General features: G+C 53.3%; 49 protein-coding genes, 1 tRNA gene and 1 pseudogene. 38 read left to right on the forward strand and 13 right to left on the reverse strand.

Features of this window, described 5'->3' with window-relative positions; genetic code table 11:
• The first annotated feature begins 92 nt into the window (after positions 1–92).
• Genes WCX19_RS04930 through WCX19_RS04945 form a run of 4 tightly spaced genes read left to right on the forward strand, consistent with a single transcriptional unit; the run spans position 93 to position 3,140 of the window.
• Positions 93–812, forward strand: coding sequence for an energy-coupling factor ABC transporter permease (locus WCX19_RS04930; protein WP_373005732.1), 720 nt, complete (start codon positions 93–95; stop codon positions 810–812).
• Entirely contained in the window at positions 809–1,117 is a 309-nt protein-coding gene (locus tag WCX19_RS04935) for an energy-coupling factor ABC transporter substrate-binding protein (RefSeq protein WP_373005734.1), read from the forward strand. The genes WCX19_RS04930 and WCX19_RS04935 overlap by 4 nt, the downstream gene beginning before the upstream one ends.
• 5 nt (positions 1,118–1,122) lie before the next feature.
• On the forward strand, positions 1,123–1,917 hold the full coding sequence (gene cbiQ / locus WCX19_RS04940) for a cobalt ECF transporter T component CbiQ (RefSeq protein WP_373005736.1): 795 nt from the start codon (positions 1,123–1,125) through the stop codon (positions 1,915–1,917).
• The gene (locus WCX19_RS04945; protein ID WP_373005738.1) at positions 1,914–3,140 is read left to right on the forward strand and encodes an energy-coupling factor ABC transporter ATP-binding protein; all 1,227 of its coding nucleotides are present in this window, start codon (positions 1,914–1,916) and stop codon (positions 3,138–3,140) included. Before cbiQ ends, WCX19_RS04945 begins: the two co-directional genes overlap by 4 nt.
• 148 nt (positions 3,141–3,288) lie before the next feature.
• Here the strand turns inward: WCX19_RS04945 and WCX19_RS04950 are convergent, their stop codons facing one another.
• Together WCX19_RS04950 and WCX19_RS04955 are read right to left on the reverse strand one after the other, a co-directional pair.
• The gene (locus WCX19_RS04950; protein ID WP_373005740.1) at positions 3,289–4,203 is read right to left on the reverse strand and encodes a DDE-type integrase/transposase/recombinase; all 915 of its coding nucleotides are present in this window, start codon (positions 4,201–4,203) and stop codon (positions 3,289–3,291) included.
• A 410-nt stretch (positions 4,204–4,613) separates the two neighbouring features.
• Entirely contained in the window at positions 4,614–4,904 is a 291-nt protein-coding gene (locus tag WCX19_RS04955; RefSeq protein ID WP_373005742.1) for a hypothetical protein, read from the reverse strand.
• A gap of 555 nt (positions 4,905–5,459) precedes the next feature.
• Between WCX19_RS04955 and WCX19_RS04960 the strand changes: the two genes are divergently transcribed.
• Both WCX19_RS04960 and WCX19_RS04965 read left to right on the forward strand, forming a co-directional pair.
• Positions 5,460–6,692 carry a PLP-dependent aminotransferase family protein gene (locus WCX19_RS04960; protein WP_373005744.1) on the forward strand — a complete coding sequence of 411 codons (1,233 nt, stop codon included), beginning with the start codon at positions 5,460–5,462 and terminating at the stop codon, positions 6,690–6,692.
• A 174-nt stretch (positions 6,693–6,866) separates the two neighbouring features.
• Positions 6,867–19,922 (forward strand): tetratricopeptide repeat protein, encoded by a 13,056-nt coding sequence (locus WCX19_RS04965; protein ID WP_373005746.1) that lies wholly within the window; start codon positions 6,867–6,869, stop codon positions 19,920–19,922.
• Between the two features lie 261 nt (positions 19,923–20,183).
• On the opposite strand, the gene WCX19_RS04970 is transcribed toward WCX19_RS04965, so the two are convergent.
• On the reverse strand, positions 20,184–20,447 hold the full coding sequence (locus WCX19_RS04970) for a hypothetical protein (protein WP_373005748.1): 264 nt from the start codon (positions 20,445–20,447) through the stop codon (positions 20,184–20,186).
• A 705-nt stretch (positions 20,448–21,152) separates the two neighbouring features.
• Complete coding sequence (locus WCX19_RS04975) at positions 21,153–21,782, reverse strand: 2'-5' RNA ligase family protein (protein WP_373005750.1); 630 nt, start codon at positions 21,780–21,782, stop codon at positions 21,153–21,155.
• A gap of 375 nt (positions 21,783–22,157) precedes the next feature.
• Here WCX19_RS04975 and WCX19_RS04980 point away from each other — a divergent pair, with 375 nt between their 5' ends.
• Positions 22,158–22,607, forward strand: coding sequence for a ferritin family protein (locus tag WCX19_RS04980; protein ID WP_373005752.1), 450 nt, complete (start codon positions 22,158–22,160; stop codon positions 22,605–22,607).
• A gap of 178 nt (positions 22,608–22,785) precedes the next feature.
• Here the strand turns inward: WCX19_RS04980 and WCX19_RS04985 are convergent, their stop codons facing one another.
• From WCX19_RS04985 to WCX19_RS05000, 4 genes are all read right to left on the reverse strand, one after another.
• A complete protein-coding gene (locus WCX19_RS04985; RefSeq protein WP_373005754.1) occupies positions 22,786–23,556 on the reverse strand; it encodes an SOS response-associated peptidase in 771 nt (256 codons plus the stop codon).
• A 290-nt stretch (positions 23,557–23,846) separates the two neighbouring features.
• Positions 23,847–24,623, reverse strand: coding sequence for an ABC transporter permease (locus tag WCX19_RS04990; protein ID WP_373005756.1), 777 nt, complete (start codon positions 24,621–24,623; stop codon positions 23,847–23,849).
• Positions 24,610–25,542 carry an ATP-binding cassette domain-containing protein gene (locus tag WCX19_RS04995; protein ID WP_373005758.1) on the reverse strand — a complete coding sequence of 311 codons (933 nt, stop codon included), beginning with the start codon at positions 25,540–25,542 and terminating at the stop codon, positions 24,610–24,612. The genes WCX19_RS04990 and WCX19_RS04995 overlap by 14 nt, the downstream gene beginning before the upstream one ends.
• A 37-nt stretch (positions 25,543–25,579) precedes the next feature.
• Positions 25,580–25,936 (reverse strand): SOS response-associated peptidase family protein, encoded by a 357-nt coding sequence (locus WCX19_RS05000; RefSeq protein ID WP_373005760.1) that lies wholly within the window; start codon positions 25,934–25,936, stop codon positions 25,580–25,582.
• Positions 25,937–26,054: 118 nt separating this feature from the next.
• Between WCX19_RS05000 and WCX19_RS05005 the strand changes: the two genes are divergently transcribed.
• The 13 genes from WCX19_RS05005 to WCX19_RS05065 all read left to right on the forward strand — a co-directional run bounded on the left by WCX19_RS05005 (position 26,055) and on the right by WCX19_RS05065 (position 37,696).
• Positions 26,055–26,531, forward strand: a complete 477-nt coding sequence (locus WCX19_RS05005; RefSeq protein ID WP_373005762.1) for a hypothetical protein — start codon at positions 26,055–26,057, stop codon at positions 26,529–26,531.
• Between the two features lie 190 nt (positions 26,532–26,721).
• Complete coding sequence (locus WCX19_RS05010; RefSeq protein WP_373005764.1) at positions 26,722–26,871, forward strand: hypothetical protein; 150 nt, start codon at positions 26,722–26,724, stop codon at positions 26,869–26,871.
• A gap of 576 nt (positions 26,872–27,447) precedes the next feature.
• Positions 27,448–28,365: a DDE-type integrase/transposase/recombinase gene (locus tag WCX19_RS05015; protein ID WP_373005829.1), complete on the forward strand. Its 918-nt coding sequence runs from the start codon at positions 27,448–27,450 to the stop codon at positions 28,363–28,365.
• Between the two features lie 561 nt (positions 28,366–28,926).
• Entirely contained in the window at positions 28,927–29,448 is a 522-nt protein-coding gene (locus WCX19_RS05020) for a hypothetical protein (protein WP_373005766.1), read from the forward strand.
• Positions 29,448–29,702, forward strand: a complete 255-nt coding sequence (locus WCX19_RS05025) for a hypothetical protein (RefSeq protein ID WP_373005768.1) — start codon at positions 29,448–29,450, stop codon at positions 29,700–29,702. Before WCX19_RS05020 ends, WCX19_RS05025 begins: the two co-directional genes overlap by 1 nt.
• The gene (locus WCX19_RS05030) at positions 29,689–31,713 is read left to right on the forward strand and encodes a type B DNA-directed DNA polymerase (RefSeq protein WP_373005770.1); all 2,025 of its coding nucleotides are present in this window, start codon (positions 29,689–29,691) and stop codon (positions 31,711–31,713) included. Before WCX19_RS05025 ends, WCX19_RS05030 begins: the two co-directional genes overlap by 14 nt.
• A gap of 616 nt (positions 31,714–32,329) precedes the next feature.
• A complete protein-coding gene (locus WCX19_RS05035) occupies positions 32,330–32,641 on the forward strand; it encodes a hypothetical protein (RefSeq protein WP_373005772.1) in 312 nt (103 codons plus the stop codon).
• A 296-nt stretch (positions 32,642–32,937) separates the two neighbouring features.
• On the forward strand, positions 32,938–33,174 hold the full coding sequence (locus WCX19_RS05040) for a hypothetical protein (protein WP_373005774.1): 237 nt from the start codon (positions 32,938–32,940) through the stop codon (positions 33,172–33,174).
• On the forward strand, positions 33,140–33,532 hold the full coding sequence (locus WCX19_RS05045; protein WP_373005776.1) for a PIN domain-containing protein: 393 nt from the start codon (positions 33,140–33,142) through the stop codon (positions 33,530–33,532). The genes WCX19_RS05040 and WCX19_RS05045 overlap by 35 nt, the downstream gene beginning before the upstream one ends.
• Before the next feature lie 216 nt (positions 33,533–33,748).
• On the forward strand, positions 33,749–34,042 hold the full coding sequence (locus tag WCX19_RS05050; protein WP_373005778.1) for a hypothetical protein: 294 nt from the start codon (positions 33,749–33,751) through the stop codon (positions 34,040–34,042).
• 13 nt (positions 34,043–34,055) lie between these two features.
• On the forward strand, positions 34,056–34,412 hold the full coding sequence (locus WCX19_RS05055) for a PIN domain-containing protein (protein WP_373005830.1): 357 nt from the start codon (positions 34,056–34,058) through the stop codon (positions 34,410–34,412).
• A gap of 201 nt (positions 34,413–34,613) precedes the next feature.
• Entirely contained in the window at positions 34,614–34,907 is a 294-nt protein-coding gene (locus WCX19_RS05060; protein ID WP_373005780.1) for a hypothetical protein, read from the forward strand.
• A gap of 2,108 nt (positions 34,908–37,015) precedes the next feature.
• Positions 37,016–37,696, forward strand: coding sequence for a hypothetical protein (locus WCX19_RS05065; RefSeq protein WP_373005782.1), 681 nt, complete (start codon positions 37,016–37,018; stop codon positions 37,694–37,696).
• A 30-nt stretch (positions 37,697–37,726) separates the two neighbouring features.
• On the opposite strand, the gene WCX19_RS05070 is transcribed toward WCX19_RS05065, so the two are convergent.
• A tRNA-Gly gene (locus tag WCX19_RS05070) sits at positions 37,727–37,798 on the reverse strand.
• A gap of 208 nt (positions 37,799–38,006) precedes the next feature.
• Between WCX19_RS05070 and WCX19_RS05075 the strand changes: the two genes are divergently transcribed.
• From WCX19_RS05075 to WCX19_RS05085, 3 genes are read left to right on the forward strand one after another with little or no spacing between them, the layout of a single operon-like run.
• A complete protein-coding gene (locus WCX19_RS05075) occupies positions 38,007–38,633 on the forward strand; it encodes a bifunctional precorrin-2 dehydrogenase/sirohydrochlorin ferrochelatase (RefSeq protein ID WP_373005784.1) in 627 nt (208 codons plus the stop codon).
• Positions 38,626–39,909, forward strand: coding sequence for a glutamyl-tRNA reductase (gene hemA, locus WCX19_RS05080; RefSeq protein WP_373005786.1), 1,284 nt, complete (start codon positions 38,626–38,628; stop codon positions 39,907–39,909). Before WCX19_RS05075 ends, hemA begins: the two co-directional genes overlap by 8 nt.
• 42 nt (positions 39,910–39,951) lie before the next feature.
• Complete coding sequence (locus WCX19_RS05085; protein WP_373005788.1) at positions 39,952–40,419, forward strand: GNAT family N-acetyltransferase; 468 nt, start codon at positions 39,952–39,954, stop codon at positions 40,417–40,419.
• Between the two features lie 75 nt (positions 40,420–40,494).
• On the opposite strand, the gene WCX19_RS05090 is transcribed toward WCX19_RS05085, so the two are convergent.
• Positions 40,495–41,160: a hypothetical protein gene (locus WCX19_RS05090; RefSeq protein WP_373005790.1), complete on the reverse strand. Its 666-nt coding sequence runs from the start codon at positions 41,158–41,160 to the stop codon at positions 40,495–40,497.
• Between the two features lie 131 nt (positions 41,161–41,291).
• Here WCX19_RS05090 and hemB point away from each other — a divergent pair, with 131 nt between their 5' ends.
• The 15 genes from hemB (at position 41,292) to WCX19_RS05165 (ending at position 53,761) form a co-directional block, all read left to right on the forward strand.
• Positions 41,292–42,266 (forward strand): porphobilinogen synthase, encoded by a 975-nt coding sequence (hemB, locus tag WCX19_RS05095; protein WP_373005791.1) that lies wholly within the window; start codon positions 41,292–41,294, stop codon positions 42,264–42,266.
• Position 42,267: 1 nt separating this feature from the next.
• Positions 42,268–43,509, forward strand: a complete 1,242-nt coding sequence (gene hemL / locus WCX19_RS05100; protein WP_373005793.1) for a glutamate-1-semialdehyde 2,1-aminomutase — start codon at positions 42,268–42,270, stop codon at positions 43,507–43,509.
• On the forward strand, positions 43,506–44,390 hold the full coding sequence (hemC, locus tag WCX19_RS05105) for a hydroxymethylbilane synthase (RefSeq protein WP_373005795.1): 885 nt from the start codon (positions 43,506–43,508) through the stop codon (positions 44,388–44,390). The genes hemL and hemC overlap by 4 nt, the downstream gene beginning before the upstream one ends.
• Positions 44,387–45,148 (forward strand): uroporphyrinogen-III C-methyltransferase, encoded by a 762-nt coding sequence (gene cobA, locus WCX19_RS05110; protein ID WP_373005797.1) that lies wholly within the window; start codon positions 44,387–44,389, stop codon positions 45,146–45,148. Before hemC ends, cobA begins: the two co-directional genes overlap by 4 nt.
• Positions 45,145–45,618: a phosphate-starvation-inducible PsiE family protein gene (locus WCX19_RS05115; protein ID WP_373005799.1), complete on the forward strand. Its 474-nt coding sequence runs from the start codon at positions 45,145–45,147 to the stop codon at positions 45,616–45,618. The genes cobA and WCX19_RS05115 overlap by 4 nt, the downstream gene beginning before the upstream one ends.
• 153 nt (positions 45,619–45,771) lie before the next feature.
• Positions 45,772–46,314 (forward strand): precorrin-6Y C5,15-methyltransferase (decarboxylating) subunit CbiT, encoded by a 543-nt coding sequence (locus tag WCX19_RS05120; RefSeq protein ID WP_373005801.1) that lies wholly within the window; start codon positions 45,772–45,774, stop codon positions 46,312–46,314.
• Positions 46,305–46,910: a cobalt-factor II C(20)-methyltransferase gene (locus WCX19_RS05125; RefSeq protein WP_373005803.1), complete on the forward strand. Its 606-nt coding sequence runs from the start codon at positions 46,305–46,307 to the stop codon at positions 46,908–46,910. The genes WCX19_RS05120 and WCX19_RS05125 overlap by 10 nt, the downstream gene beginning before the upstream one ends.
• Before the next feature lies 1 nt (position 46,911).
• Positions 46,912–47,655, forward strand: coding sequence for a precorrin-4 C(11)-methyltransferase (cobM, locus tag WCX19_RS05130; RefSeq protein ID WP_373005805.1), 744 nt, complete (start codon positions 46,912–46,914; stop codon positions 47,653–47,655).
• The gene (cbiG, locus tag WCX19_RS05135) at positions 47,652–48,524 is read left to right on the forward strand and encodes a cobalt-precorrin 5A hydrolase (protein WP_373005807.1); all 873 of its coding nucleotides are present in this window, start codon (positions 47,652–47,654) and stop codon (positions 48,522–48,524) included. The genes cobM and cbiG overlap by 4 nt, the downstream gene beginning before the upstream one ends.
• Entirely contained in the window at positions 48,508–49,296 is a 789-nt protein-coding gene (gene cobJ / locus WCX19_RS05140) for a precorrin-3B C(17)-methyltransferase (RefSeq protein ID WP_373005809.1), read from the forward strand. Before cbiG ends, cobJ begins: the two co-directional genes overlap by 17 nt.
• Positions 49,244–49,909, forward strand: coding sequence for a precorrin-8X methylmutase (locus WCX19_RS05145; protein ID WP_373005811.1), 666 nt, complete (start codon positions 49,244–49,246; stop codon positions 49,907–49,909). The genes cobJ and WCX19_RS05145 overlap by 53 nt, the downstream gene beginning before the upstream one ends.
• Positions 49,906–50,910 carry a cobalt-precorrin-5B (C(1))-methyltransferase gene (locus WCX19_RS05150; protein ID WP_373005813.1) on the forward strand — a complete coding sequence of 335 codons (1,005 nt, stop codon included), beginning with the start codon at positions 49,906–49,908 and terminating at the stop codon, positions 50,908–50,910. The genes WCX19_RS05145 and WCX19_RS05150 overlap by 4 nt, the downstream gene beginning before the upstream one ends.
• Positions 50,907–51,512 carry a cobalt-precorrin-7 (C(5))-methyltransferase gene (locus WCX19_RS05155; protein ID WP_373005815.1) on the forward strand — a complete coding sequence of 202 codons (606 nt, stop codon included), beginning with the start codon at positions 50,907–50,909 and terminating at the stop codon, positions 51,510–51,512. The genes WCX19_RS05150 and WCX19_RS05155 overlap by 4 nt, the downstream gene beginning before the upstream one ends.
• Before the next feature lie 52 nt (positions 51,513–51,564).
• A complete protein-coding gene (locus WCX19_RS05160; protein ID WP_373005817.1) occupies positions 51,565–51,741 on the forward strand; it encodes a hypothetical protein in 177 nt (58 codons plus the stop codon).
• A 301-nt stretch (positions 51,742–52,042) separates the two neighbouring features.
• Positions 52,043–53,761, forward strand: coding sequence for a sensor histidine kinase (locus tag WCX19_RS05165; RefSeq protein ID WP_373005819.1), 1,719 nt, complete (start codon positions 52,043–52,045; stop codon positions 53,759–53,761).
• 339 nt (positions 53,762–54,100) lie between these two features.
• On the opposite strand, the gene WCX19_RS05170 is transcribed toward WCX19_RS05165, so the two are convergent.
• The 3 genes and pseudogenes from WCX19_RS05170 to WCX19_RS05180 all read right to left on the reverse strand — a co-directional run.
• Positions 54,101–54,625 carry a hypothetical protein gene (locus WCX19_RS05170; protein WP_373005821.1) on the reverse strand — a complete coding sequence of 175 codons (525 nt, stop codon included), beginning with the start codon at positions 54,623–54,625 and terminating at the stop codon, positions 54,101–54,103.
• 238 nt (positions 54,626–54,863) lie between these two features.
• Entirely contained in the window at positions 54,864–55,742 is an 879-nt protein-coding gene (locus tag WCX19_RS05175; protein WP_373005823.1) for an A/G-specific adenine glycosylase, read from the reverse strand.
• Between the two features lie 421 nt (positions 55,743–56,163).
• A pseudogene (locus WCX19_RS05180) lies at positions 56,164–56,488 on the reverse strand (hypothetical protein); the annotation flags it as partial.

Genomic DNA, 56,488 nt, shown 5'->3' on the forward strand with positions numbered 1-56,488 from the left:
GAATTAGTGCCGCCGGATGCCTTGGGAGAATGTGTCAACATCAGTGAGCAAATTATATTTACTTTAAACAAGTAAACTTGAATGAAAGTATCATGCATATCATGGAAGGATTCCTGCCCTGGCAATGGTGCGCGATATGGTGGATTATTGCGATCCCGTTCCTTGTTATGGGGATAATTGAACTGCGATCGATGATGAGAAAAGACCGGGAATACCTGCCGCTGCTCGGGGTTTGTGGTGCATTTATTTTCATATTGTCCGCTCTCAAACTCCCTTCAGTAACCGGCAGTTGCTCCCACCCGACCGGCACGGGACTTTCGACAACCTGTTTTGGTGTATTTATCACTTCAATCATTGGTGCAATCGTCCTGCTCTTCCAGGCACTCGTACTTGCACACGGCGGACTCTCGGTACTCGGTGCCAACATGTGTTCAATGGCTATTGGTGGCCCTGTTGCCGGGTATATCATATACCGTCTCCTCAAAAATACGAAGGTCAATATCTATGTCACCGTGTTCATCGTTGCAGTAGTCGCTGATCTGGTAACGTACATCATCACTTCTCTGGAACTTGCCCTTGCCTACCCGGCTCAGGTTGGCGGTATCGCAGCCTCGTTTACCGCATTCTTCGCGATATTTGCCATCACCCAGATTCCGCTCGCGATTGTTGAAGGGTGCGTACTTGCACTCGTCTTTAAGTATGTGATCGAACTTAAACCGGAAATGATTATAAAACTCAAAGTCTTTTCAGAGGACCAGATCACAAAAGCCCGGGGTGCATCAGATACAATCCTGAGTGAGGTGAAGTCATGATAAAAAACAGGAAACTCGAACTGATTACCCTTGTTGCAGTACTGGCATTCATTATCGTGTTCCTGTCAGTAAGTGCCGGAGGGACTCACGAGTTTGCCGGTTCTGATACTGTCGGATCCGGGAAAATTGCCGAACTGACCGGTCTTTCTGTAGACTCATTTCCCCCCTTAATTCCCCAGTACGTTCCCCCAAGTGGTGAGGTTGAAGCTACCCTCTTTGCATTGCAGGCAGCGTTTGGCGGAGTCATTCTCGGGCTCGTATTCGGGTACTGGCTGGGACAGAGAAAAATATCCTCAAATTCCTGATTTTTATGATTGAGATAAATCTGGACGGCGTTGCGCAACAGAGTACGTTCAGGCATATCCATCCCGTAACAAAACTCATTCTTGCACTTGGCTCTCTTATCCTTTGTCTCATATCCCCATCGCCGGTTGTACCACTGATATCAGGTATCGTACTCAGCCTTGTCCTCATCATCCCGGGTCGGACATCTCCCCGCTTGTATGGGGAACTCCTCCTTGGCCCGGCCATTTTTACTGTTATGAGCATTGTAGTTCTCCTCTTCCTGCTTGGCGGGGGAGATGTGATCTGGCGGTTCAACCCGGTTTCGTGGATCAATCTTACCATCACAACAGGCTCAATCAGCCAAAGTACACTGGTGCTGTTTCGGGTGTTCGGCTGTTCGATCTCACTTTTCTTTATCGCATTAACGACTCCCATGACGGATCTCTTCAATGGCATGAAGCGTATCGGGATTCCCATCGAGCTCATCGATCTGATGATGATCATCTACCGGTACATCTTCATCATCTATGCACAGGCTATCGAGATCTGGCAGGCTCAGGTAATGCGCCTTGGCTACAGCAGGGTAAGGGAGGCGATCCAGTCCTTCTCAATGCTCTGCGGCATGCTTTTCATATCCAGCTGGATTGCAGGTGAAGATCTCGTCCGTGCGATGGATTGCCGATGTTATAACGGAGTATTTCCTACGCTGGACATTGCTGAACCCATGCAGATGCGTTCCCTCATCCCGGTGATTGCGTATCTTACCGGCTTAGGTGGGATTCTGCTGATGCTGACAACAAATATCGGAGTGATTTTGTGAAGATCATACTTGAAGCACGGGATGTCAGGTACCATTACCCGGGAAGCCCGGAGGTAATCAAAGGGATCAGTTTTCATATCCGCCCCCGCGAGAAGATAGCACTTGTCGGCCCGAACGGTGCCGGCAAGTCCACGCTCCTCCAGATGTTCAACGGTATGATCCACCCGACATCCGGTACGATCCTCTTTGACAACGAACCGGTACAGTATGATTCTTCTTCCCTTCGCCAGCTCCGTAAACGTGTCGGGTTTGTGCTGCAGAATTCGGATCGCCAGATCATTGCCCCGACCGTATACCAAGATGTTGCATTTGGTCCGGCAAATCTCGGATACGATGAGCAGGCTATCCGACAGTCGGTTGCTCTTGCCCTTCGTCAGGTTGGTCTCGAAGGGTTTGAACGGCGTGTGCCCCACCATCTTTCGGGCGGGGAGAAGAAACGGGTGGCGATTGCCGGCGTACTTGCAATGGACCCGGATGTGCTGGTTTTCGATGAACCTACAAGTGGTCTTGATCCATCCGGTTCAGAAGATCTCATGGAACTCCTTGACGAACTGAACAATGACGGTAAGACCCTCATAATCTCCACTCATGATGTCGAACTTGCGTATCCGTGGGCTGACCGTGCAATCCTCCTGCTGGATGGCAGGATTCTTGAGGAGGATGTGCCGGACGTGGCGTTCGGAAATCTTGATCATGTCCGTATGGCGCACCTCTCTGTCCCTACTCTCCTTGAACTCTCGCAGGAACTCGGGAGGCGAGGGTTTGCGCAGCCGGAACGAAAGCCTCGAAGTGTCCTTGACATGATCCATATCATCGAGAACCACATTCACGGCTCCTGCGGCAATCCATCTCCGGGCACGATCACAGTCTGCAATGTGGATGAAGGGGATACCGCCACGCTCCCCGCATGGGTGGATGCCCGCCCGGATATCGTTATCGGGGCGATGGGTACACATGCGAAGCAGTGCGCCGCACGGGAACATCTGGCCCTTGAGTTCACCTATGGTGTCATCGACAAATGCATCCTGCGTGCTTTGCGGGGACAGGACTCCCTGATCCTGACCGTCGGCAGTATGGTTAGCCGGGTGGGTGTCCGGGTGGAGGCGTACTGCCGGGAGAGCGGCAACACCATCACCATGATCAATCTGAACACTACAAACCGACCTCCCGTAACGAGACTGATAAATGAGGAAGTTAAGCAGACTGATCCATCATCCCGATAATCATAACCTCATGGAGATGACGATCACGATCATGGCCATTTCAATCACCCTGATTGCGAGGAATTTCATGAGGACCACCATGAATATCATGATAAACATCACGGCCATGCCCGCACGCAAAGGATTGTTTAGCTGTAGAGTGCCACAATTAATGTCCGTTTTGTTGACAGAGTTTACGTCCGCTTAAGGATAATTTTCTGTTTTTATTGAAATTAATTTCGTTGTGATAGATTGAGGTCGGAGTCATCCAGTCCAGAATCTCCTGCTTTCGCCAGTTGTTGTATAGGCAGTCGAAGTTCCAGAGTTCCCGTTTGAAATGGCTTACCGAGTGGAACTCCTTGAGAGCGATGAGTTCCTGGTAGAGAGTCTTGTGATATCGTTCGATCTTGCCTCGACCTCTCGGGTTGTACGGCCGGCCGAAGATCAGTTTGATACCGTTTTTCTGTGCTTCAGCTTTGAAGACTTTGGAGACAAACTGTTTCCCATTATCGAGGTAAATTTCACGAGGGATTCGTCCGGCGCGGAGTGCCCATTGCAAGGCGTTGACAGCTGAGGCGGCATCTTTGTGAAGATAAACCTTGCTTTTCACCCGATACCGGGAGCAGTCATCAGTAAACCCGGTGACATAGACTTTGCCGACTCCCCGGATACGAAACTGAAAAGTGTCGCCCTGCCACATGCTGTCAACATGACGGCGCTGGAATCGTTTACCGGCTGGTTGGGGTTTAGCTTTCACACGAATGAGAAGTCCATGATTCTTGAGGATACGATGGACGGTTCTCCATGAACATGGGAGGTTAAACTGGTGCTTGATCCGTCGGGCACCCCACGCCGGATATTTCTCTTTGAGCCGGATTATTCGTCGTTCCAGTGACGGTGATATTGCCCGAGGTGATCGTTTCGGCCCGGTCTTTTTCGGTTGTAACCCGTTCTCCGGGTCCTGACTGTGGGCTTTTGCCCATCGTCTCACCGTCCTTTCGGAGATATTATACGTCTCTCCGATCTCTCGTGCGCTTCGTATTCCTTCTTCATAGAATACGACTGATTTGGTTCTGATTTCCATGGTCGCTTTCACCCGCAAGCACCTGTTCGGTGCTCTTGAAAGCGGACATAAATACTGTCACTGTTTTAGGACAGAAACTCTGGCACTCTACATTTAGCTTTTAATTTTTACAACCGAGCGTGGGATCCGGGCAGTCAAATATCGTTTGTCGGATTGTTTTTGACGCGATATTGAAGATCGTCGTGTATTATACCAGGAGCATTGTGCTCCGTGTCAATACTTATTCATAATTACGGAGATGCGCTCACCGCGATTCCGCTCATGGCCGCGTTTTTACATCCCTCGCGAAAACCCACACGATGGAGTCCATAATGGGGTTTTCCTCTTGAGATTTCACCCCCGGTAACGTATTTGACAAGGAGGGTTTTATCCACACAAATTCGCGTGAAGAGCCAAAAAAAGGGATGTAATTATGCTTTTTTCTCGACAAGCTCGACTTCGATGCCGCCGATCTTACTTGCAAATATGTTGTACAGGAAGGCCATGATCGCACCGCAGATGAAGGCCATGATCCCAAAGATGATGGGGAAGATAATAATGGAAAGCAGCCCGAAGGTCGTCGCGCCGGGCATACTGTATGCAGCCCCGATGGCGGCACCCATGATGGCAAATAGTATACCATAGATAAGGCCGAACACAATACCGAACAGTGCATGGATCTTCGCCCATGAAATAATTTCAACGCTCTTGATGACTGTCATACAAGACACCTTGTGAACCGGTGTGCGGGTATGGGTAAAAAGCCTTTTGAAGTGGAATCTCCGTACTTCCCTGCTTTTAAGCTGAAAGAACAACCGCAAAAAATTCGTTTGAGCCAGATCTGGAAGCGGGAGTACCCTTTTTTGGCAGCAGACGCCCTCCCTTTATGGCAGGTGGGGGTACCCCACCATTTGTACAAAGGTGGCACCCCCCACCCCCGGGCCACAAGAGGGGGGTGGGGGTATCATGCTTTTAAAAAATCGGTCGGGGGTCAGGGTACCTCTCATTTTTGGGAGCGGGGGGTGCCACCCCGGGCTGGCAGGAGGGGGTACCCCCAAAGGACCGGGAATTACTTTGGGAAATCTCCTCAAAAATTCTGCCATGTTTGTGAAGGAAAATTTTGAGAAGTACTAGAAAATCTGTGCGAAGTCTCCGGCTTTTGTGTGCCGGGACGGGTTGGCAGTCACAAAAACCATGAAATAACAACCATTCAGGTATTTAAAGCCGTTTTTTTAAATGTATATGCACTAATTTCTTTAGAAACGGAACGGGATTTTATGGTCGAAAAACAAGAACTCGTGCAGAACCGGGACCCTGAAACGCTATTATGCACCTATGCATTCGCTCAACGGATGTACAATACTCCCAAATCATTTATTCGTGAGATCCTCAAAGTAACAGAAAATCCCGGCATTATCTCGTTTGCCGGAGGCCTGCCAAACCCCGATCTGATCGATGTCGGAGGCATTGCACAGGCTGCTGTAGCAGTTTTTCGCGAAGATGGCAGGACGGCTCTCCAGTACTCGACAACCGAAGGATACCTCCCGCTTCGCCGGTTTATTGCAGACCGGTACAAAAAGCGGCTGGGCCTTGACATCCCGCCCGATGAAATCCTTATCACCAACGGCTCGCAGCAATGTCTCGATCTTGTCGGCAAGATCCTGATTGATCGCGGTGACCGGGTTGCCATCGAACGCCCGGGGTACCTGGGCGCAATCCAGGTTTTCTCTCTCTATGAGCCGGTTTTTGTGCCGGTTGAACTCAATTCGGAAGGGCCGGATCTGGCAGCCTTTGAAGCAGCGATGGCCGGAAACGCGGCAAAGATCTTCTATTGCATCCCCAATTCCCAGAACCCTTCCGGAATCACATACTCAGCGGAGCGGCGGAAAGAGTGCGCAGATATCCTTGCCGGCACCCGCACACTCGTAGTCGAAGACGATGCCTATGGCGAGCTCCAGTTTTCGGGCAGGTCTCTACCCCCCTTTAAAAAATACCTGCCCGACCAGACAATTCTCACCGGCTCGTTCTCAAAGATCTTTGCACCGGGCATGCGCCTCGGGTGGGTATGCGCCCCGCCGGCGATTATGGATCAACTAGTCGTTGCAAAACAGGCATCAGACCTGCACTCCAATTACCTTTCCCAGCGCATCGCTTCGCGTTATCTTGCAGACAACGACATCGATGCACACATCCGTAAGATCCAAGTGACATATAAGGAACAGCGCGACCACATGATCGCCGCGATGCAACAGGAGATGCCGGATGGAGTCTCCTGGACAAATCCCCATGGAGGGATGTTTGTATGGGTCACGCTTCCTGCCGGGTGTTCTTCGATGGAGGTCTTTTCCGATGCGCTCAAAGAGAAGGTCGCCGTTCTCCCGGGCATCCCGTTCTATGTCGATGGCGGCGGGACCGATACCCTTCGCCTGAATTTTTCAAACTCAAACGCGGATCGGATTGCCGAAGGGATACATCGTCTCGGCCAGGTGATCCGGTCAAGAATCCGGTAAACTATCCGGTACACCTCAGAAATATGTCCTCAAAGACGAGCCTTTAAAAATAGTATTCATAAATAGTGACATGCAAATATATACCAGAAAGGGTATATGCCGCTGTTTCACACGCGTATATACGTCATGCGGTGCCAGGAATAATGGAGATTAACGAGGGAGCGACAATAATCCATGAGCAGAAGTGATGCTGAAGCACTGATGCGGCAGGGCATTGAACTCTATGATCTCGGCAGGTTTCAGGAAGCCGTGGTCATGTTTGACCGGGCGCTCACCCTCTTCCCCAAACTGCCTAAAGCCCATTACTTTAAAGGTATCGCCCTGTATGATCTCGGCAAGTTTGATGCAGCGGTCAAATCCTATGATAATGCGCTAACGCTTGACCCCTCCGATATCAATGCGTGGTACAACAAGGCTGCAACCCTCGCACAAGTGGGTCGAAACAAGGAGGCACTCGATACCTGCGAACGGCTGATCGCTCTCAAGTATGATAATGCCGAAGCCTGGATCCTTAAGGGCATTGCCCTCTACGAACTTGGACGGTACCAGGACGCGATATCGGCATACGATCATGCACTTACCATCGATCCCAGCCACGCGAAGGTCTATTATAACAAAGGAATCGCTCTTGCAGATCTCGGCCGGCACGAGGAGGCCATTGTCGCATACGGGATGGCGATCGAGATCCTCCCCGAATATTCCAAGGCTTTCTACAACAGGGGGATCTCCCTCTACGAGATCGGAAGATATGACGAAGCCCTTGACGCCTTCGAACAGGCACATTCTCTTGATCCCTCAGATGCCTGGGTCTGGTATTACCGTGCATTTATTCTCGCAAAACAGGAACGGTATGATGAAGCGGCTGAAGCGGCCGAGGCATTTCTTGCAGCCGAGCCCGACCACGCGGATATCTGGGTGATAAAAGGTATCGCCCAGTACAGGTCGGGGAAATTTGCCGATGCTGTAGTATCGCTGGACAACGCAATTTCACAGAACCCTCTTGTTCCGGATGCCTGGCTCTACAAGGGATTCTCCTTATTTGAGCTGGCACGGTACGAGGATGCTGCGTATGCCCTGGACAAAGCTGCGGAGATGAACCCGTCAAATACCCGGATCTTCTTTTTCCGGGGTAAAGCATATCAGAACCTGAACCGGTTCCGCGAGGCCGTGGCGGATTTTGACCGGGCAATTGCGGCCGAACCGGATAATATCGATGCAATATACAGCCGGGGTGTCTCCTGCGTCCACATAAGCAGGTACGAGGAAGCGCTTGAGGCGTTTAACCATATTCTCGCAACACAGGAGAATCATGCAGGGGCCTCCTACTTTAAAGGGATTGTCCTTTCGCGACTCGGGCGGCAGGATGAAGCGATCGAGGCCTTCAGCCATACCCTCTCTGTCGATCCCGGGTGTGCCTCGGCTGCATACCAGATCGGCCTTTCCTATGCAAGTCTTGGACGATTCAGGGAATCTGTCTCTGCCTATGATCAAGCGCTTAAGATCCGGCCGGATTATTCGGACGCCGTGTACCACAAGGGTTTTGCCCTGGCCCGACTGGGAAACAGCGATGATGCAATCCAGGAATTTGACAAGGCCTTAATCGACAATCCGGGCAATGCACAGGCCTACCACCAGAAAGGCAAGCTCCTGGCAAAGACCGGCAGGTACGAGGAGGCTCTGGATTCGCTCAACAAAAGCATTGCGCTCAAGCCAGACAATGCGCAGGCATGGTACGACAAAGGTAGTACCCTTTTAAAAGCGGAACAGTTACAGCCGGCGATCGAGGCGTTCGATCAGGCAATCGAGATCTACCCGAACTATGTCAATGCATATTTTAACAAGGGTCTGGCCCTTGCCAAAAAGGGCGAACTCGATGAGGCACTTCGCGCATTTGGCCAGACTGTGGAAATAGATCCCGCCCACACGCTTGCGTTATATCACCGGGGTGCAACGCTCTTTAAAAAAGAGCGGTATGCTGATGCCGTTGACGCCTACGATGCTGTGCTCGAGATCTCCCCGGAGAATACGACAGCCCTCTATGAAAAAGGGATTGCACTCACGCATCTCGGGCGGTTCAAGGATGCTGTTACCGCATTTGAAGAGGCGGTCGAACAGAACCCGGGTCTTGCCGATGCCTGGCTCTATAAGGGGATCTGTCATGCTCATCTCGGTGTCCCTGATGATGCAATCTTGTCGTTTGACAAGGTAATCGGCCTTAACCCGAAGAACACAGAGGCATTGGTCCGCAAGGGGATGGCACTTGTTACCCTGGGCCGGTACGACGAGGCGATCACTGTCTTTAACCGCGCCCTCGAAGACGCCCCCCGGGATGTCTGGGCCTGGTACTACAAGGGCTTCTCACTTGCCGAACTTTCCCGGTTTGAAGAAGCAATCCGGTCGTATGAGCGGGTGCTTGAGATCAACCGCCGGTGCGCCCGTGCATTCTACGAGAAGGGTAATGCCCTTGCCCGGCTGGGTAAACAGCTGGAAGCAATTATTTCGTACGACCAGGCACTGGAGATCGAGCCCGATAATCCAAAGACCCTGTACCAGAAGGGAATCGCCCTTGCCCAGCGCGAACGGTACGAGGACGCGATAAAGACTTTTGAGCGGATGCTGGCGTTTGAACCGGATAACCCGCACGCTCTCTATTATCTCGGTATCGCGTATGCCGGCCGGGAACGGTATGATGAGGCAATCGGTGCGTTTGAACGCTCCCTCGAATACGACCCGGCAAATGCCCTTGCCCATCATTACAGGGGGATCTCGCTTATAGAGCGTGAGCGGTACGATGAAGCGATCCGGGCATTTTCCGATGCACTGGCTCTTGACGCTTCCAATGCTTCAACGTATTATTATCAGGGTATTGCGTATCTGCAATGCCAAAAGTACGAGGAGGCCCTTGCGGCACTCAATACATCAGTCTCAATGAATCCCTCACTCGTCGAGGCGTTCACGTACCAGGGCATTGCCCTTGCCCGGCTCGGCCGACATGACGAAGCCGTCGCGGCGCTGAACCGCAGTCTCGCTCTTAATCCTTCACAAATGGAGGCACTCGTCAGACGCGGTGAATCGCTCATGGTGCTTGAGCGTTATGCCGAAGCGGTGGAAACCTTTGATCGCATCCTCTCCTTAAACCCGAATCTTGTTGACATCTGGATGCAGAAGGGAACCGCCCTCGACAAGATCGTAAAAAAGCAGGATGCGCTGGTCGCGTACACGAAGGTTCTGGAGATAGATCCGAATAATGCAAACGGGTGGGTGAAAAAAGGCATCCTGCTTTCGGATCTGGGCAAGATCCCCGAAGCGGTTACGGCATTTAATAAGGCCCTTGACCTCAATCCGGCTCTTGTCGATATCTGGATGCGGAAAGGTGACGCCCTCAATATCCTCGGGCGGACAGAGGAGGCTGTGTATGCGTATGCGCAGGCCCTCAAACTCAATCCCGATCAGGAGGATGGCTGGATCAAAGACGGCAAGGCCCTCTTTGACCTTGGGCGGTACCAGGATGCAATCGATGCCTTCGATAACGCGATCACGTTAAACCAGCGAAGTACCGGAGCCTTCTTTTACAAGGGATTCTCCCTTGAAAAGATCAACCGGATAGAAGAAGCGATACAGGTCTTTGAAGTCCTTGTGGAGATCGATCCAAACAACAGCGATGCTCATTACCACCTGGGCCTCGCCCTTGCAAACTTCGGCCGGCAAAAAGAGGCGCTGCACTCCTTTGAAGCGGTAATTAAAATAAAGGAATCGTTTGCCCCTGCATGGTACAACAAGGGAAAGATGCTTCTCGATCTCGGAAAGTATCAGGAGGCTATTTCTGCGTTTGACCGGGCACTTGACATAGACCCGGGGTATACCGAGGTCTTCTACTACCGGGGATTTACCCTCCAGAAACTTGGGCGCTTCCAGGAAGCCATCGAGGCATTCAACAAGAATCTTGAAAAAGATACCAGCAACTCCCCCGGATTTTTCTTCAAGGGAGTTGCGCTCTCAAAACTTGGGAAATACCAGGAAGCACTGGAAGCATTTGACCGGGCGCTGATCTATGACCCGGAGAATGCACTTGTCTATTTCCAGAAAGGGCGGGCGCTGGATGGCCTTGGCCGGCACCAGGATGCCGTTACCGCATTTGAGAAAACTCTTGCGCTCAAACCCAAATACGCTGAGGCACGGATGCGTAAAGGCATCTCACTCTATAATCTTGGCAGGTTTGTCGAAGCGCTCAAGGATTTCGACCAGACCATAAAAGAGAACCCTCACAACTTCCATGCCTGGTACCAGAAAGGTCGGGTACTCTTTGACTTAGGCAACTACACCGAGGCTATCGATGCCTACGACCATGCGCTGGATGTGGAATCAAACTACCCGGACGCCCATTACCATAAGGGACTTGCCCTCTACGAACTGGGGAGATATGAGGAAGCAATCCTCTCCTTTGATCAGGCACTTGAGAGCGATCCCCATCTTGACCGCGCCCTGTTCCATCGTGGTGCATCGCTCCTGAAACTTGAACGCTACCGCGAGGCAGTACAGGCGTTCGATCAGACACTCATCCTCCTGCCCAAGTATGCACCTGCTCATCATCTCAAGGGAGTTGCGCTCGCTGCACAAGGTCTGTACCATGATTCAATAGACGCGTATGACAGGGCACTTGAATGCGATCCAAAAAGTGCAGAATCTTCGCTCAACAAGGCCCTGTCACTGCACAACCTGGGGCAGGACGAAGAGGCCCTTGCTGCCGCAGGAAAGGCTCTGGAGATCCGGCCGGATTTTGCTGAAGCCTGGAGATATAAGGGACATATCCTGTCCCATATGGGGAGGTATGAGGGGGCACTTCTCGCGCTGGACGAGGCGCTTTCCCATGATCCGGGAAATGCGCAGATCTATTACCAGAAAGGCCGGGCCTTCGATGGCCTGGCCCGGCACGAGGAAGCGATCCTCGCGTACGATACGGCGCTTTCCACCCAGCCCGACTGTATCCAGGCACGGATGCATAAAGGAGAGGCACTCATAACGCTTGGCAGGTTCCGCGATGCAGTTGGGGAATTTAAGAAAGTCCTTGATCCACATCCCGATATTGCTGAGGCATGGTACCAGAAAGGCCGGGCACTCTTTGATCTTAAAGCCTATACTGAATGTATCGATGCCTGTGACCATGCGCTCACCCTCAACGCATCCTATGCCGAAGCCCACCAGTATAAAGGTCTCGCGCAGTATGAACTGGGCCGGTATGAGGATGCAATCAAGTCCTGTGATCAGGCAATACGCATCGATTCGCATCTCGACCGGGCCCTGTACCACCGTGGGGCAGCACTTTTAAAACTAGAACGTTATGGCGATGCGATTGAAGCGTTTAACCGGACATTAGCACTTGTACCGGATTATGCACCAGCGCATTACCACAAAGGTATTGCACTTGCAGCCTTGGGAATGTACCGGGATTCTATAGACGCGTATGACCGGGCACTCGAATGCGATCCAAAGTGTGCGGATTCTGCGTTTAACAAGGCTTTGTCGCTCTCCAACCTGGGCGAGGAGGAAGATGCACTTGCTGCCGCAGAAAAGGCAATAGAGATCCGGCCGGATTTTGCTGAAGCTTGGAGATATAAGGGACATATCCTGTCCCATATGGGGAAGTATGACGAGGCTCTTCTCGCGCTGGACCGGGCACTTGCCCATGATCCGGGAAATACGCAGATCTATTACCAGAAAGGCCGGGCCTTCGATGGCCTGGCCCGGCACGAGGAAGCGATCCTCGCGTACGATACGGCGCTTTCCACCCAGTCCGACTGCATCCAGGCGCGGATGCATAAAGGAGAGGCACTCATAACGCTTGGCAGGTTCCGCGATGCAGTTGGGGAATTTAAGAAAGTCCTTTGGACACATCCCGATATTGCTGAGGCGTGGTACCAGAAAGGCCGGGCACTCTTTGACCTTGGGGATTATACTGAATGTATCGAAGCCTGTAACCACGCGCTCAAACTCAACGCCTCCTATGCCGAAGCCCACCAGTATAAAGGTCTCGCGCTGTATGAACTGGGCCGGTATGAGGATGCAATCGAGTCTTTTGATCTGGCAATAAGCACGGATTCACGTCTTGATCGCGCCTTATACCACCGGGGCGCAGCGCTTTTAAAACTCGAACGTTATCGCGATGCGATCGAAGCATTTGACCGGACAATAGCGCTCGTACCGAACTATGCTTCCGCACATCACCTCAAGGGTGTTGCACTTGCAGCCCAGGGAATGTACCAGGAATCAATTCTCTCTTTTGAGAAGGCACTGGAGGCCGATCCAAAGAGTGCAGAGTCTGCGCTTAACAAGGCCATATCTCTGCACAACCTGGGGCAGGACGAGGGAGCCATTCAGGCTTCGGATATAGCCATCGGGATCCAACCGGATTTTGCCGAGGCATGGTATTACAAGGGAGTTTGCCTCTCAACTCTTGGACGGTATGCCGATGCAGTGCTTGCCTTCACCCGGTCACTTGAAATTGACAGTACCGATACGCATGCCTGGTTCGATATGGGGCTTGACCTGATCCAGATCCTGCGTAACGAGGAAGCTGTGGCGGCCTTTGACCATGTTCTTGGCCTGCTTGCGGATTACCCGCAGGCATACTATCACAAAGGACGTGCTCTTGTCGCGATGGGCAAGTACGAGGATGCCGTTGCCGCATTCGATCACGCACTTGTGATCACCCCAAATGATGTGCCCCTCCTGTCAGCGAAAGGTCTGGCCCTTGAAGCATTAAAACACTTTAAAGAGGCTGCTTCCGTTTTTGAATCTGCGTGTGCGGCAGACCCCGGGTCTGCAGATAATTTCTATCACCTTGGCCTTGCGTATGTCGAACTGCAACGGGATGAAAAAGCGATCGGCGCTTTTGCAAAAACCATCAAGATCAGCCCGGAGAATACCGATGCGCTGGAGCAGGCGGGACTTGCACTTAACCGGCTGGAAAAATACGAGGATGCGATTGATGTCTTTGACCGGTGCATCAGGCAGGGCCGGGAAAGCGCCCGTATAGAGTACGAGAAAGGCTACGCATATTACTCCCTTAAAAAGTATGAAGAATCAATCCCCTCATTTGACCGTGCGATCGAACTTGACAGCAACCATATCGGTGCACTGGTTAAAAAAGGGCAGGCGCTCTTTGAACTTCAGCGCTATGATGATGCCCTTACTTTCTTTAACCGGGTAATAACGCTTGATCCTGAAAATGCAATTGCCCATTTTACTATGGGGATTGCATACATGCGGCTTTCCCGGTACGAAGATGCCGTGATCGCGCTCGATCGCGCTCTTGAATATGACGGCGGTAATGCCCGGATACATGCATGCAGAGGATACGCCCTCTACCGTCTCAACCGTTTCAAAGAAGCCGCCGAATCATTTGCAAAGGCACAAAAACGCCAGTCTAAGGATCCCTTTACCCTGCTTTACCGGGGAAAATCTCTCCTGCATATAGAACGGTGGGAGGAAGGTATTGCAGCATTTGACAAACTGCTGGCCCTTGATACGAAGAACGCGACTGCCTGGTATTATAAGGGAATCGCGTATTCCCACTTGGCGCTTCACAGTGAAGCACAGGATGCATTCGAACAGGTGCTTGCAATAGACGAAAATTGTGCGGTAGGGTGGTACCAGAAAGGACTGGTACTCTTTGAACTTGAACACTTTGACGAGTCGCTGCCGGCGTTCGAGCGTGCGCTGGAGATCGCGCCCACGGTGCAGGACTATGCGTTCAGGAAGGCGCTTGCCCTCTTTATGCTGGGACAGTACCAGGAATCCTCCCCTATCTTTGATCTGGCACTGACGATGGGCCCGGAGACTTCTGTTATCCAGTATTACCGGGGCCGGGCACTCATGGAAATCAAAGATTTCCCAAAGGCCCTCGATGCGCTCAACCGGGCGCTTGACATTGACCCGGAAAATTCGTTTATCTGGCTTTCAAAAGGAGAAGTCCTGTTCCATGAAAATGACGGTGCAGCAGCAGTTACTGCCTTTGACCAGGTCCTTTTACTTGACCCCAAATCTGTCGAAGCGGCATTCTATAAAGGAGAATCCCTTGCCCTGCAGGGTAATGATGAAGAGGCGGTTCATGCATACGATCTCGCCCTTGGCCTCGATCCATCCTATCCCGAAGCCGCGTACAGGAAAGGGCTGGCATTGTTCCGGCTGAAAAATTATACCGGGACGGTTGAGGCCTGCGATCAGGCCATCCAGTTTGTGCCCGAACACGCTCACGCGCACTACCAGAAGGGACTGGCGCTTTTTGCTCTCGGGAAATATGAAAAAGCGATACGATCCTTCAAGCAGGCTCTTGAACATGACCCCTCCTTAAATGATGCGTTGTTCCAGTCCGGGCTGGCGTATGCCGGTATGAGCCGGTACACGCAGGCACTTGCCGCATTTGACAAACTGCTGGAACTTGAACCGCAGAACGCTGAGGTGCTGTACCACAAGGGGCGCATGCTCGCAAAACTCATGAGGCCCGATGAGGCATCAGGAGTGCTCGATGCGGCCCTCAATATCGAGAACAACGATGCCGATGTCTGGCTCCTCAAAGGGAGTGTGCTTCTCGATCTGGAGAACCTGGAGAGTGCACGGGAAGCCTTCGATCGTGCCCTTGCCCTGAACCCGGATGACATTACTGCATGGTACCGTAAGGGAAAGACCTTTATCGGGCTTCGCAATTATCCGGAGGCGATTAACTGTTTTGACCGGGTCATCGCTGCCGATCCCGGCTGCTCTTCGGCCTGGTTCCGGAAAGGCAGTTCCCTCCTCTCAAGCGGTGATCTCAAGGGGGCTATAGAAGCACTTACAAAGGCCCTCGAACTTAAACCCGACAATGCAAACGGGTGGTATGACCGGGCCGTTGCGCTTGCCGGTCTTGGGAGATACGAAGAGGCAAACCCCTCCTATGACCGGGCGCTTGCTCTGAACCCGAAATATTCCGGCGCCTACTATGATAAGGGTTGTGCACTTGCCCGCCTCGGTCGGGACCGTCAGGCAATCGAGGCATTTGACATGGCCTCTTCGATTGATCCGAACTTTTCTCTTGCCTATTTCGAAAAGGGGCTTGCACTTGCCCGGCTCTCAAAGAACAAGGAAGCAATATCCGCCTTTGAGGCAGCAATCGCAATCAATGCGTCTAGTGCGCCGGTATTCCTGAACAAGGGGCATGCCCTTGCAAATCTTAAAAAATTCGGGGACGCCGTTGCTGCATTTGACTCTGCAATCAGACTGGATCCGTCAGGGTACGATGCATGGTTTGCCAAGGGTTGTGCTCACTCCAGACTCAAACAGTATGACGATGCGGTTACTGCCTTTGACCGTGCGCTTGACATCAACAAGAACCAGTACCTCGCGTATCACGAAAAAGGTGTAGCTCTTGCGCGACTCGGCCGGTACGAGGATGCAGTTACAGCACTTACTGACGCTCTTGCTCTCGATGACAAGAAACCGGAGACCCATTACGAGATGGGCTGTGCGCTCTTCGAACTGGGGCGTGATGAGGAGGCTGTCACCACATTTGGCCGGGTTCTTGAGCTGGATGCCACATTTGAGGATGCGGCCTATATTCTGGGTCTTGCCCTGGAACGGCTCGGCCGGTATACCGACGCGATAACGGCATTTGACGGCATGATCTCCCATGCACCGGATCATTTCGGGACGTGGTACCACCGTGGCCTTGCGTCGGTGCAGATCGAAAAGGACGATGACGCAGTACAGGCCTTTGAGAAAGCCCGCCAGATCGAGCCTCATGATATTCCCCTGCTATTCTCTGAAGGAAAGGCATGGTACCGCTTGGGACAGTATGAGGATGCGCTCCACCTTTTTGACATCGCACTCGGGAGGGAACCGGGCAACGGTGAGATCCTTTTTGAGAAAGGAAAGACCCTTGCCATTCTGGACCGGCATAACGAAGCACAGGAAATCTTCCGTCTTGCATTTACCCAGCTCTCTGACAACTACGATCCAGCCTATCTCCGGGCACAGTCGCTCGTCGTACTCGAGCGGTACGAGGAAGCCGACATGGCCTTTGACGCTGCACTGTCGCTCAGCCCTGATAACCCTGATATCTGGTCCAGAAAAGGCGGAGCACTTATGCGTACCGGCCATTACGAAGCGGCGATAGCGGCGTTTGACCGGGCAATTGCACTCCAGCCGGATGATCACGAGGTGCATCTGGAGCGGGGCCGGGCGTTTGCTGCCCTCAAGAAGTACGAAGACGCCATTGGTTCGTTTGACCGGGTGCTTGAGATTGAGCCATCGGATCCCACTGCCAGTTTCGAACGAGGGAGAGCGCTCTTTTATATTGAAAAATATGAAGATGCGCTTGCGGCGCTTGATGTTGCCCTTGACGGAGATCCGAAAAATACTGATGCCCTGTATTTCCGTGCGGCCTCGCTTGCCGCCCTGGAACGTTACGCTGAAGCAGCAGAATCGTTTGAGCGCCTGTTAGTGTACACCCCGGAGGATGCCGAAACCTGGTACGAGCAGGGCTGCGTGCTGGGGAATCTCCGGCATTTCGATGAAGCCATCGCAGCATTCGACCATGCCATCTCCTTGAACCCGGATCATTTCGATGCGCAGTTCCAGAAAGCCCGCTCGCTTGACAGGCTTGGACAGTACAGCGAGGCAATTGAGAGTTATAAAGAGGCCCTTCTCCTCCGGCCTTCGGATACAAAGACGCTCTGTTACAAGGGGATCGCACTTGCACAGAGCGGGCGTTCTGAAGAGGCAGTAAAAGCGTTTGATGCCGCGCTGGAGATCGATCCGGTCTTTGCCGATGCGCTCTTTGAGAAGGGTAAGGCGCTTGTTACACTGGGTATGTTCCGCGAGGCTGTCAAGACCTTTGACAAGACACTGCTTATCGACAAGAATTATGCCGGGGTTTATTTCTATAAAGGACGTGCTCTTGCAGATCTGGGAAGGCATGACGATGCGATTCTCGCGTTTAACAAGGCCATCGATCTCGATGCCGGTAACACTGATGCATTCTATCACAAAGGAATCTCCCTTGCTGCAATTGGCAAACCAGATGACGCAATTGAGGCATTTGATCACGTGATCCAGTCCACACCGGATTCAGTCCCCGGATGGCTCCACCGGGGGATGGTACTCTACGATCTTGGAAGATACAACGACGCCATCGAATCATACGGAAAGACGCTGGACATTGATCCGGCCAATGCAGAAGCATGGTACCTGAAGGGTCGTGCAATCCAGGCACTCAACAACTTCGGCGATGCGGTCGAGGCATTTAACCGGGCGCTTGAAATAAAACCTGATTTTATTGACGCCCATTATTACAAAGGTAGGACGCTCTTTGAATTAGGCAAATATAACGAGGCAGTCCAATCATATGACGATGCCATTGCCCTGCGCCCCAAGCACGATGAAGCGCTGTACCACAAAGGAATGGCGCTCCTGCGGCTCCTGCGGCCCGGGGATGCAGCCGCCACGTTCGATCTTGCGCTCCGGCTCCGTCCGAACTATGCGTGTATCTGGACCGGCAAAGGAATGGCCCTTTCTGCCCTTGAGCGTCACAAGGACGCGATCTCCTGTTATACCAAGGCCATCGGCCTTGACAAGAAAGATGCCCGTGCGTATTATCAGTTCGGGCTCTCGCTTCTGGCCCTCGGCCGGTACCAGGAAGCGATAAAGAATTTTGATGCGGCGCTTGTACAGCACCCGGATTGTGCCCCGGCATTCTATGCAAAAGGGCGGGCCTTGTGCGGAGTCGCCATGTACCAGGAATCGATCAACGCATTCGACCGGGCACTCTCTCTCCAGACAGACTATCCGGAAGCGTGGCTCTACCGGGGGATCGCTCTCGCAAACCTGGACCGGTACGAGGATGCACTGGACTGCTATAACCACGCCCTTGCTATCAACGCTTCATATGCTCCGGCACTTCTTAATCTGGGCCGGGCATTTATTCACCTGGAAAAGACGAGCGAGGCTCTTGATGCATTTGAAAAAGTCCTTGCAATCCAGCCGGAATCATCGGAGGCGTATTACTACAAGGGACTTGCTCACGTCAAGAAAGAGCAGGACGATGAGGCGGTTGATGCGTTTAATCATGCGATTGCCATCAACCGGCAGTACGCTGAAGCGTATCATTACCGGGGTGTCGCGCTTGCCCGCCAGGAGCAGTATGAGGAAGCGGTGGCCTCGTTTGATGCAGCACTACGGATCAGAAGTAATTATCCTGAAGCCCTGTACGAGAAGGGGCGATCCCTGTTCCACCTGGGAAAATACAAGGAAGCCATATCAGGATTTGACCAGGCATTGTCAGCGAACCCGGGATTTACCGACGCAATCTTTGAGAAAGGGCGGGCGTATATTGCACTCCAGAATCCTGACGGGGCAATCAGGGCATTTGACCGGGCGCTGGAGATAAACCCGTCCTGCTACCAGGCACATTACTGGAAAGCCCGGACCTTAAATGACGAGGGCAGTTATGATGCAGCAATCACGGAGTACGACAATGCCATTGCCATAAAACCGGATCTGGCTGAACTCTACCGTGATCGCGGCCTTGCCTATGCAGCGATTGAACAGTATCGCGATGCTATCAAGTCCTACGACCGGGCGCTGGAACTCGATCCCCATGGTGCCGACTCATACGCTCACAAGGGGACATCCCTTGCCGAGCTTGGCATGTACCGCGATGCACTCGAGTCATTTGAGAAAGCAATTGAAAAGAACCCGAAACTTGCCAATGCCTGGTTTGGCAAAGGAAACGCCCTCTATGATATGGGGAAGTATTCTGAGGCAAGAGACGCGTATGATGAAGGCCTCAAACTGGACCCGGAGAATGCGATTGGCTGGACCCGGAGGGGCATGTCCTTTGCCGGCCAGCAGGAGCATAAGGCTGCGATTGAATCCTATGACAGGGCAATTGCAATCGATCCCTCGTTCTCGATTGCATACTTTACTAAGGGGAGCTCCCTTGAGGCGCTCGGGCAGTTTGAGGATGCAGCAGAGGCATACCGTGCGATGATCTCCCTCCAGCCGGATTTTGTCGATGCATGGATCCACCAGGGTCGTGCCCTGCAGGAACTGGAAAAATTCCAGGACGCCTTGTCATCGTTCAAACATGCGCTGGAGATTGATCCCTCTCGTAAAGAGGTCTGGAACGAGATCGGGGCGACGCTGGACAAACTGGGCAAGCATGACGACGCAAAGATCTGCTACGATAAGGCGCAGTAAGTACCCGGTACCGGTTGAACCATTCTGGTACGGCACTAAACACCTGTAAAACCGTCAGATTTTAAAACAGCAAGAATACGGGCTGTTTCATAAAATCTCAAGGGCCAAAAGTTAACAAATTTATTTTATTTTCCTTTTTTTGTTGTGTGAGCGCGAGACTACAGCGAATGCGTTTATCATCCGATCTACAAAACCGGATTCCCTGCTCCTGTATCCGGAAACATGTAAGGAAAAATGGAACCCGGAAAACATTCCGGTTCACTATCCTTCGGGCTCTTCCTGCGGATCTGCATCATCCACTTCCGGCTCCAGGAAGCAGAGTACTGCCGCTATTCCGAGGATAACGATGGCAGGCATATACCAGTAGAGCAGGTTGAGCGTACCGGCAAGCGGAACCGAGAGCGTGAGCCAGATGGCGGAGGAGAGCAGCATCCAGCCGGCAAACCGGGTTTCCCTGTCAGATATCGCCGCACCCATCAGGCCGAGGCTGGAAAAAAGAGCTGCCTGGACTCCGGAGAGGGTCATATCGGGGGTCCCTGAAGAAAAAATCACATATACTGCAGTTGCTATACCCAGTAATCCCCCGATTACCCCCACAATAAACTGCCGCTTCATCAGTACACGATGGGACAACGCTCGCTCATAAAGATTGCTTTTTTATCCGCCGTTTTAAAACACACAAGAGCAAATAAAAGGCAAATGAAAGCGCGGAACGCAGTTTTTTTAAGAAAATACCTGTTCCGGGCCGGATTTATCCGGCCCCGGCCTGTTGCACCTTGCAATAATTGTGCGCAACCAAGCCTTTTTTTGGCAAACGGGGCTTAATTATAAGGATTGCGCATTTCGCTACCTATTGCCTGTAAAATCCGCTCTATTCCGGATACTCCGGTTTTGCGTGGGACAAAGTTGCGGTTTATAGCGATTCTATGCAGGAAATACCCATTTCGACCAAAATATTTATGTATTCATAGAATAATGAAAATTATAACCCTTTCCGGTGGGAGGTGTGACGAATATGGTTGCAGCAAAGAAACCGGCCGCAAAGAAGGCCCCAGCAAAAAAACCCGCCGTAAAGAAGGCAGCCCCCAAGAAGAAATAATCTTTTTGGCCTCATTAATTGTTTTCTCTTTTTTGTGGATTTACTATACAATCAGACCGGGTATGTACAGTCATGCCGAAAAAAAGTATGATCCGGGGTTCACGAAAAGACAAATGAACTACCGGGCGATACTACACACCCTCCCAACTCCCGTCATCCCACACTTTAAGCATATCAAAATCGCGCTTCCGTGTCGCCCGGTTTTGGGCCTGCGCCCGGGAGAGCATTCTTTCCTGGACAAAATCATATTCGCACAGGATCCTGGAATTTTTGAGCAGTGTTGCCCGGATCGGGTGGTGCCGGTAGATGACACCCTCCTGTCCCCGGATATACCATTTTATTCTCTGGAAGGTGAGCCAGTCAAGTTTCATGGCAAGCGTTGCGTGAAACTTAAAATTGTCGGCAGAATCCAGATCATAGTCCCGTAATGAGCAATAGGGGGAGATGGCCCGGGCCAGCTGGTACCGGAATTGTTTTAAGGCCTCATCGGGGGTGATGGTGACATACACCACTCTTGTATCGGGAAAAAACCCGTAACCCCCTACTTCGTATTTCGGGATCTCCATCTGGTTCGTACAGATCCTCATGAAATCTTCAACAAGTGTTTCTTCATTTGTTGTCGAGAACGGCCCGGCGAGCGTGATATGTGGGATCACCAGTTTGTTTTTGAGATTGAATTTCCCGTCCAGCTGGTGGCTCAGCAAGCTAATCTGGTGCTTCACCGACCCCATCATCCGGATATCGATCAGGTAATGAGCCATCGATCACACTCTTTTTCGAACAGGCCGGTCCGGCATCATCAGGCTCATCGTTTGAGGTAATCTTTCAAAAGTACATGCAATAAATCCTGTGGTGTATCTCAGGCATGAAATAACGGGTTTTGTCTCTGGGAGGGTGTCATGTCGGGGTCGTCCACAACGGGAACGGATTACCCCCCAAACATTTTCGTTTTTTTTGGTGAATTAAATCCCGGTCTCTCTGCACCATCCTCTCTCGAAGACGAACTCGTGGTGTGATGGTACGGTTACGAACGGGAGAATAAGCCGGGGCATTAAGGGTCCATAATCCGACAAATTATATACTACTTAATTATAATTACCCTATGATCCCGACAGGGCATATGGAGGATAGATGAAATGACTGATATAAAAGACATTATCCAGATGGCAATAAGCAGGGAAGTGGAATCGTACACATTTTACCGGTCAGTTTCTGACCGGGTCAAGGATGCAAACTTAAAGGATCTCTTTAATGAACTCGCCGGAGACGAGACAAAGCACCGGCAGTTCCTTGAAGGTCTGCTTACAAAGGATGTAAAGGATCTTCACATCGCCAAGGCGAACGATTACAAAGTTGGCGACAGTCTCGAAACCCCGAAACTTACGATGGACTTAAAACCCATTGACGGTCTTGTCCTTGCGATCAAGAAAGAACTTGAAGCGATGCAGATGTATACGCAGCTTGCAAATTCGACCAGCGATTTTGTCCAGAAAAGCCTTTTCCAGAACCTCGCCGCCATGGAGAGCGGCCACAAGGCCCGGCTTGAGGACTTGTACGTCGAGATGGCATTCCCTGAGAAATGGTAACGCCAGAAAACCGTTGTGTGACGGCGTGCAAAAACCAAATTTTTCTTTTTCTTTCCTGTTATTCTTTAAAAACCGGCCATTTGTTATGCCGGGACGCCATCCGGGAGGCCGGCCCATTATCCCGGCGTCAGGCCAGCGGGCCAGCTCCATGGAATTTTTCCGCTGACCCGGGGACTCCTCACAACCCCTTCACCGGTTCAGTCACCCCCACATCATCCACCGCAGGGCTGTTTACCCGCTCCGAGACCGGGTACGCCACCATCCCCTCCGCAGGATACGGCACGAGAATCCGCTGTAGCTCATCCTCGGGAAGAACTGCCCGGGACAGCCAGCGCATCTCGTCGTCCTGTTTGAGGATCACCGGCATCCGGTCATGGACGGGGGCCATCAGGGAGTTTGCCGCAGTCGTGATGATCGTGTAGGTCGAAAGGGTCGTACCCGCCGGGTTGCTCCAGATATCGTAGAGGCCGGCAAAGGCAAAGACCGGGTCGTCCCGCACCCGAAAGTAGAACGGGACTTTGCGCCCGCCTTCCTGTTTCCACTCAAAGAACCCGCTCGCGGGAACGATGCAGCGTTTCGTCCGCAGGAGATCCCGGAACATCGGCTTCTCTGCGAGACCCTCGGCCCGGGCATTGAAGGGCCGAGCGGTGGGCGGAATGTCCTTTGTTGAGTGCGGTACGAGTTGTCCCCACATAACCGGCAGCCGGAAGAGATGTGGCCAGGTAACAACGCCTTTTGCCCAGTGCGGGACAAGGCCCCACTGCATCATGACCGCTTCTGCCCGCTCGTGCACCACGATCACCGGGTTCGTGCTGCCGGGCGCGATATTAAAGTGCGACTTAAAGCCGATCATCGGGTCAATGACCCGGAACCTCCCGCAGAGGTCATCGATACAGGCAAGCGAGTACCGGCCACACATGATATTGGTTATTCTTACGCAGTGACTCATCAATCCTACTACCGCTCCCAAAGAAATACCTCCCGATATCGGGAAACTCGTGCAGACCGGGGGGAGTCCGGTGCGGCCCTTTTCCGAGACGTTGCAGATCTCCAGGACTGGTATCGAGATGATTTTTTGCAATATCGTTACAAACCCGAATATCCGTCATCTGATGAACGGTGGTTCTTGAGTCTGATGGGCATAAGGCCGGTGACACGATAAAAGCAATATTTAAAAATGGAAACAGGTATCCGTTATTTTAGCCGGTTCTGCGCATTATCCTGACGATTCGGGCCAGATTATTCGTTGAATTTCTTGTAGAGACGATTTGCCGTGAACTGGAAGATCAAAATGAAGATCACCAGCGCGAGGATATCCAGCAGCGGCGAAAAGAGCGACGTGCCGGTATACGCGTACGCGATCATGTCATTCCCGTACGTCAGCGGGGAGAGCAGTGCAATATCCTGGCCGATCTGCGGCATGGCCGACAATGGGATAAAGACACCGGAGATAAAGATGAGCGGCAGCCGGACCGTGTTGAGGATCGACATCACTTCTCCGACGTTCTCGGTGGGGTACGCAGCAAACAGGGTACCGAGTGTTGCAAAACAGAACGCAGTCAGTGCCATGGCAATCACGAGAACCGGTACATGTTCAATCGGCGTGGCAAACAGGATTACCCCAGCTATGAGCGGGATACATGCAATACCGAGACTATAGAGAAAACCGCTGAGACTCTCACCGAAAACCAGTGAATGAAGCGAGATCGGTGCTGAGAGCAGCCGGTCAAACGTCTTTACCCGCCGTTCGATGGGGATAGAAACCGGCTCGATCGAGGATGCCGAGAAGAGAAGCGTGATTGCGATGAGGCCCGGGACGAGCGTGCCCGGCGGGGCGTTCTTCCCAATAGCAAATGCGAGGAACATAAAGAGCGGGAAGAGAATCCCCATCATGATGATGTTGGGCTTGATGTAGTAGGTGATCATGTCCTTGCGCGAGATCGCCCATGCTGCGGAGATCTCGTGACTGAATCGCGCAAACCATGCGCCGGCTTTCCCTTCATCAGTCAATGGCATGGATCGCCCCTCCCGTTCTCTGCAGGCCGGTCAATTTTATAAACACATCCTCGAGGCTTGGTCCCAGGGTGGAGATGCTGATCACCCGGAGATTTCCTGATCTGGCATACTCCATCACCGATTCGATGACCGTTGCGGGATCTTCTGTATAGAGCCGGAACTTATCTCCTTCCTTTATGGCATCATTGACCATCGGAAGGCTGCGAACCTCGTCAAGTTGTCCGGCAGAGGCACGGTCAAAGGAGACTACAACTGACTGCGCACTCTGGATCGTTTTCTTGAGCCGTTCCGGTGCGTCGATGGCGGCGACAGTCCCCTTGTTGACGATTGCCACCCGGTCGCACATCAGGTTTGCCTCCTCGATATTATGAGTTGTCAAAAATACGGTAACCCCCTCATGGATAAGACCCGTGATTACATCGCGGATAATGAGGTTACTCTGCACATCAAGGCCAGAGGTCGGTTCGTCAAGGAAAAGAAGGCGCGGGCTGTTGACAAGACCCATGGCAATCGTCAGCCTCCGTTTCATGCCCTTGGAAAAACCATGCACCTTGTCATTTCGCCGCTCGTTCAGGTCAAAGGTGGCGAGTAATTCGGCCGCTTTTTTCTCCCGCTCATCCCGGCCGACATGGTAGAGTTCTGCGGAAAAGATCATGTTCTGCCATGCGGTCAGGTCATCATAGACATTTGAGGTCTCGGAAACGATCCCCATGGACCGCCGTGCCGCAATCGTGTCGCGCCCGATATCGTGGCCGAAGATGGTCGCCGTCCCGGAGGTAGGATACGATATTCCGGTAAGGATCCTTATCGTGGTGGTCTTCCCCGCACCGTTGGGTCCCAGAAAACCAAACGTTTCTCCCACATCTACCGAGAAGTTCACATCGTTTAACGCGGTAAGGGCGCCGAATTTTTTGGTCAAATGTGAAACCTCTATTGCATGCATCACAGCTTATGCTCTAACGATCCCGATATATCAAATTAGTTGATCGGTCAACAATTTCAAACACCTTCGCGGGAACGATGCAGTGGTTCCCCCGCAGGAGATCCCGGAACATCGGTTTCTCTCCGAGGCCTTCCGCCCTGGCATTGATCGGGCGCCGGGCCTCCTTGATGTCCCGTGTCCAGTGCGGCACAAGACCCCACTGCATCATGACCGCTTCTGCCCGCTCGTGCGCCACGATCACCGGGTTCGTGCTGCCGGGCGCGATATTGAAGTGCGACCGGAATCCGATCATCGGGTCAATGACCCGGAACCTCCCGCAGAGGTCATCGATACTGGCAAGCGAGTACCGGCCACACAGGGTAATGGTCATTCTCGTGCGGGGACTCATCAATCTTGTGCAGGTATCAGGGGAGGGATCACTTTCGCACCGCACGGGCCCGGTCCTTTATCCCTGTCAGTGCGTATGGTAGATTCAGGAAGGCACCCGTATGCAAAAAACCCCGGTCCGCAAATACCAGGTGGTCGAAGAAGCAGAGATTGACCTCGTCCTCCAGTGCAGAGACAGCCATGAATTTTATGAGAGATACCTCGCGGCGTTCCCCGATACCAAAAAAGGTCTTGACAGTATCTCAAAGATCTGGAAACGCAAGAGCGAATTTGCAAAGAAACGGCCGCAGTCCATTCATGCAGCAGAAGCCGGTACAAAATCCGCTCAAGAAATTGCTACCTTGATCGCAGACCAGACAAAGATCCTGGGAGTTATCTCCGCGCTTACCCGGGAAAACTTCGAAGTCAACCGACAGATCCTTGCAACACTTACACAGCAGAATCAAATCTTAACAGGACATTTTGAACACGCAGAACGGGAATCGCCAGGAGAATCTTCGCATCACGCACCCGCGGTACTGCATCCCCTGCAGGAAACAGCGTCTGAAGTACAGGCCCCGATTCTGATCGGTTCGTAAGTGCCGGTTCTGCAAGCATCTGCGGTCAGGGACTCATTTTTCATTTTTTAAAAAAAGAATTTGGTACTTCTCTCCTTTTCTCCCCGTTTCGCGTTTCCCGGCCCCTGTCCACAAAAATACCCGTTTTAAATCGTCCAAATTCCGGTTCAGGGACAAAACGTATATCCCGGTACCAAAAGAACATGAATTAGTGGCAAAAACCACAAATGAACGAAAACCACTAAAAAAGGAAGTGATACCCACGTCACATAAGGAAAAGAAGGCAGTTGCCCCCGCTTCAAAGACCGCTCCCGTAGCAGCGAAGAGCGATGCAAAGAAATCCAGCGGAAAGAGAGCATAATCCCATTTTCATTTCTCATATTTTTCAGAATATTCTTTATTCCCGAAGGCAGTTTTCACCGGGGCCGATGGCTGCTGTATCTGGTCGTTTGTCCGTACCTGTTTTGAGCGTTCGAGCAGACAATGGGGTAAAAGGATCGCCAAAAAATGTGTCAACACTTGGGATGAGGACGGGTGGTATAGTTACACAAAACCCGGTCCGAAAACACGCGGACCGCCGGTATTGGGATCCCCTCATTTTTTTGCACTGATGGGATCAATTTTCTCATTCCCAAGAGGGCAATAAGCAACCCGGGACAATTCCCTCCGCATCATTAAACACTTTGCAAAAGCCCCTCCCAGGGAAGGGGCGTATTGATCGCAATGGTTTCCTTCGCAGAACTCCTCAAGCATATACCCACATGAAACGAGTGAGCGGTTAAACCTGATGCTGATGGGTGCGGGTGCGTTATCGGGAATTTTAATGAGTCAACTGCCGGGTCACAATAACTTCATGTTCGTTTCAGTCCCGACAACGCACTGTACAGTCCCGAAAGTATTTCCTATATCCGCCGTTGAGCCGAAGACCGGTTCAACGATGAAGTTGAACAAGAAGAAAATCCGGTGGATAATCCGTCAGAAAGAGAAGAAAGAATCATCCGGAATAATCGCAAAGATCCAGCGAATAACGAGGCGTCGTGTGGATCAACTATGGAAGCAGTATCGGGAAACCGGAGAGATTCCCCTCATTGGTGAGGTGATGGGCCGACCAAAGAAACCGGTAACCCCTGCGGAATCCGGTGTGATAGACCAGGCGTACCAACGGTTTCGGTATGGAGCGCGGATGTTAGAGAATCTGATATGGAACGACTATACCGTAAGTATTTCACACAACCGAATACATCGGTATCTCATGGACCGGGGACTTGCCAAAGCAGAAACCTCCAAACGAAAACAACGAAAGTGGGTTCGGTACGAGCGGAAACACAGCATGTCAGCCGGCCATATCGACTGGCATGAAGATCCCGTCAGTGGACTCAAGATCTGTGCGATCCTGGACGACTCATCACGAAAGATTCTGGCAATCGATGAATTTGCTACCATCAATACAGAGAATTCAATAGCCATCGTCGAACGAGCACTTCGGGAATATGGATCGATATGCCCGCTTCGCGAACTGATCATGGATCATGGCAGCGAGTTCGGCGCTCATCGGATCGATGAAAACGGGAACTGGGATAGCGAATTCAAACGATATCTCGAATCTCAGGGTATCCGACCGATTCCTGCCCGGGTGAAACATCCCCAGACTAACGGGAAAATTGAGAAATGGTTCGATACCTATCGCCGGTTCAGGTATGAGTTCGAGACCCTTGATGATTTTATCCTTTGGTACAATGACCGACCTCACGGCAGTCTGGATTTCGAGAACCTTGAATCCCCGAATCTCGCGTTCTGGAGACGGTTGCCGCAAGAGGCAATCTTCGGTATTGGTATCCGGGTTTTTGGGTGGTGAGTCTGATGATGAAACGTTCTTGTGCTCGTATGCAAAGATCTATGAGAAATACTTTCAGGACTGTACAGTCCCGACAACGCACCGGGAAGATAAAAATACAAGCCTCACTATCAGAAAAAACAGGGGTTTCACCGGAGTTTGCGGTCGCCACTCTGTTTCTGAAGAGCCATAAATTGCTCATTCCGTGGACATTCGTGAGGATTTACCCCGTCCGTTGAAGGCCATTTCCCTTCCCTCGGGTTGAACCGGGCCGGGCATGACCATCCGCCTGCTGTCGATGTTTTAGATCCCGGGACCACCCCGATTTTGATGTATTCACAACCTGTACAAAAATAGTATACGCTCATATACGATTCTCCTTGTTTTTTGTATTCATCAGACTTGACGTGGTCTCTTGTCAGGTTGATGATATACGCCTTCTCTATGATGCCGCATGCGGTTTTTGTAACGTCTTAAGGTATCTTTTGGGCAGAGGAGTACGAAGTCGCACTCGTCATGATCACTTTCGCACCGCACATGGCCGGATCTATATCCCCCTCAGTACCGCAGTGATCCGGTGCTATGCAGATCGAGATCCGCAAGGGACTGGCGCTCCAGCCGGGAACATATTCTGCCGTGATCGCACCCGAGAAGGTGATGGTTTCGGCGCTCAACAGCAACGCGGATCTCCAGCGGTTCCTGTTCCTCTACATCGGGGGAAATTACTCCCGCATCCTGTCGGGCATCCAGCGGTCGTCGACAAACTTCGAGGTCCGCCGGGCATTTACCTCCCACCAGCTCCTCACCATGCTCAGGGAAGCCGGCCACACGGTGGTCTTTGTCGAGCACGACCCCTCCCTCTTTGACGGGGCCGCAAATACTCTCGAACCGGTGGCCGGGGCCTTAAAAGAGGCGGGACGGGAATCGCTGGTCATCCTCTATACTCCGGCAATGGACCGCACATTCTCGGCCCTCGCCCGCAGGGCCGATCGCTATATCGAGATTGTCGCGGATGGGGCTGAAGGGCAGCCGGTCCGTGCCGCCCGGGGGATGCGGCAGTACGGCCTGCGGCCCGCGGGCCAGAGAACGCTGGAGGTGAGGTGATGGGGAGGACGTTTCCCAGTATCCGGCTGGGGGTCAACAGTACCGCGGACCGGTGGGCCCGGTCGGCCCGGGCACTCAAGAAAGAGGACCAGCGGTACGGCGAACGGCTCGCCGAACTTGCAAAGATGCATTCGAGCGAGGCGTTTGCCGGCTGTGACGACCCGCTTGAAGCCGTGGTATTCTCCGTGCTTGTCGAGGTCCTCAAGCGCCAGGACCGGCTCGAAGCGCAGGTGAATAACCGTGTGGATCCTTGACTCCGGGTATCGGGACGGCATTGACCTGTGGTACAAAGACGGCACCGTCACCCGGGTCCACCATGATTACGACCCGCCGTTCTACCTCCACCTGCCCGACCCTCACGCCCATTATGAGATGATCGGGGCTCTGGAAGACCAGTACCGGGCAGAGGCCTGCACGTTTGCGACAATCTTCGGGGAACTTGACGGGTACGCGGTCTATGCGGGGCGCGAGGTGGCAGAGGCAATCGAGCGGCAGACCGGGTTCGATGCGCAGTTCTACAACGTGGATACCCGGCGCGACCAGCGGTTCATGGCAGAGAACGGTATTGTTCCCTGTAGTGACGACCCGGCCGAACGTTTCTCCCCGGAGGTCTCCCATTCCCTCAGCCAACTGGAGATCCGGGTGCGTGACGATCCGGCCCGCTCGCCCGTATGTACGGATATCGAGGTTGTGCATGAGTGCACCGAACGGCTGGCCGGGGAACCCCGGACGGTCCTTCTTGATCTCTTCTCCCTGGTGACTGCGGCCGACCCGGATGTTATCCTCATGACGGATGCGGATGCGTGGATGCCAAAGATGCACCGCGAGGCTCAGGCGCTCGGTCTTGAGATGCCATTTTCCCGGACCGGCCGGTACCGCTCGATGGATGCACGGTCGTACTGGAGTTACGGCCGGATGGAGCATAAGGAGTCGGCCCTTATCCCCGAGGGAAGGATCTTAATCGATACCGGGCAGTCGTTTGTGTACCGCGAAGGGGGACTTGCCGGGGTCTTCATGGCCTCCCGGTTATCGGGATTGTCCCCCAACCTTGCCTCGCGGTTTACCCCGGGGACGCTGGTCAGTTCCTACGAAGTGTACGAGGCCCTGAAACGGAAAATTACCGTCCCCTTCCGCAAGAGCGACGGGGAGAAGGTGAGGAAGTTTGCGGATCTCCAGGCAGCGGACCGGGGCGGGATGATGTTCCAGCCCTCGCCCGGCACCTTTGAGAATGTCGAGGAGATTGACTTTACCTCGATGTACCCGTCCATCATCGTGCAGGCAAACCTGTCGCCCGAGACGGTGGAGCACCCGGAGCGCCCGGGTTTTCTCCCCCTTGCCCTCAAGCCCCTTCTCGACCTGCGGATCCGGACAAAAAACCTGAAGAAGACCGACCCGCAGGTTGCCGGTATCGATGCGGTGCTCAAGTGGATGCTGGTGACCTGCTTCGGGTACACCGGCTACAAGAACGCGAAGTTCGGGAGAATCGAGGTGCACGAAGCGATCACGGGCCGGTCCCGGGAGATCCTGCTCCGGACAAAGGACATTGCAGAAGACCTGGGTTTTTCGGTCCTGCACGGGATTGTCGACTGCCTGTGGGTGCAGGGTGCCCCGGTGGAACTCTTAAAATCCCGGGTCGAGGAAGCGACCGGCCTGCTCCTTGAGGTCGAACACTTTGACTGGATCGTCTTTTTGCCGCTCGCGGACGGCTTTGGTGCATACAACCGGTATTACGGCCGTCTCCCGGACGGGAGCATCAAAGTCCGGGGGATTGCGGCCCGGCGGCATGATACGCCGGCATACGTGCGGGAGATGCAGCGCCGGATGCTTGACGTGATGAAGCGTGCGGAGACGGTCGGGCAGCTCGATGAGGTAAGGGAGGAGGTCACGGGAATTTTCCGGGAGACGACCGGGGCCCTTATGGCGGCAAGCCCCGGGGAGATGGAAATCAGCCGCCGGATCAGCCGGCTCACGTACCGGCACCGGTGCATCGAAGGCGCAGCGGTGCAGGCCTACAAAGATCACGGGATCGCGATCGCGCCCGGCATGAAGATCCGGTATGTGGTAACCGATGCCCGGCGCTACTGTGTGGAACCGGCCTGGTGTGCGGCATCGTTTGACCTGCCGTTCTACCGGACGCTGCTCGACCGGGCCTATGCGGAGATCGCGGCGGCGTTTCCTTCAAAAGCGATAGGGAAGCGGGAGCCCGGATGGTCGTACGATGACCCGGTAAGGAAGTCCGGGAACAAGAACGCGGCGCTGTTGTGAGGAATTTTCAATGGCCCGGCCCGGTCTTTTTTTGGAATTCTCAGAACACGATCCGATCATTTTTGAAAATTCCCAGCAGCCGGGCCGGATATTTTCCGGAATTCTCAGGAAACGATCCGATCATTTTTTGAAATACCCGGCAGCTGAGCCGTTCTTTTTCCTGCACGGGCGCACGGTCGGAGCAGCATCCGACGTAGGTTGTGATGATTATTCGTGGGTCTGGCCAGTTCCGGTACCGGGTCGTGGCGTTCTTTTTTGAAAATTCCCAGAAACTGAGCCGGATATTTTCCGGAATTCCCAGGAAACGATCCGATCATTTTTGAAAATACTCAGCAGCCGGGCCGGACATTTTCCGGAATTATCAGGAATCGATCCAATTGTTTTTTGAAATTGCCGACAGCTGAGCCGGATATTTTCTGGAATTCTCAGCTCGCGCTCAAAACTTTTCGGAAAAGTGCGGCAGGGACGGGAAAGACTATCCTGGTTTTGAGATTTGGATCAGGTAGATGAGGTCTGTTGCCTTCCTTCCCCCACAAGTGGGGGTTTCCCTCACTACTGACGGTAAAAAACCATTCAAATGACCGTACCCCGCCATCCGGATACCCTTATTTCCCGCATGTCAACACAAGAGAGGCAGATCCGGGATATTTTGCCCGGAAAAACCCTGTCATTTTTCGCCATAAGGAACCCCCTTTATTTTTCGGCCATAGCGTTGTTCCTGGCCAGATCAGGTTTCCGGACGGATGGTAACCTGCCGATTTTTCGCCACCAAAAGAAGGCCGCTAAAGGCGCCGGTTTTTTCCTGATTAAAACGGCCCGTTTCCCAAAATATCTGATTTTAACGATAATCGTGGAGAGGATTGGCACCATTTCCACTGGAGATTCCATAAGGTGGTACCGGCCCGGGAAGTCTCCGTCGGAGAAATGATCATGGGAGAGGGACGGTCTGATGAGGCAGTTTCCAGGGTAAGGTGGTATACCGGGGGCGATCAGGCTGATGCCCCCATACCCTCGACGAGCGAGGAGTGCCGCTGCCCCCGGCAGGTAAGTCCGATCCCGGGTCTATACCGATGGATCGAAAAATGGCTGTTTATCACAGTACCGCAGGGAGCCTGGCCCGAAATCATTTTTAGCACTATAAACTATAGTATGTAACGTATGCCAAAAGCAGCGCACCTGGCACAGGGTTCTGGAAATTACCGTCCCCGGACTCGCGGCAAGGGCATGACGAAAGAAAAAATGTCGGCCGCGAATCCCAAAAGTACCATACAGGTTACCCTGATGACCAAGATGACGCTCGATCAGGTCAAGGAGATGAAACACCTGGAGACCTATGACGAGGCCATCGGCTTCCTGATCCGCGAGCAGAAAAAAACCATGCCCTCCTCTGCCGGGAAGTTCCCGAGCGGCGGCCCCTTCAAACGGGATGAGGAGGAGGATCCTTATCGCGTTCCTTCTTGATACCTGGGTCTGGATCGATTACTGGAACGAGGCCGGGTCACGCGCAAAGGAATATATCGAATCCGATAACGATCTGGTGATCTCCATGATCACCCTTGATGAAGTATCACAGCGGTTCGCCCCGCAGGGAAAAACGATGGTTGACGCCCGGGTAAACGAGATGCTGAATTATTGTACCCTGATCCCCATCAGCCGGGAGATCGCAACACTGGCCGGGATGCTGCGCCACAACGAGATCCAGGGAGGGATTGCAGATGCGATCATCCTTGCGACCGCAAAACTGGGGAAGCATACGATTGTAACCGGGGATCTTCACTTCAAAAATTTGCCGGATGTTGTATTCCTGGGATCCGGCTGATGGCCGATAAGATCCTGATCACTTCAACCTGCAAAAAAAACTGTGTATCTTGTCTGGTACATGTTCATGGGACAATGCCAGAAAGACCGCAGTCATTTATTGTCATTTAATTGTAGAGTGCCACAATTAATGTCCGTTTTATTGAAAAAGTTTTAGGAGAGAATCTCTGGCACGCCACACTTAATATTGTATAATGTATACATTACACATACAACCATGGCGAAAGCTCAAGCAATCCCGATGGAGGATCCTCGCCCGGGAACCCGGATACCTGTGCGGGTGAAGGCACGAAAATTAACGCAGGATGTCGTCCCGGTTAAGGAGCCCCGCGCCTCCATGCAGGTCCTCAGGTCAACGAAACAGTGGCTCGATCAGATCGTCGATGAGAAACAGTTCAGGACGTACGATGAAGCGATCATGTTCCTGATCACAGAACGGCAGAAGCATCTCCCCTCGGATTTCGGAGCATTCCCGGATCTGAAAGAGTACGTGTGCAACGGAGAGGATTAACATCGCGGTTGTTCTGGACACATGGGCGTGGATTGAGTACTGGAGGGCTAATGATCTCGTTCGTGGCATCATTGAGGGCCCCGAACACAAGATTACGTCAACGATAACTATCGCAGAACTGGAGCGGCTCTATGGAAAGGACAAGAATCGGATGGATCTCATGATAGCCGGGATTAAACTCAGGAGCCGCCTCGTCCCGGTAGATCCCGGCATCGCACGGGCCGGGGGAGCAGTACGCAGGAGCATGAAAGAAGGGGGCATTGCAGATGCGATAATCTATGCGACGGCCCTTATGAACCAGGCAAAGGTCCTGACCGGTGACGCGCATTTCAAGGAGTTATCGGAAGTGATCTTCGTTGGTGCATCCTGATTTCCATGAGTGTCTCTATAATTCCGGAGGGTTGTAAACCTGCCGGTTTTTCGCGAACAAAGGAAGGCCGCTAAATTACGTTGCCATTTACCGGTCTGTGAGTCCTCCATTGCCGGAAAATCCCTCTTACAGAATAAAAAAATTATCCGGTTTCCCCGGCCGGAAAAACTATTACACCGGAAACGGTATGTATGTATAATTATGCTGAAGATGGCAGACCAGACGATCAGTCTCGACCGGTTGAAGATCAACGGTCGCGTTTACCGTCTGGCCCGGCGGCTGATCATTACCGTTGAACACGAAGACGACCGGCTGACCCTTTCGAGCAATGAATTTGGCCTTGTGGTCTCTGCGGAATCACTGGAAGAAGGCATTGCCGGCATTTCTGAAGAACTCGCAACGCTCTGGACAGTCTATGTCGAAGAAGACCCGGCCAACCTCACTTCGGATGCCCTGCGGCTCCGCAACAACCTGGCGTCTCTTGTTCCGGCCTAATGAGATAGTTTTTCATTCCCGATTCTGATGGGGGCTGATGCCCCCATAGCCCCAATGAGCGATGAGTGCCGCCGCCCCCGGAAGGAAGCCCCCGCGTCGGATCGGGGAAGGGGAAACCGCACTCGCCCCGCCGTGCCCCGCGAGGGGCCCTGAGGCGGGTGGGCATCGTAATTTTGTCATGAAAATTTTGAAAACTTCAGTCGATAGAGCAGGCAAATGGAAATTCGAGTTTTGAGTGCAAAATTTTCATTGCTTTGGTGCGAAATCTTTGACTTCATGCGGGTTTTTTTATGTGTTTGGAAAATTTATTGGAAATTTTATAGGACTTCCTGTGACCTCTGTAAAGTGATGGCCTACAAGAAAGAACCGGATAAAAAGAACGTTGAATGGTACGGGACGGAGATTATGAGACCTAACAGGGAAAATCATCCGGTCTCAGTACTTCTCTAAATTATCCTCGATAAATATTGAACGATTATCCCCCAAGGCAAGCATCCCGGCCTCCCGAACATGTCAACTCACAGGTCCTGTACTTCTCTAAATTTTCCTTTACAAACATCAGAATTTTTTTAATAGGACTTACCGAAGCGATTCCCGGTCCATTGGGGGTACCCCCTCCTGCCAGCCCGGGGTGGCACCCCCCGCTCCCAAAAATGGGAGGTACCCCTACCCCCCGACCAATTTTTTTTAAAGCGTGACCCCCCACCCCCCTGTCCGAGCATAAGAGGGACCCTACCCTCCTTTTCCGGCATTTCCGAAACCTGTGATTCGCGTGGAGTTATCGTCTGAATGTATATTTTGCCGGCCGATGGCTTTGGGGGTAGGGGCCTCTTTTCTTGCAAAGGGGGTACCCCCCGCTCCCAAAAGTGAGAGGTACCCTGACCCCCGACCAATTTTTTAAAAGCATGATCCCCCCACCCCCCTCTAGTTGCCCGGGAGTGGGGGGTGCCACCTTTGTACAAATGGGGGGTACCCTCTCCTGCCATAAATGGAGGGGGCGGCTGCCAAAAAAGGATACTCCCGCTTCCAGATCTGGCTCATACGAATTTTCGGCGGTTGTTCTTTCAAGGTGAAAATAGAGAAGTACTGGGTCTGGCTGTTACAGGAACCAACGGGATGGAAGAACAATACAACGGGTATACCGGGAGATTCCAAAGGGCAATATTAACGACTGTAAGTTACTTTAAGCCTATAAAGAATAAATTGCAGATGATACCGGATTTAACGTAAAATCCAACAATTTATATATTGGCTCTATTAAATGGGGGTTGAAGGAAAGTTATGACGATATATAAATGTCCTAAATGCGGGTTGAATATTACCTGCTCTCGTTGTAAGGGTAAAGGCTACCTTCCTACGAAAATGGGGGCTATTACGGTTCATAAAGAGACATGCCCTGTATGTGAAGGTTGGGGGAAAGACCGTAATCATAAATGCGCTCCTAAACGTAGCCGTTCGGGGGTTAAACGGGTTTCAAAGAGTGGGCCTGTGATCAACATTAACCTGCATAATGAAAATAGGAACAGCAACAAAGGATAAATGCGAACGATCCGTTAATGCCATTCCGGGAGGGGCTATTGATATGCGTGGCTCCTGACGATAGCATATAGATACAAAATTTCGAGCCATTTATTTTGAGCTTCTTTAATAAATGCTCTTCTCCAATTTTAGAAGGAATTTTTTTTCAAGTTTTTCCCTGCTAAAAAATTCTGGCCAAAAATTATTAGTCCCATGAACTTCTGTCACCGAAGATGGATACATCCTCTTTACTGCCTCACCTCGCAGAGGTGATGAGGAGCACGACCCGAAGGGTGAGGAGCAAAGGGAGGTCGCAGTACCCCCAGTAGCGACGAAACTGCGGGGGATAGATCGATAGATTTTGAATGGCACAAAGTATATTTGCAATCACAAAAAATTTCAGCTAGGAATCGGTCTGAATTTTTAGAACTCTAACACTACAAATCAACAAAATTTTCGGAAATTCGAGTTGAATCATTTTTGCTAATTTGATGTCATCCTAAATCTGGAGAAGAACCGATATAATTCTTCGGAAAAATGCGACATGGCGAATGATATACTAATTTAAAAGAATTATCCGTATATTAGGTATGACAATAATGAACGGCGTTTCCGATCCTATATTTTCATTTATAGTGGGCATTTTTTTTGGGTTTTTGATTTATTACGAGGCCCAAAAAAACCGGCTATATGAATATATTATACTTATTTGGCCTCCTTCAGTCTATTGTTGGTTAATTGGAACGAATTTGGATAATGAAATAAGTGACAATGAAAAACATCATGCAATAATTGTTATTGCCACGGATCTCCGAACTAAGTTTGCTAATTGTTTTTCAGGAGTGTCGACTTTATTAATCAGTTTTACTTTTCAGAATCCTCGAATTGCACATAAATTGTATTTTTGTTCTAATGAGGGGGACGTAAGAAATGTAATAGAAAATCCAAATGCCACTCATGTATGGATTTTCGGTCACGGTTTAAAACATGGAGTAACAACCGGTAAAAATGTACTGTACTATTGTGAAGTAAAGAATATTCCTCAAAAAGAATTCATCGGTCAATATCACTGTAATCATGGGGGTGGTAAGTCACTCGCAGATTATAATCATCCCAAAATCTGTGATGTAACTGATTCTTTCCGTTCAAATGGCGAAATTGAACAAGGTGTCCGGAGATCATTGGAATCTCTTAAAATAACACCTAAATCACTTACATTACTAATTTTTATCGATGCAATAAAAAGATGGTGCAATATTAAAAGCGTGTAAGCTCCTTGAACATCAAAAACCCCAGAAAAGTGCGCCGACCGGGACTCGAACCCGGGTTTAGGCGTTGGCAACGCCTAGTGATAACCACTACACTATCGGCGCAATGCGCTCTAAAGTGTGGGCACTCAAACGATTTAAGTATATCGAACTCTGGGCGCAAAATGGGCGTATTTGCCATGCGGTTCCCCCGGAGAGAATCGGGAGGTTTTGAGAGTCCGGGATACCGGGCTCTTCTTCCGGGTGCTGCGGCTCCCTGCCCGGATCCAAATGCCATATCTTAATGTAACCCGATTGCTCTAACTATAGATCAATGATCCCTCTCTTCGTGGAGTGCACGGGTAAACAGGTCGTCATATTCGGCGGGGGAGAGGTAGCGGCACGCAAAGCCGAACATTTCGCAAAAGAAGCTGAAGTCCTCATGGTCAGCAGGACGTTTGCCCCGGACAGCCGGGCGCTGCCGGTCCAGATCCAGACGCTTGACACCCGTAAGGCGACGGACGAGGAGCTCGACCATATCATCGCGCCTGCATTCCTTGTCATCGGGGCGCTCTCCGATAAGGCCGAGAACGACCGGATAGGGGCGCTTTGCCGTGATCATGGCGTACTTTTTAACAACGCGGACGGCGAGCCCGGCGACGTTATCATCCCGGCGATGACGATGGGCGCGCACTACACAATCGCCATAAGCACCGGGGGCGAGAGCCCGGCAGTCTCCCGGTTCATCAGGCAGGATATTGAAAAGAGATACCCGGCGCTCGATGCCATGATTGTGCTCCAGCACCGGCTGCGCGATGCGCTCCGGGACCGGCCGGTGACTCAGGGAGAGCGGCGCCGGATCCTGTCAGAGGTGCTTGGCGACAAACTGGTCTGGACGCTTCTTAAAAAATCCCATGCTCGTGCGTGGGAACATGTCAAAGAGAGGTACCTTCATGACTGAGCCTGATGCACGGATTGCCATTGCCGGCGTCAGCCACCACACCGCTGATGTCATGGCACTGGAAACCTTCCGGTTTGGCGATGAACCGGCATTTCTCAACGCCGCCGGCAGGAGGTTTCACGGCGTGCTCCTCCTCCAGACCTGCAACCGGGTCGAAGTCATCGTCGAAGGCGACGCGGCAGCGCTCCGGGACTTCCTTGCCGGGCAGGGACGGTCGGAATTCTTCCTGCTCGAAGGCCGCGACGCGCTCCATCACCTCCTCTCGCTTGCCGCCGGCATTGAATCAATGATCGTCGGCGAGGACCAGATCATCGGGCAGCTCAAGAAAGCGCTTGCCGACGCGCAGGAAGCCGGCACCGCGAGCAGTTTTCTTGAACTCTGCATCAACAAGGCCGTCCATGTGGGAGTCGGCGTGCGACAGCGCACGCAGATCAATCGGGGTGCCGTCTCGGTCGGTTCTGCTGCAGTGCTCCTGGCAGAATCCGAGCTCGGGACGCTTGAGGGCCGGCACATCCTCGTGGTCGGGAGTGGCGAGATGGGCCTTTTAGTCGCTCAGGCGCTCATGGCAAAACACCTGACCGCAATGTATGTCGCGAACCGCACGTACGGCCGGGCGGTCAGGCTCGCGGAGAAGATTGGCGGAAAAGCGGTCAAACTCACCGAACTGTACCACTACATCACCCTCTCGGACGTCGTCATCTCGTGCACCTCCGCGCCGCACCCGGTCATCCACAAGGCGGAATTAAAGGAAGCGATGCGGGCCCGGTGCTGGCCGGTCGAAGGCCATCCCCGCCCGCTGATCTTAATCGACATCGCCCAGCCCCGGGATGTTGAAGAGGGTTCGGGTGCAATCGATGGTGTCAGGCTCTTCACGATGGACAACCTGCGGGAAGTAAACGAGCAGACGATGAGTACCCGCAGGGCCGAGGCAGAACGGGCGACAGAGTACGTGAGCGAAGAACTGGATCTCTTCATCCGCCAGCTCCACCGGAGAGCCGCCGATGACTGCATCGCCGCCCTGCACACGTGGGCAGAGGCAGTCAGGGTGCGCGAGCGGGACAAGGCGCTTGCCCGGCTTAACGGGGCTGATGAGAAGACGGCGGAAGTCATCGACGACCTCTCCCGGGTGCTCACCAAAAAGATCCTCACGGATGCGACCACATCTATTCGGGCATGTGCCGAGGAGGGCGATCGCAGCGCCGCAGAAGCGCTGGTCCAGGCCCTCACCCGGGGGAATGTGGTAACCTCTCCCGAAAGCGGCGACGCGCCCGAATGAGGCACCCGGTCGGGATAAGAGAATCATTGCAGAGCAACACTCATGATGGGGACTACCGCACACGAACTCCTGATCAGGCAGTACCGTGACGAAGATTTTACAGAAGTCACCGCACTTGAATCTGCCGGCGTACACGAATACTACCGGTCGGCAGTCTTTGTCCGCCAGATGGCCGCCCTTTCTCCCGCGACGTTTCTTGTGGCCGTATCAGGGACAACCGTGGTCGGCTTTACGGTTGGAACCATCGTTCAGGACGATCCCGCGCAGGCATGGATCCTCCGCATGATGGTGCGGGACGGGTTCCGGCACCAGGGGATAGGAACCGCGCTGCTCCGGGCGGCAACCGGTGTGCTGCACGAGCATTCGGTAAAAACGATCTACCTGACTGTTGCCCCGAAAAATGAACCGGCCGTGCGGCTATACCGGCGTGAAGGCTTCGAGCAGGAATCACTACAGCCGGCCTACTTTGGCGGGGGCGAAGACCGGTTCATTATGAAATGGAGTTCTTAAAAAAAAACGAACGCGTTCCTTGGCTGACGATAGCCCGGATAAAAGAGAGAACAAAAAAGTATCTCTCACCACATATTATCCAAGTTTTGCGTAGGCGGTTTCTGAAAGGTTTTTGAGCGTTTCATACTGCGCCCCGGGTCCGCTCATCCGGATCACTTCGAGAATGTTTCCCTGTGCAAAGACCACTTCGAGGTATCCTTCTGTCGGAGCGGACGATCCGCTGTCCGAGGAAATTACGCTCATTCTGCTTGTCGTTGCAGGGGTCGGGGTTTTTTTGCTAACCGTAGCGGAAAAAGCACAGGTCTTTGGTCCTGTCGCTGGCAGCGGCAGGTCGGAAAAGTCAAGGCCGTTAATCTGCCGTTCGTTCGTGTTTACCAGGGTCACAATGCCGGACATCTGATCTGCCGGGTAAACCGTGATGGACTGGGTGATCGCGGACGGACCGGACGAACCGTTTGATGGTGAGGAATAGATCACAACATAGCCCTGCTGCCACCCGAGATCTTTTGCAAGCGAGCCAACCTCATTCGCCGACTTCTCACGGCTGGTCACAAGGTTAAAACCCGCCGGAACATCGGCCGGGGTAAGTATGAGCGGGGCAAGTGAAACATTCGCTGACGATACCGTCACGGCAGTGTCGGGAGCCTTGGCGCCCTGCGTGCCGGACGTTGTCGTACAGCCGGCTGCAAGAACGGCAGCACACACGATCAGGCACAGTCCGAAGAAAAACGATCTCTGCATATCTATACAGGTAAACCCGAAAACGGGAAATAGATTACCCGCCCGTTCCCGGCAGCCGTCCTCCCGGATAATATAACCATAAATACGATGCATCTGCAATCTTAATCAGTAACGTTCGGGGTATGGTGCGCATGTTTCCAGAGCGAAGAATGAGGCGGGTACGTACCCGCAATGTCCAGCCGCTTTTATGTGAGACGACATTGACCAAAAACGATCTTGTCGCCCCTCTTTTTGTTGATGAAACCACAAAGACCCCAAAACCTATCGAGTCAATGCCCGGGCAGTTCCGGTACCCGGTGGACGGGATCGCCGGTATTGCCGGGAAGATGTGGGAGCGGGGCATCCGGGCCATCCTTCTCTTTGGCATCCCGGCCCACAAGGACGATGCAGCGACAAGCGCCTACGACGCCGAGGGGATCGTGCAGCAGGCAGTCCGGCGGATCAAGGCCGCGTACCCCGGCATGGTGGTTATCACCGATGTCTGTGCCTGCGAGTACACGAGCCACGGCCACTGCGGGATCGTTGGCGGGATACGCAGCGGGGAAAAGGATCTCTTGAATGACGAGTCCCTGCTCCTCATGAACAGGATCGCGATCAGCCATGCGGAGGCCGGCGCCGACATCGTCGCCCCGTCCTGCATGCTCGATGGTATGGTCGCTTCGATCCGGGAGGCGCTCGATTCAGAAGGATACGAGGACGTGCTTATCATGTCATACTCGACCAAATTCTCGTCTGCCCTGTACGGCCCGTTCCGGGAAGCAGCAGAGTCCGGTTTCTCGTTTGGCGACCGCAGCACGTACCAGATGAACCCGGCAAACGGCCGCGAGGCATACCTGGAGTCCCGGCTTGACATGGACGAAGGCGCCGATATCCTGATGGTAAAACCCGCCGGCCCTTACCTTGATGTCCTTGCGGAAATTGCGACACTCGGCCTCCCGGTTGCCGGGTACCAGGTAAGCGGGGAATACTCCATGATCAAGGCAGCTGCCGAACGCGGCTGGATAAAAGAGAAAGAGACGGTTCTTGAAACGCTGACCTGCATCAAGCGTGCGGGGGCCGATCTCATCATCACCTACTTTGCTTACGATGCATGCGGGTGGATCTGAAATGAAGAGCGGGGACCTGTTCGAGCAGGCAAAAATCCTGATGCCCGGTGGTGTCTCAAGCCCGGTCCGGGCAATTAAGCCGTATCCTTTTTACACGGCCCATGCCAAAGGGTCGCATATTTCTACCGTAGATGGCACAACGCTCATCGATTGCTGTATGGCCTATGGCCCTCTCCTTCTCGGACACGCCAATCCTGAAATAAAAAAAGCGATTGCCGCCCAGCTCGAAAAAGGCTGGCTGTATGGCACCCCCACGCCATACGAACCGGAGTTTGCAGGTCTCATCACTAGGGACCACCCGGGCATGGACATGGCCCGGTTCGTCTCAAGCGGCTCGGAGGCGACGATGGCCGCGATCCGGCTCGCCAGAGGCTTCTCCGGAAAATCCGATATTGTGAAGATCGAAGGGGGGTTCCACGGTGCCCACGATGCAGTGCTCGTGAAAGCCGGCTCAGGTGCGACCACGATGGGGGTTCCCGATTCTGCCGGCGTGCTTGCGGATCTTGTCGCCCACACCCGGCAGCTTCCCTACAACGATCCTGAAGCCCTCGAAACCCTGCTTGCAAAGAATACCGATATCGCCGCGCTCATCATCGAACCCGTGCTCGGCAATATCGGGCCGGTGGTCCCGCAGGATGGCTACCTGAAGGATGTACGGGAGATCACAAAAGCCCACGATGTGCTCCTTATTTTTGATGAAGTGATCACCGGCTACCGGCTCGGCATCGGCGGGGCGCAGAAGATGTTTGGCGTGAAGCCCGATCTCACCACGCTCGGGAAGATCATCGGCGGCGGCCTGCCCATAGGTGCGTTCTGCGGGAAGCGTGAGATTATGTCACTTGTCGCGCCGCAGGGCCCGGTTTACCAGGCCGGCACCTTCTCGGGAAATCCCCTTTCCCTTGCAGCCGGGATAGCGACGATCCGCTGGCTGCACGATCACCCTTCGACATACACAGATCTTGCAGATAAGACCCGTATCATCGAAGAGTCGCTTCCCGAAAATAAAAAAGCGGCAGGATCGTTTGTCCGGATCGGCTCTATGTTCAAGTACTTTTTTAGAAAAGAAGCCCCGCAGAACTATACCGATGTAAAAGAGTGCGACACGGCGGCCTTTACCCGGTTCTGGCAGAAGATGCTTGCACGCGGGATCTTCCTGCCGCCCTCGCAGTTCGAGACAAATTTCCTCTCGGTTGCACACACAAAAGTAGACCTTGATGCGATCTGCGGGGGATACACCGTATGACAATAAGGATTGGGACCCGGGGGAGCAAGCTCGCACTCGTCCAGACCGGAATTGTCATAAAAAAACTCGAAGCCCTTGGTGTCGAAGTCGAGCAGAAGATCATCAGCACTCAAGGCGATGAGGTCACCGGTGTTCCCCTCCACGAGATCGGAAAGCAGGGTGTCTTTGTCCGGGCGCTCGATGATGCAATCCTTAATAACGAAATCGACTGTGCAGTCCATAGTATGAAAGATATTCCCGCTGTTCGCCCGTCAGGACTTTTTACCGCTGCCATCCTCCCCCGCGATTCCCCTGCTGATTTCCTTGCATTTTCAGGTCCGATTGCAGCGGTAACAATTATCGGAACGTCGAGCACCCGAAGAAAGGCCCAGCTCCTGCGCCACGACCCCGGTCTCGCCATAAAGGATCTGCGGGGAAACGTGGATACGAGGATCCGTAAACTCAACGAAGGACAGTACAATGCGATTGTCCTTGCCGAAGCCGGTCTTTCACGGCTTGGGATCCGTATCCCCGGCGAGCGCCTGCCCCCCGAAAAGTTTGTTCCTACCCCTAACCAGGGCACCATATCAGTTGTAAGCCGGGCCGACCCTTCCCTCATGGAAGTGCTCTCCGCGCTCGATCACCCCGAGACCCGCAAAGATGTAGCGATCGAGCGGGCGGTGATGGAGCAGGTAGGTGCGGGGTGTTTTACACCTATGGGTATTTATTGCAAGGGCGGGCACCTGGTAGCTGATGTCCTTTCGCTTGACGGGAAACGGGAGGAACGTATTGAACAGGATATTGAGACCATCGAAGAGGCCCGGGCGCAGGGTAATGTCCTGCGGATGCGGGCCGGCGACCTGATCCGGGAAGCATACCAGACTCTTGGGATTTCATTATGACCGGTAAAGTGTATCTTGTCGGGTCCGGTCCGGGCGGTACGGGGCTCCTGACGCAGCGGGCAGCAGAGATCATAGAAGCAGCTGATGTCATCTTTTACGACCAGTTACCCGGTGAGGAGGTCCTGAGTTCCCTCCCTAAAAAGGCCGAGAAGATCGACTGCGGGAAGTACGGCGGAAACCACACGCTGGAACAGCATGAGATCGAATCCCTTATGGTCGACCGGGCAAAAAAAGATGTAACCGTCGTCCGGCTCAAAGGGGGCGATCCCTTCCTCTTTGGCCGGGGTGGCGAAGAGATCGAGACACTGCGGGCGGCAGGTGTCGAGGTCGAGATGGTGCCGGGGGTCACCAGTGCGCTTGCCGTCCCCGCATCGGTAGGCATCCCGGTCACGCACCGGAAGTACGCCTCGCAGGTGACGATTCTCACCGGCCACGAAGACCCGACAAAAACCAAACCTGCGCTTGACTGGAAACTGCTCGCACAGAGCCGGGGCACAATTGTGATCCTGATGGGAGTGGCGAACCTCAAAAAAATCGCCAGTGCTCTTATCGCAAACGGCAAATCCGAAAAGACGCCGGTCGCTGTCATTGAACGCGGGCTGAGGAAGGACCGCCGGGTCACGACCGGGCCGCTTGCGACTATTGGCGACAAGGCCGCACAGGCCGGTGTGAAGCCACCGGCGGTTATCGTAATTGGCGACGTAGTCCGGCTCTACGATCCCGGATCTCCTGACCTTATCCCGTACGAAGGTGAATGATGCTGGAATTTATCAACCGTTTTGAAAAACTGGTCTACATGCTGCTTATTTTGCTGCTCGTGATTGTCCTGATCTTTGCACTCGGTGAAATGTTCTGGTATCTCTGGACAAGCCTGACCAATTACCCGCCACTGCTGCTGGAGAACCACGAACTGACCTCGGTCCTTGGTGTCTTTTTACTCGTGCTCATCGCGGTCGAACTGCTGGATACGATGAAGGCCTACATTACCGAAAATGTCATCCACGTTGAAATCGTGGTGCTTCTTGCGATCATTGCAATTGCACGGAAAGTAATCCTGCTTGACCCTTCGGTGACCGACGGCATGGAACTCATCGGGATTGGTGTTATTATTGTCGGGCTCTCTGCAGCGTATTTCCTGCTCAGGAAGGCAGGTATCACGCTCGGGAGCGGGACTGGAAAACTATTGGAAGTAAAACCACCGGAAGCAAGACCCCCAAAGACAGATTGAGGATCGATACATCGTCAGGTTGAATACTACTTGTCCTTTTTTTTAATCGGGATATACAAAAACACAAAATAACCGATCTTTATAGAGATTATGTACAGTTTTATCGGCGGCTAACAAGCATTAATACATTAACACAACGAAATTTTTAAAAAGATGGGCGATACGATGCCTGCCGGCGGGCCGACACAGGACGAAGTGATGGCGATCTCATTATTTAAGATGGGATTAAAACCAGGAGATACTGTACTCGATCTCGGATGTGGGACCGGCAAGGTCTCAATTGCCGCTGCCAGGCTTGCAAAAAAAGTATATGCGGTCGACCGGCGCCCGGAGGCGATCGCATTTGCGAAGGATGCAGCAAAAAATGCCGGCGTAAATAATATCGAATTTTATTCCGGGGAAGCAACTGATTTTCTTGCAACTGCCCCGGTCGTTGACTGTGCATTTGTGGGAGGCTCGCAACAGATCGAAACGGTGCTTCCGGTCCTTTCCCGCAAAGTCCGGCGGATCATTATTGTCAATGCCGTACTCGTAAGCACGCTTGCAACGGTAACTGCGACCATGCAGCGCCTTGGTATCTTCCGCGAGGCCGTGCACGTTCAGGTTTCCCGCTCGCACGAACTCGGAAAGAGCATGATGTTTAAGCCGATCGATCCGGTCTATATCATCGTAGGGTCGGGTGCCGCATGCTCGTAGGCCTTGGCCTCGGGCCGGGAAACCCGGACCTGCTTACGCTCCGGGCTATCCGGTTCTTAAAAGAGGCCGACACCGTTTTTGTCCCGGGCCGGATCGCTGCCGATCTTGTTGCACCGTACCGCGATGCCGTCATGCTCGATTTCCCGATGACCGATGATGAGGAGAAGATCCGGTCGTGCCTCGAAGCGAATGCAGAAAAGATTGCGCCGGTGGCAAAAAAGGGCCTTGCGGTGTTCGGGATCCTTGGCGACCCGAACTTTTTCTCCACGTTCTCCCGGCTTTGCGGGATCATTGCGGAGCGCTATCCCGGTATCGAATGCCGCACCGAGCCCGGGATCAGTTCCATCACTGCGTTTGCCTCCGCTGCGAATGTCCCGCTTGCCGGCGGTTTTGTAGTATCTGATGGTGCAGAACCTTCGGCCCTCATCCGGCTCAAGGCCCGGTACCCGAAAAAGATTATGGATGACCTCAAACGTGACGGGTACCGTGAGTTTGTTCTTGTTGAGCGGATGTTTTTTTCAGATATGAAAGTGTACCGCGATGACGAGATCCCGGTAAAGAGCGATTACATGAGCGTGCTGTACGCGAGGCGCTGACATGGTAAAAAAACCTGCAAAGAACACGGGAGCAAAAGTCTGGTTCGTGGGCGCCGGCCCCGGCGATCCGGAACTGATCACGGTTAAAGGTCTCAACCTTGTCAAAAATGCCGATGTCCTGATCTACGCGGGCTCGCTTGTCAACCCGGCACTGGTTGCAGAATCCGGCGCTGTAATCAAACTCGACAGCTGGGGTATGCACCTTGAGGAGATGGTCGACACGATGGTAAAACACGCTCGGGCGAAGAAAAATGTTGTCCGGCTCCACTCGGGCGATCCATCGCTCTATGGTGCGATTGTCGAACAGATAGAAAAACTCGAAGAGCAGGGCATTGCAGTTGAAGTTGTGCCGGGCGTTTCATCACTTTTTGCGGCAGCAGCGGCGCTCAAAACACAGCTCACGCTTCGGGGGGTCTCAGAATCGGTCATCGTCACCCGGCCTGCGGGTAAGACGCTTAAAGAAGATCAGATCGCGGAATTCTCGCGCCTCAATTCGACCATGGTCATCTTTCTTGGGACGGAAAAACTCGGTGAGATCACAAAAAAACTTACCTGCTCCCCGGACACTCCGGCAGCAGTTGTCTATCATGCCTCGTGGCCGGACCAGAAGATCGTCCGGGGCACTGTAGCCGATATCGCGGTAAAGGCAAAGAACGCCGGGATCGAACACACAGCCCTTCTTATTATTGGTGGCGCCGTGGGTGACGTGAAGAAAGGGCACATTAAATCATATCTCTACTCATGAAAGACACCGTGGTAATTGCCCTGCCCCGGTTTTTACCGGATGCACAGCGGATCGCAGATTACCTTGACGCGGACCTCCGCGAATACCAGGCCGGAATTTTTGCAGAACTATTCCCCTCTTCCCACCGGATCGTCGCGCTGATGTCTATGGGGATTGTGGTACGCGGCATCGCCCCGCTTGTCAGGGACAAATGGACCGACCCTGCGGTAGTAGTAGTCACGCCGGATTTTTCGTATGCAGTCCCACTGCTCGGGGGCCATCACGGGGCAAACGATATCGCAAAGAAACTTGCCGGCCTCGGCCTTGTCCCGGTGATCTCCACGGCAACAGAAGCGACAGGCCATGACTCCGTGGAAGCGATAGCAAAACGGGCCGACTGCGATATTGTGAACCGGGACTCGACCCGTGCGGTCAATGCCGGGATCCTTGACGGCACGACAAAGATCTATCCCGTGCCCGGCCCGGGCATCGTGATTGCCGGCCCGGATGTATCTCTGCTGGTGCACCACGGCGAGTATGCGGTCGGGATCGGCTGCCGCAAAGGAGTTACGGCCGGAGAAGTGACAAACGCCGTCCGTGCCGCTCTCGCGGAGGCTGGCATCGCACAAAACGAGGTCATGCTCTTTGCGACAACGGCAAAAAAATGCAATGAGACCGGCCTCATTGAGGGGATTGCCGCTCTTTCTGCCAACTTAATATTCCTTGATGATGACACTATTAACGCACAGATCACTGCCACACCCTCGAAGGCAACAAGGATTGGCCTTGTCGGGGTCGCCGAGCCGTGTGCGCTTGCGGTCGGAAAACACCGGGAACTCGTCATGAAAAAAAAGGTTTTTGGGAAGGTGACGATTGCCATCGCCCGATAAGAGCCGGACAAACGGCCTCTGGATTGTCGGGGTCGGGCCGGGCCGGATGGAGTACATGACCGGCCGTGCAATCGACGTAATCTCCCGTGCGGACTACGTGATCGGGAACGACAGTTACCTTGAACCGCTCCGGCCGCTGCTTGACGGAAAGCAGGTAATACGAAGTTCGATGGGAAAAGAAGTGGAACGGGCCAAAAAAGCGATCGAGTTAGCACAGTCTCACAAGGTCGCGATCGTCTCCGGGGGGGATGCCGGCGTCTACGGCATGGCCGGTATCGTCCTTGAGGTGCTTGAACATTCGGGCGCGGAGATCCCGGTGGAGGTAGTCCCGGGCGTGACTGCGGCAAATGCCGGTGCATCGCTTGTCGGGTCGCCCCTCTCCGGGGATTTTGCCACAATAAGCCTGTCAGACCTTCTTACACCGCTTGAGGTGATCGAGAAACGCCTCGATGCCGTCTTCTCGGTCGGGATCCCGGTCGTGATCTATAATCCCCGGAGTCACGGGCGACCGGACAATTTCGCGCTCGCGGTCGGGCACGCCAGAAAATACTACCCGGCAACCGTGCCGGTTGCTGTTATAAAAAACGCCCTGCGCGAAGGACAGGCTGACCCGGTGATAACGACACTTGGCGAGATCGAAAACGTTATCGAACAGATCGATATGCACACGACCGTCATTATTGGCGGGAACGAGAGCAGGATATGGAGGATGGGGAAGAATGTCAAAGGAATCATCACGCCACGCGGATACCACCACAAATACGTATATTGACCCGGGCGCAACCACCCCCGAAGCCTACGAGATCTCAAAGACCTCTCGTACGCTCGCACGAAAAGTCGTGGGGAACGAAACGCCCGAGGACCGGGTGCGCCAGCGCTGCTCGGTTGCGGTCGGCGATTTCGCGATGGCTGACCTGTTGAGATTCAATGCCGATCCCGTACCTGCTACGATCCGGGCGCTCAAGGCCGGCGCCTATATCATCACCGATATCCGGATGGTGCAGGTAGGTATCCAGAAGAAAGGGCACGAGTCAAAAATTCTCTGTGCGCTTGACTTCGGCGGGGAGATTGCACGGGAGCGCGGGATAACGAGGAGTTCTGCCGGGTTTATCGCGCTCCGCGAGCAGCTGGCCGGTTCCATCGTTGTCATCGGGAATGCCCCGTCCGCACTGCTCACGGTCTGCGGGATGATTAACGAAGGCGTCCGCCCCGCGATCGTGATCGGCACACCCGTGGGTTTTGTTAACGCAGCAGAGTCAAAAGCCGTCCTTGGCAGTCTCGATATCCCCTCGATCTCAACGGAGGGGACCCGGGGCGGGACGCCGGTTGCTGTCGCGGCGGTAAACGAGTGCATCACGATTCTTATAGAGGGATCTGCGTCATGAGAGACCCGGTCACCGGTTTTGATTACCCGGAGATCTGGCAGGAGAAAGTATCAGATACGGCAGGCCTCGACCTTGTCGCACAGGGTTTTGCTGTCCTGACTGCATCGGGCACCATCCTCCGGCGCGGGTACACAACCGGGACCACTGCCGCTGCCGCATGCAAGGCAGCGATCCTTTCGTTAAAACAGGATGTTTCGCAGGTCACGGTTTACCTTCCCTGCGGTATTGTTGCTGATGTCCCGGTAACGGCACATGCGGGCCACGCGTCGTGCAGGAAATATGCCGGCGATTACCCATCAGATGTAACGGCAGGTATCGAGTTTGTAGCGGATGCAGTTGCCGCACCGGATGGGATTTCGGTCGTACCGGGACCGGGCATCGGGCGGTTCGCCCGGGACACGCCCCGGTACAAAAAAGGAGCGCCGGCGATCAGCGACGCACCGCTTGCCTGCATTCTTGCATCCATGCAGGAAGCCCTTGACGACACCGGCCTTTCCGGCGCTACGGTCACGCTCTCTGTTCCCGAAGGTGTACCTGTTGCAAAGAAGACACTCAACCCCAGAGTCGGGGTTGAGAAAGGGATATCAGTTCTCGGATCGACCGGGCTTGTCGAGCCCTGGGACGATCACCTGGAAGAGTCAGTGCAGGCCCGGGTCAAAGATGCAAAGAACGTTGTCCTCACAACCGGCCGGGTCGGGCTCCGGTACTCGCGCCTGCTCTTTCCTGATCACGAGGTCGTGCTTGTCGGGGGCAGGATCAAAGAAGCCCTCGCCGCTGCACGGGGGAATGTGATCCTCTGCGGTCTTCCTGCGCTGATCTTAAAGTATATCGACCCTCATATCCTTGATGGTACAGGTTACGCGACCGTGGAAGAACTGTCCGCATCGCCGGCATTTTTACCGGTTGCGATGCCGGTCTTAACAGCGTACAAAAAAGAACATCCCCCGGTAAAAGTGGTCCTCGTGAATCGTAACGGGAAAATTATTGCGGAGAGCCCATGAAGATTGTCGGTGTTGGCTGCGGGCCGGGCATGCTCACGGAGCAGGCTGCGCAGGCAATTAAATCGGCGCGGAGCATCTACGGCTCCGGCCGGGCAATCGAGCTCGTGCAGAAGATCATTCCAAAAAACTGCACAGTCCGCTCCATCAGCGATTACCGGAACCTCTCGCAACTGCCGGAGAATGCAGTTGTCCTCTCGACCGGGGACCCGATGCTCGCCGGTCTCGGGTATCTGCAGGGTGAGGTAGTGCCCGGCATCTCATCCCTCCAGGTCGCAGCCGCCCGCCTTCATATCCCTCTCTCCAGAATCGTTGTAATCGTAGCCCACGGACGGGGCCACGAGAAAGCAATGCAGGAAACCGTTGAGGAAATAAGGCGCGAAAAGATTGTCTTTCTCATTGCAGATCCCAAATTTGACGTGACAGAACTCTACCGGCGACTGGGCGTGATGGGGCTCTCTGTCCCGGTCAAGATCGCGGTCTGCGAGAACCTCGGGTATCCCGAGGAGAGGATTACCGTTGACGACTTACTCGCCCCGCCCATGCCCTTTGCCGATCTCTATTCGCTTGTGATCGGTCATTTCGGGGACCCGGTCAAGCGGTGACACGACAAAGTTTTTTCTTTTCCGGCTGGGTACCTTTAGACAGAGGAAATTTATGGACAAGGCAACCAAAACCCAGTTCAGTTATCTGTTTTTTATCGCAGGTTTGATCATGCTCGTCATCCCGGAGCTTAATGGTCTGGGATTCGTTCCCTATGAGATCCGCCAGTATTTTGCGGTGATCTTTTACCCGGGGATCGTCTGCGTGATTATCGGGTACTGGCTGAGATAAACGGGTCACTTTTTTAAAAATAGTTATTCCCCTACTCTCAAATGTGAGCGAGCCTGTTTGATAGGGTACAGGGTAAAAAAACCATTCCAACGATCGACGGTTCCTAAAAAAAAGTGTTTGGTTCCGTACCACTATGTGGCCTGCTGGAACAGGGAGTATGGCTGTATCCCGGGCCATCTGTTTATTATATGAGTAGTCAGATTGAATGGTAATCGGGACACTTCCTCAATTTTGTTTTAAAGAGGCGCACGGGTTTCAGGAACAGCGGCACACTCCCGGTTATTAAAGCGAGTGAATATCGATGATCGAACTGCCATTTATGACCCTGGACATCGTGCGATCAATGATCCAGAATTTTGCGGTCATTGCGGTATTGGTTCTTCTCTATAATTTTATCCCGGATTCTCACCTCTCCCGGTCAAAACTTTTTTCCTCAATCAGTATCGGGATAATCTTTGGTCTTGCTGCCGCTATCAGCATCCCGGCTCTCTGGCAGATGGAGGGCGGCACGGTCGTTGGGTTTAACCTCATCCTTGTGCCCCTGTCAGGGTTCATCGGGGGTCCGGTATCGTCGGTGTTTGCTGCTGCGGTTCTTCTCGTAGGGACGTATGTATCGACCGGATCATTGCCCGGTTCAGAACTCCTGACCGTCATGAGCGGGATCCTGCTTGGCGCCCTTTTTTATGAGGGCCGGTCGTGGAAACGATTCCCCCGATCATATCTTGTCCAGTACCTCCTTCTCGGGACGGGTGTCGCGCTCATCGAGTTTTTTTCATCCCTTGTCTTATTTAATCAGCAGTCAGGTCCTGGCCCGCAATCCGGCTCTTCCATGCTTATCGAAATGCTTCCGTTTTTCGTTGCAAGTTGCGCAATTACGGTCATCCTGGGATCCATAATCAGGTTTATCGACCAGAAAAAAGAGGCAAAAAGGGAACTTCTCAAGTATAAAGATCAGTTGGAAAATCTGGTAAATGAGCGGACGACCGAACTTCGGAATGCAAACTCCCTCCAGCATGCAACGATAGAGTCCACGGCCGATGCCATCGTTGTCATAGACCGTGACGATATCATCCGGGCATATAACCTGAAAGCGGCTAATCTCTTTGGCTTTCCTCCCCGCCTAAAAGGGGAACAGGGGCAGAGTACCATTAAACGCACCGGCCGGCTCGCGGCCTCTCTTTTGGATCCGGAGGAGTTCTTTCGGCTCATTAAACCGTTATCGGAATCGTCCGAGCAGATAGTGACGACAAACCTGACATTCACGAACGGTTCGATCTACGAACTGTATGTTCACCCGCAGCGGATCGGCGACCAGATTGTCGGGAGGGTCTGGAGTTTTCACGATATTACAAAAAAGAGGGAGGCCGAAGAGACCATTGAGGGGGCAAACAAGAAACTGCTCCTGCTTGCAAATATCACCCGCCACGATATCCTCAACCAGGTGACCGCCCTCTTTGGGCATCTCGAACTGCTCGCACTGAAAAACCGCGATCCCAGCTCATCCGGTCATCTCGATGCGATGAGAAAGAGTCTTGAGGTGATCCAGGAACAGCTGGAGTTTACCCGGGATTACCAGGACCTCGGACTCAAAAAACCCGAGTGGCAGGACGCCGGTTCCGCATTTACCCGGGCTGCGGAATCGTTTGCAGGGAAAAATATCGTATTTTCCTGCGAGACCGGGGGCGTTGAGATCTTAGCGGATCCCATGATCGGGCAGGTGTTCTATAACCTGATAGACAATTCCCTCCAACACGGGGAACGCGTCTCGGATATCCGGTTGTCGGTAAAAAAGGATGATCCGGCCCTGCTCCTTGTGTACGAGGACAACGGTACCGGTGTCATACCGAAAGAGAAAGAGAAGATATTCCTCAAGGGTTTCGGGAAGCATACCGGGCTTGGGATGTTCTTGATCAAGGAGATCCTGTCGATCACCGGGATCACGATCCGGGAAAACGGTACATGGCAGCAGGGAGCCAGGTTCGAGATACGGGTGCCGCAGGGAAAATTCCGGTTCCCTTAATCAGTAGTTTTTTTGGCTCTATAGAAATCCTCTTTTTAAGATATGCCTCCCCCCCTTACGCCAGCCCTGCCCGCAAGGGGGCGGGGGCGTAAACGATGCCTCGGTATTACCGGTCTTGGGAGCATTTCTGGATGCAGGAAATATAGCATCATCGCAACCGGGGGATGCCTCTAACGTGCGGAGGCGGCAGCCCCAAAGAGCGGTTTATATGCATCTTATCATGGATTTCTACAGAGAGCATTTTTCAAAGCATTCTGGAAAGTGGATATTTATCCGGTCCGGTGACTTCCCATGCAGTTTTTTAAGATCCATAATCGCCAGAAAAAATAACGTGATCTGTCAGGTTGTTGCCGCTTTCCCGGCAGGTTCCGGTTTTCTCTCAATCTTGATCTCGCATTGCCGGTCACCGGTGCACATCGTCCGCACGAACCGGGCCGTGTACTTGGCATTCAGAAGCGGGACTGCGGTGAGCGTGAGGGCCATGCAGCGCGAGAACACGCGTTCGTGATCGGCGCTGCTGAGCGTGTGGATGGGGGCAAGGAACGGGCAGCGCCGTATGACAATGACGGCACGGTCATCGGAGAGTTCGATCGTCTCTCCACCATAATCGGGGCCAAAGAGGACGATTGTCGCGACCTGCAGGGTCCGTGCACATTCTTTTGCAGTCCTGGCCGGAAGGGAACAGTCGTGGGCGATCTTCTGGATCATTCGGCCCGTCTCCATCCATATTTCCTGTTCCACCGCTCCGTATTTTTTCCCGAGCGCTTCACGAAATGCAATCTCGTAGAGCGCCGGGAGCGTCGCGGCGCACTCTGCGGCAAACCGCCACCGGATATCGTCAGGAATATCTTTTAAGTCCGGCATGTTCTTTCCCAATCTGGTGATGGGAAACGGGGTGATATCAATGTGATGATGGGGGCAAGGTAGGCCGGGTGCGGATTTTGCCGATCTGGCAGAGGGCATCTGCGGATATCCTCTGTGGGCAGGAGCACGGGAAACTAAAAAAGAGGCCGGTTTTAGCGGGGTTGGATCAAAAATTTCCTGTTCATATTTCCCGTGTTGAAGAACCCCGGGAAAAATACCTGCTGAACAATTACCCGTTTTACTCTGCGAGCCGGTATCCTGTTTTGCTCTTCCGGATAAACCCCTCCTTCTCAAGGGCTGCAAGAATCCGGCGCACCCGTACCGGCTCTTCCTGCACACAATCCAGGATCGCTTTTTCCCGGGAGGGAGCTTTCTCTATCAAAAATTTCAGGATCATCCCCCGGATCCGCCGGTCCGATCCCTCAAACGGCGCCTGCTTCGTATACGCGGCGCTCTTCCGGTTCGGGTTTGGCATGTGCTTCTTGAGTTCCGTCCCGAGGTCCATCAACGCCCAGTACCAGACCCGAGGCTGTTCCCGGTCGAGCGTCCTTCCTGCGAGCGGCAGGATCTCCTTGTCGGTCACGGATTCCCTATCCGGGAAAAAGGAATGGATAAAGACCCGGCGGATGTTTGTTTCGATAAAGACGACCGGCAGGTTGAATGCGAATGCACAGATGGACGACGCGGTTGCCGGGCCGATACCGGGAAAGGTGGCAAGCACTTCCGGGTCGCGTGGCACGGTCCCGCCAAACTCATCCACTATTTTTTCCGCACATTTTTTCAGCGCGATGGCCCGGCGGTTGTAGCCCATGCCCTGCCAGGCTGCAATCACGGCACTCTGCGGGGCCCGGGCGAGAGCAGCAGCGTCCGGGAACGCAGCGATAAATTCAGGATATTTTACTGCGACCCGTTCCACCTGCGTCTGCTGGAGCATGATCTCTGATACAAGGATCCGGTACGGGTCGTCCGTGTGGCGCCAGAGCATCTCGTGCCGGCCGTGACGCTCGTAGAAGGAAAGCACCTGCTTTTGGAATGCTGCGATGGCTTCATCTGATACATCTGGCTGGGAAACGCCTATTGCATTTTTGAACAGGTGCGTCTGCGTGGTCGTTTTCATAAATTTCGGCTGAGATATACCGTACCGGATTTTCCCGGGTGCGGGATAAGAATTGGGATTGCTGCATACCAGTACCGGGCAGTTTTTATGAGGATACCCGGCGGTTCCTGGTTCTGGAGACATAAAAAATTGTGGTTAAAATAAAATAATCCCAGAAGGACGTGGGACACTATATTCCGGGGTTATGTATAGGGATTATCTTTACCTGATGAATTGTACATACCCCGGTTGCAGGAGAAACCATAAATAAAATGGCAGGGGCAGGAGGCACCCCTGCCGGTTCTTATTTTTTTTACCACTCCATGTGGTCGAGGACCCGGTCCCAGATGACCATGAGGCCGGGGATGATAACGTAGGCGAGCAGCCCCGCGCCGAGGAATGCCCCGACAATGATGAGTTCGTTGTCCATCGTTGTCACCTTTTAGGCAAGCGCTGCGATCGTGTCGGCCCAGGTCTCGACCTTTGTTTTGATCGCGTCGTCCTCGTACGAGGTGAGGCTGACCCGGTCCCGGCCGAACGTGATCATATAGATCTCGCCGTTCAGGTCGTGGCACTTGAGGGTCGCCGAGTAGGTCTCGGTGTCGGAGTCCCGGGCGGGCGTGCCCCCGTGGGCTGCGGTGAGTGCGGTGTCGGCGAGGATGGCTGCGGCCCCGGCATTAAAGCCGGCGACCGTGTTGTACTTGCCGGAGTCGTTCCCCACGACTTTTGCGTCGCTGTCCTGGTAGACGACCTTTGCGACATAGCTC

The organism is Methanoregula sp. (genome assembly GCF_041663825.1).
Lineage (GTDB): Archaea > Halobacteriota > Methanomicrobia > Methanomicrobiales > Methanospirillaceae > Methanoregula.

Excerpts from the sequence above, each read along its gene's own strand:
- WCX19_RS04990 (WP_373005756.1), bottom strand. The coding sequence starts at position 24,623 with ATGCCATTGACTGATGAAGGGAAAGCCGGCGCATGGTTTGCGCGATTC.
- WCX19_RS04980 (WP_373005752.1), top strand. The coding sequence starts at position 22,158 with ATGACTGATATAAAAGACATTATCCAGATGGCAATAAGCAGGGAAGTG.
- hemB (WP_373005791.1), top strand. The coding sequence starts at position 41,292 with ATGTTTCCAGAGCGAAGAATGAGGCGGGTACGTACCCGCAATGTCCAG.
- WCX19_RS05085 (WP_373005788.1), top strand. The coding sequence starts at position 39,952 with ATGATGGGGACTACCGCACACGAACTCCTGATCAGGCAGTACCGTGAC.
- WCX19_RS05155 (WP_373005815.1), top strand. The coding sequence starts at position 50,907 with ATGAAGATTGTCGGTGTTGGCTGCGGGCCGGGCATGCTCACGGAGCAG.
- WCX19_RS05120 (WP_373005801.1), top strand. The coding sequence starts at position 45,772 with ATGGGCGATACGATGCCTGCCGGCGGGCCGACACAGGACGAAGTGATG.
- WCX19_RS04975 (WP_373005750.1), bottom strand. The coding sequence starts at position 21,782 with ATGGCTCATTACCTGATCGATATCCGGATGATGGGGTCGGTGAAGCAC.
- WCX19_RS05090 (WP_373005790.1), bottom strand. The coding sequence starts at position 41,160 with ATGCAGAGATCGTTTTTCTTCGGACTGTGCCTGATCGTGTGTGCTGCC.
- WCX19_RS05125 (WP_373005803.1), top strand. The coding sequence starts at position 46,305 with ATGCTCGTAGGCCTTGGCCTCGGGCCGGGAAACCCGGACCTGCTTACG.
- WCX19_RS04955 (WP_373005742.1), bottom strand. The coding sequence starts at position 4,904 with ATGACAGTCATCAAGAGCGTTGAAATTATTTCATGGGCGAAGATCCAT.
- WCX19_RS04950 (WP_373005740.1), bottom strand. The coding sequence starts at position 4,203 with ATGGAAATCAGAACCAAATCAGTCGTATTCTATGAAGAAGGAATACGA.
- WCX19_RS05165 (WP_373005819.1), top strand. The coding sequence starts at position 52,043 with ATGATCGAACTGCCATTTATGACCCTGGACATCGTGCGATCAATGATC.
- cobM (WP_373005805.1), top strand. The coding sequence starts at position 46,912 with ATGGTAAAAAAACCTGCAAAGAACACGGGAGCAAAAGTCTGGTTCGTG.
- cbiQ (WP_373005736.1), top strand. The coding sequence starts at position 1,123 with ATGATTGAGATAAATCTGGACGGCGTTGCGCAACAGAGTACGTTCAGG.
- WCX19_RS04970 (WP_373005748.1), bottom strand. The coding sequence starts at position 20,447 with ATGACCCTCTCCGGAGTCCAGGCAGCTCTTTTTTCCAGCCTCGGCCTG.
- WCX19_RS04935 (WP_373005734.1), top strand. The coding sequence starts at position 809 with ATGATAAAAAACAGGAAACTCGAACTGATTACCCTTGTTGCAGTACTG.
- WCX19_RS05150 (WP_373005813.1), top strand. The coding sequence starts at position 49,906 with ATGAGAGACCCGGTCACCGGTTTTGATTACCCGGAGATCTGGCAGGAG.
- WCX19_RS04985 (WP_373005754.1), bottom strand. The coding sequence starts at position 23,556 with ATGAGTCACTGCGTAAGAATAACCAATATCATGTGTGGCCGGTACTCG.
- WCX19_RS05075 (WP_373005784.1), top strand. The coding sequence starts at position 38,007 with ATGATCCCTCTCTTCGTGGAGTGCACGGGTAAACAGGTCGTCATATTC.
- WCX19_RS04930 (WP_373005732.1), top strand. The coding sequence starts at position 93 with ATGCATATCATGGAAGGATTCCTGCCCTGGCAATGGTGCGCGATATGG.
- WCX19_RS05025 (WP_373005768.1), top strand. The coding sequence starts at position 29,448 with ATGGGGAGGACGTTTCCCAGTATCCGGCTGGGGGTCAACAGTACCGCG.
- WCX19_RS05145 (WP_373005811.1), top strand. The coding sequence starts at position 49,244 with ATGTCAAAGGAATCATCACGCCACGCGGATACCACCACAAATACGTAT.
- hemL (WP_373005793.1), top strand. The coding sequence starts at position 42,268 with ATGAAGAGCGGGGACCTGTTCGAGCAGGCAAAAATCCTGATGCCCGGT.
- WCX19_RS04965 (WP_373005746.1), top strand. The coding sequence starts at position 6,867 with ATGAGCAGAAGTGATGCTGAAGCACTGATGCGGCAGGGCATTGAACTC.
- WCX19_RS05000 (WP_373005760.1), bottom strand. The coding sequence starts at position 25,936 with ATGACCATTACCCTGTGTGGCCGGTACTCGCTTGCCAGTATCGATGAC.
- WCX19_RS05160 (WP_373005817.1), top strand. The coding sequence starts at position 51,565 with ATGGACAAGGCAACCAAAACCCAGTTCAGTTATCTGTTTTTTATCGCA.
- WCX19_RS05050 (WP_373005778.1), top strand. The coding sequence starts at position 33,749 with ATGGCGAAAGCTCAAGCAATCCCGATGGAGGATCCTCGCCCGGGAACC.
- WCX19_RS05035 (WP_373005772.1), top strand. The coding sequence starts at position 32,330 with ATGTCAACACAAGAGAGGCAGATCCGGGATATTTTGCCCGGAAAAACC.
- WCX19_RS05170 (WP_373005821.1), bottom strand. The coding sequence starts at position 54,625 with ATGCCGGACTTAAAAGATATTCCTGACGATATCCGGTGGCGGTTTGCC.
- cobA (WP_373005797.1), top strand. The coding sequence starts at position 44,387 with ATGACCGGTAAAGTGTATCTTGTCGGGTCCGGTCCGGGCGGTACGGGG.
- hemA (WP_373005786.1), top strand. The coding sequence starts at position 38,626 with ATGACTGAGCCTGATGCACGGATTGCCATTGCCGGCGTCAGCCACCAC.
- WCX19_RS05060 (WP_373005780.1), top strand. The coding sequence starts at position 34,614 with ATGCTGAAGATGGCAGACCAGACGATCAGTCTCGACCGGTTGAAGATC.
- WCX19_RS04960 (WP_373005744.1), top strand. The coding sequence starts at position 5,460 with ATGGTCGAAAAACAAGAACTCGTGCAGAACCGGGACCCTGAAACGCTA.
- WCX19_RS05020 (WP_373005766.1), top strand. The coding sequence starts at position 28,927 with ATGCAGATCGAGATCCGCAAGGGACTGGCGCTCCAGCCGGGAACATAT.
- WCX19_RS05175 (WP_373005823.1), bottom strand. The coding sequence starts at position 55,742 with ATGAAAACGACCACGCAGACGCACCTGTTCAAAAATGCAATAGGCGTT.
- WCX19_RS05045 (WP_373005776.1), top strand. The coding sequence starts at position 33,140 with ATGAGGAGGAGGATCCTTATCGCGTTCCTTCTTGATACCTGGGTCTGG.
- WCX19_RS05115 (WP_373005799.1), top strand. The coding sequence starts at position 45,145 with ATGATGCTGGAATTTATCAACCGTTTTGAAAAACTGGTCTACATGCTG.
- WCX19_RS05065 (WP_373005782.1), top strand. The coding sequence starts at position 37,016 with ATGACAATAATGAACGGCGTTTCCGATCCTATATTTTCATTTATAGTG.
- cbiG (WP_373005807.1), top strand. The coding sequence starts at position 47,652 with ATGAAAGACACCGTGGTAATTGCCCTGCCCCGGTTTTTACCGGATGCA.
- hemC (WP_373005795.1), top strand. The coding sequence starts at position 43,506 with ATGACAATAAGGATTGGGACCCGGGGGAGCAAGCTCGCACTCGTCCAG.
- WCX19_RS05005 (WP_373005762.1), top strand. The coding sequence starts at position 26,055 with ATGCAAAAAACCCCGGTCCGCAAATACCAGGTGGTCGAAGAAGCAGAG.
- WCX19_RS05015 (WP_373005829.1), top strand. The coding sequence starts at position 27,448 with ATGAAGTTGAACAAGAAGAAAATCCGGTGGATAATCCGTCAGAAAGAG.
- WCX19_RS05040 (WP_373005774.1), top strand. The coding sequence starts at position 32,938 with ATGACGAAAGAAAAAATGTCGGCCGCGAATCCCAAAAGTACCATACAG.